A 56,010-nucleotide genomic window follows, 5' to 3' on the forward strand; every position below is an offset into this window, starting at 1 on the left:
CACCGCATCGCGACCGGGTTGGTTGACCAACGACGTCAGGATCGTCGAACCCATCGACCCACCGGTCAGAGCTAGTTGCGCCTCGTCACGTTCGGCCTGCGCATCGATGATCGCGGTCAGCAACCGCGCGGCTCCGGCATCGGCGACTGATTGTTTGTCGGGATGCACCACGATCCTGCTGCGCGCGGTCGTCACGAGGATTTCCTCCGTCCGGTCGAGGCACTCTTGCTCGTGGTCTTGCTCGCAGTCGACTTCTTGGTGGCGCTCTTCGTGGCGGTGGGTGCGGGACGCTTGGCCAGGGACCGGGCCGACATCTTCGAGTCGGCGCGGCGGGCCGCCTTCTCGCCCTCCTTGGTCGCCTTGGCGACCGACGGCGTCTGCCCCTTGCGGGTCGCCGTTGCCGACGGTGTCCGCGACTGCGTGACCTTGGGCAGTCCCTTCAGCAGCGCCTCACGATAGATGTCGTCCTTGTCCAGGCGCCGCAACTCCTCCGCCAGGCAGTCCGCCGTCGTCGGACGGTGCAGCGCTAGGCGCCGCACCGGATGGCCGGGCTGACTCAGCGTCGCCTGTTGATCTTCCGTGCGCACCAGGTCGATCGGCCCACTAGCCCGCTGCAACCGCACCGAGATCAGGCCCCGGCCGGCGGGCCCGCTCACGCGGCGTACCGGACACTTCAGGCACATGGCCAGCCAGCCGGCGAGCAGGTCCGCGCTGGCCGAGTCGGACGCGCCGGTGACCACCGCCGACGTGACCTGCTCGTACGGCGGTTGGTCCAGTGCCGCGGCGAGCAGGCCCCGCCAGCGGGTCGCCCGCGACCACGCCATGTCGGTGTCGCCCTCGTCGAAGTGTTCGCGACGCTTCTGCAACTCCCGACGTGGGTCCTTGGACGACGACGCATCGGTGATCCGGCGGTCGGCCATCTTGCCGATGGGGGAGCCCGCCACGTCGTACCCCGGCTCATGCGGCCACCACGCGACAACGGGGGAGTCCGCGAGCAGCAACGGGATCACCGCAGCGTCACCGTGATCGGCCAGCTCGCCGTACAGCCGTAACACGATGATCTCCGAGGCGCCGGCGTCACCGCCGAGCCGGATCTGGGCGTCCATCCGGGAAGCGGCCCGCACGTTGGAGCGCACGACCACGATGATCCGGCTCGGGTGCTGCCGGCTGGCCTGCGCGGCCGACTCGATGGACTCCTCGGCGTACTCCTCGTCCGTGACGATGATCAGCGTCATCACCCGGCCGAGGGTCATCGAGCCGGTCTCGTTGCGCAGTCGCACCATCGCCTTGCTGACGTCCTGGACACTGCTGCTCGGCAGATCGACGATCACGGCATCCTCCAGGTGCGTCCGTCGCGGCGCATCATCACATCGGCACTGTGCGGGCCCCAGGTGCCCGCGGTGTACTGCTCCGGCCGACCCTTCCGGGACCAGAAGCGTTCGATGGGGTCCAGGATCTTCCAGGACAACTCAACCTCCTCGTGCCGCGGGAACAGCGGTGGATCACCCAGGAGGACATCCAGGATCAGTCGCTCGTAGGCCTCCGGGCTGGACTCGGTGAAGGCACTGCCGTAACCGAAGTCCATCGTCACGTCCCGCACCTCCATCCCGGTCGCGCCGGGCACCTTGGAACCGAACCGGATCGTGACTCCCTCATCCGGCTGGACCCGGATCACGATCGCGTTCTGGCCCAGTTCCTCGGTGTCGGTGTCGGCGAACGGCAGGTGCGGTGCCCGTTTGAAGACGACGGCGATCTCCGTGACGCGCTTGCCGAGGCGTTTGCCGGTGCGTAGATAGAACGGCACCCCCGCCCACCGGCGGGTGTGCACCTCGAGCTTCACCGCGGCGTACGTCTCGGTGGTCGACCGCTTGTCGATGCCGTCCTCCTCGAGGTACCCGATGACCTTCTTGCTGCCCTGCCAGCCCGCGGCGTACTGGCCGCGCGCCGTGGACTTGCCCAGATCGTCCGGCAGACTGACCGCGGCCAGCACCTTCTCCTTCTCCTGGCGCAAACCGCCGGCGTCGAAGGAGTTCGGCTGCTCCATCGCGGTGAGGGCCAGTAGTTGCAGCAGGTGGTTCTGGATGACGTCCCGGGCCGCGCCGATACCGTCGTAGTAGCCCGCACGCCCGGCAATACCGATGTCCTCGGCCATGGTGATCTGGACGTGGTCGACGTAGTGGCTGTTCCAGACGGGCTCGAACAACTGGTTGGCGAACCGCAGCGCCAGGATGTTCTGGACTGTCTCCTTGCCCAGGTAGTGGTCGATGCGGAAGATCGAGTCCGGCGGGAACACCCGCTCCAGAACCTCCGACAATGCCCGGGCGCTGGCCAGGTCGTGCCCGAAGGGTTTCTCGATGACAACCCGGCGCCAGGACCCTTCCTTCTGGTCGGTCAGACCCGAGGCATCCAACTGCTCGCACACCGTGCTGAACGAGCCGGGCGGGATCGACAAGTAGAACGCGATGTTGCCACCGGTGCCCCGCTCCTCGTCCAACTGCCGGACCGTGTTGGCGAGTTCCGCGAACGCTTCCGGATCATCGAAACTGCCTGGTACGAAACGCAATCCCTCAGACAGGTTGCGCCAGACGTCCTCGCGGAACGGCGTGCGGGCACCGGCCCGAACCGCGTCGTACACGATCTTGCCGAAGTCCTGGTCTGCCCAGTCCCGCCGGGCGAAGCCGACCAGCGCGAAGCTGGGCGGTAACAACCCGCGGTTGTACAGGTCGTAGATCGCCGGCAGCAGCTTCTTGCGGGCCAGGTCGCCGGTGACACCGAACATCACCATGCAACACGGGCCGGCGATCCGCGGCATGCGGCGGTCATCGGCGTTACGGAGGGGATTGATCCCCCGGGCTACTCGTGCGGGGCTCACCGTCTCTGCTCAGTCGCCGGCGTTCAGGCCCGGGCCTTGGACAGTTCGCCGGAGACGGACTCGAGCAGGTCCTTCCAGGAGGCCTCGAACTTCTCGATGCCTTCGTCCTCCAGGACCTTCACGACGTCCTCGTAGGAGATGCCGAGCTGGTCCAGCTTGTCCATGACGGCGGCGGCGTCGGCGTACTCACCGCTGACCCGGTCACCTTCGAGCTCACCGTGGTCGGCCAACGCGTCCAGCGTCTTGGGCGGCATCGTGTTGACGGTGTCGGCCACGGCGAGCTGCACGACGTAGAGCGTGTCGGGTAGCGACGGCTCCTTGACGCTGGTGGAGGCCCACAGCGGGCGCTGCAGGTGCGCACCTGCAGTGGCGAGGTTCTCCCAGCGAGGGGTCGTGAAGACCTCGGTGAAGGCCTGGTAAGCCAGTCGTGCGTTGGCGATTCCGGCCTTGGCCTTCAGGCCGGCAGCCTCATCGGTACCGATCTTCTCCAGCCGCTTGTCGACCTCGGTATCCACGCGGGACACGAAGAACGAGGCCACCGAGCGGATCGTCGACAGGTCGATGCCGGCCTGTTCGGCCTGCTCGAGCCCGGACAGGTAGGCGTCCATGACCTCGCGGTAGCGCTCGAGAGCGAAGATCAACGTCACGTTGACGCTGATGCCTGCTGCGATCGAGGCGGTGATCGCCGGCAGCCCCTCGGCCGTCGCCGGGATCTTGATCATCACGTTGGGCCGGTTGACCGTGTCCCACAGCTTGCGGGCGCTGTCGATGGTGGCCTGGGTGTCGCGGGCCAGCCGCGGGTCGACCTCGATGGAGACCCGGCCGTCCTGGCCGTCCGTGGCGTCGTACACCGGGCGCAGCACGTCGCAGGCGCTGCGGACGTCGTCGGTGGTGATGACGAACACCGCCTCGTCCACGTCGGCGCCGTCGGCGGCCAGCGAACGGACCTGCTCGTCGTACGCCGATCCGTCCGACAGCGCGCCGGCGAAGATCGTCGGGTTGCTGGTGACGCCGACGACGTTCTTCTCCTGGGTGAGCTTCTCGAGATCACCGGAGGAGACGAGCGTGCGGGACAGGTCATCGAGCCAGATGGAGACGCCCAGGTCACTCAGTTCCTGGGTGTGTGCGTTGCTCATGGAAGAACCTCCTGGATGGGGTGGGCTGGTAGACGGTGCTGATCAGGCGGTGGCGTCGGTGATGGACGCCTTGGCTGCGTCGACGACGGCTTCGGGAGTGAAGCCGAACTTCTCGAACAGCACGGGACCTGCGGCACTGGCGCCGAAGTGGTCGATGGCCACGGTCCGGCCAGCGTCACCGACGAAGTCGCGCCAGCCCAGTTGGCTGGCGGCCTCGACGCTGACCCGGGCCTTGATGGTCGGCGGAAGCACTTCGTCCCGGTAGGACTGGTCCTGCTCCAGGAACCATTCGCGGCACGGCATCGAGACCACCCGGGCCTTGATGTCCTCCTCGGCGAGCTGGTCGCGGGCGGTCAAGGCCAACGACACCTCACTACCCGTGGCGATCAGAATGACGTCCGGCGGCCCACCGGCCGCGTCGGCCAGCACGTAGGCACCGCGGGAGACCCCGTCGGCACTGGCATAGACGGTGCGGTCAACGATCGGCAGGTTCTGCCGGGTCAGGGCCAGACCGGCCGGGCGGTCCTTGTGCTGCAGGATCGTCCGCCAGGCAATGGCCGTCTCGTTGGCGTCCGCCGGCCGGACGACATCCAGGCCGGGGATCGCGCGCAGCGCCGCCAGGTGCTCGATCGGCTGGTGGGTGGGACCGTCCTCGCCGAGGCCGATCGAGTCGTGCGTCCACACGAACGTCACCGGTAGCTGCTGGATGGCGGCCAGGCGTACGGCGGGGCGCATGTAGTCGGAGAACACCAGGAAGGTGCCCCCGTAGGGCCGGGTAAGTCCTTCCAGCGCAATGCCGTTCAGGATCATGCCCATGGCGTTCTCGCGGATTCCGAAGTGCAGGGTGCGCCCGTAGGGGCCGCCCTTCCACTCGCGGGTCTCGACGCCCTCGGGCAGGAAGCTGGGCTCACCTTCCATGGTCGTGTTGTTGGACTCCGCCAGGTCGGCCGAACCGCCCCACAGTTCCGGCATCACGGGTGCGAGCGCCGTGAGGATCTTCCCGGACGCGGCGCGCGTCGCGATGCCCTTGGCGTCGGCGTCGAACGTCGGGAACGCGCCAGCGAACCCGGTCGGCAACTCGCCGGCGACCAGCCGGTCCAGCAGTTCCGCGCCGTCGGGGTTGTTCGCGCGCCACTTCTCGTAGCCGGGCTGCCAGGCCTCGTGCGCCGCCTTACCGCGGGCGGCGACCTCGCGGACATGCGAGATCACCTCATCGGACACCTCGAAGGTCTTGTCCGGGTCGAAGCCAAGCAGCTTCTTGGTGGCCGCTACCTCTTCGTCACCCAGGGCAGCACCGTGTGCCTTACCGGTGTCCTCCTTGGTGGGCGCCGGGTAGCCCAGGACCGTACGCAGCACGATGATGCTGGGCTGGTCGGTCACCTTCTGAGCGGCCTGGATGGCGGCGTACAGCGCATCCACGTCCTCGACGTACGTGCCGTCCTCGGCCCGCGACTGCCGCCAGTCGACCACCTGCGTGTGCCAGCCGTACGCCGCGTAGCGGGCCGCGACGTCCTCGGAGAACGACACGTCGGTCTGGTCCTCGATCGAGATGTAGTTCTCGTCGTAGAACAGCGTCAGGTTGCCCAGCTTCTGCCGCCCGGCCAGGGACGAGGCCTCGCTGGAAACGCCCTCCATGATGTCGCCGTCACTGGCCACCGCGTAGATGTGGTGATCGAACGGGCTTTCACCGGGCGCGGCGTCCGGGTCGAACAGGCCGCGCTGACGTCGCTGCGCCATCGCCATACCGACCGCCGAGGCCAGACCCGATCCGAGCGGGCCGGTCGTGATCTCGACCCCGACCGTGTGGTGTACCTCGGGGTGACCGGGGGTCTTGGAGCCCCAGGTGCGCAGCGCTTCCAGGTCCGACAACTCCAGGCCGTAGCCGCTGAAGTAGAGCTGGATGTACTGGGTGAGGCTGGAGTGGCCGCAGGAGAGTACGAAGCGGTCGCGGCCCAGCCAGTGCGGATCGGTCGGGTCGTGCTTCATGACCTTCTGGTAGAGCAGGTAGGCCAGGGGCGCCAGGCTCATGGCTGTGCCCGGGTGACCGTTCCCGGTCTTCTGGACGGCGTCGGCCGCGAGGACACGGACCGTGTCGACGGCGCGAATATCCACGTCGGTCCAACCGACCTTGTCGGCGATCGGAAGGGCAAGGGAGGGATCGCGCTGGGCGATGGGGGACTGGGTTTCGACACTCACTGGGAAAGACTCCTTCGGCAGGACGCAGGTCGCATAACCGTTCGTGCCGAGCCTAGTCCTGCCACGACACTCGGGAGATGTGATGTCGCCCTGACGAGGGTCCCGGCGGGGGAGGCTAGGATGGGCTCGCGCTTCGGGATGCTCATCGGCACCTGCATGGGCCCGAGCACCCGCCCTCCTGACCGGCATCTACGACAAGGACATCGTGACCGCGATCCGCCCGCACTCCGGTGCCGAGGAGACGGCAGCGGTGGATCCGATCGGCGGTGAGGCCGACGCCCCGGACACCGGTCTGCGGACCTGGCGGACCGTGGTGCGCGACTACGTGGCGCTGACCAAGCCGCGCATCATCGAACTGCTCCTGGTCACGACGTTCCCGGTGATGTTCCTGGCCGATCGCGGTGTCCCCTCGGTGTGGCTCATCCTCGCAACGCTGGTCGGCGGCACGTTGTCCGCCGGGTCCGCCAACGCGTTCAACTGCTACGTGGACCGGGACATCGACGCCAAGATGCACCGGACCCAGAACCGGCCGTTGGCTACCGGCGCCATCCGGCCCGGGTCGGCGCTCATCTTCGCCACCGCCCTCGGTGTGATCTCGGTGCTGTGGCTGGGTCTGCTGGTCAACTGGTTGTCGGCAGCCCTGTCGTTCGCGGCCATCGCGCTCTACGTCGGCTTCTACACGATGCTGCTCAAACGCCGCACCGCCCAGAACATCGTCTGGGGTGGTGTCGCGGGGTGTATGCCGGTGCTGATCGGTTGGGCGGCGGTGCGCAACAGCCTCGACTGGACACCGCTGGTGCTGTTCCTGGTGGTGTTCTTTTGGACGCCACCGCACTACTGGCCGCTGTCGATGCGCTTCAAGGACGACTACGCCGCCGCCGGCGTGCCGATGCTGCCCGTCGTGGCCGAGGACGTGGCTGTCGGCCGCAAGATCGTCGCCTACGCCTGGGCGACGTTGATCGCGACCCTGGTGCTCATCCCGGTCGGCGACATGGGTCTGATCTACATCGTCGTGGCTATTGCCTCGGGTGCGGTCTTCCTGCGTGAGTCACACCTGCTGCTGGCCCGCGCCAAGGCGGGCGCGCCGTACTCGGTGCTGAAACCGATGCGGCTCTTCCACTTCTCGATCAGCTACCTGACGCTGGTGTTCCTCGGAGTGGCAATCGACCCGCTGCTGCATCTGACGCCCTGGCACTGACCGGGGCCCGCTCGCGCAGGCTGAGCACGGCCCAGGTCACGAAGACCACCAGCAGGCTGGCGCCCAGCATGTGCAGCAACACCAGCGGCGCGGGCACCCCGAGGAAGTACTGGGTGTAACCCAGAACCCCCTGCGCGAGGATCACGATCAGCACCCACAGCCAGTTGCGCCAGGGCTGGGAGTCCTTGGCCGTCAGCCGGATAGCGATGAGTACGGCAAGCACCAGGCCTAGGAGCAACATCACTGCGTCCGCGTGCAGCCAGGAGGTCGTCCGCGCATCGATGGCCAACCGGGCCGGTTGCGTGGCGTCGCCGGAGTGCGGGCCGGACCCGGTCACCATCGTGCCGAGCACCAGCACGATGACGGTCATCACCGAAGCGGCGACCGCCAACCAACGGATCTCCTTGCGTACCAACCAGTTCCGGGGTGCGTCACCCTCACGTTCGCGCCACACCAGCCACGCTGACCCACACACCAGCAGCATCGAGGTCAGGAAGTGGATCGCCACGATGGCCGGGTTGAGTTCGAGGTGGACGCTGATCCCGCCGACGATCGCCTGGATCGCGATCCCCAGGATGATCAGGCCGACGGGCAGCAGAAGGCCCTTGCGGTCGCGGGCCCACAGCCAGATGGCGACGAGCAGGGCGATCGCCACCAGGCCGACCAGGCCGGTCAACGTGCGGTTGCCGAACTCGACGTACTTATGCCAGGACTGCTCCTGGTGCGCGACCGGAACGTACGAACCCGGCACACACTGCGGCCAGGTCGGGCAACCCAGCCCGCTGCCGGTCAACCGCACCAGACCGCCGGTGCACACGATCAGCACCTCGACGACGAGGTTGAGCCAGACCAGGAATCGCAGGACCCGGTGCGTCGGCACGGCGCGCGGCAGGATCGGGAACAGGGCACTCATCAATCGCTCCATCGGAAGAACCGGGCCGTCAGCGCGGTGGCCAGCGCGCCCCAGAGAATCAGGACCAGGACCGGCAGCACCAATGAGGTGTCATGCCCCTGGAGAGCAGCGCGCAGACCGTCACCGAGCGCGCCCGAGGGCAGGTACCGCACGACGTCGCCGAGACCACCCAGCCGGTCGGTCGGGATCAGCAGGCCGCCGCCGGCCGCCAGCAGCACCCAGATCAGGTTCGCGACCGCCAGGACCCCCTCGGCGCGCAGCGTCCCCGCCAGCAGCAGCGCCAGGGCTACCCACGTCCAGGTGCCCAGGATCAGCAGCAGCACACCGGCCAGGATTCCGGGCAGGTGCGGTCGCCAGCCGAAACCGATACCGATCGCGGACAGCACCACGGTCTGGATGGCAACGACAGCGAGTACGGCGAGTGCTTTGCCGGCCAGCAGGCCGCCGCGTCCCAGGGGGCTGGCTCCCAGGAGCCGCAACACGCCGTACCGTCGATCGAAACCGGTCGCGATGGCCTGTCCGGTGAATGCCGTCGAGACGACCGCCAGTGCAAGGACGCCGGGCACCGCGACATCGATGCGCCGGCCCGGACCGAGCGAGGGAATGGTCGAGACCGCGAGGCCGACCAGTGCCACCACCGGCAGCACGACGGACACCAGCAGTTGTTCGCCGTTGCGCAACAGGGTCTGCGCCTCATAGACGCCCTGGGCACGCACCCGCGCGGCAGGGGAGGGCAGGGTCGCCGTGGTGGTCGTGGTCATCGCACCGGCCGGGTCAGCTCGAAGTAGGTGTCGGCGAGGGACGCCCCGGCCGCCACGGTAGCGGGCGTTCCGGCCGCTACGACCCGTCCGGCGGCCATGATCACGATGTCGTCGGCCAACTGTTCGGCTTCCTCGAAGGAATGGGTCGTCACGACGACCGCGCAGCCGCGGTCGCGTTCCTCGCGCACCAGATCCCAGACGTCCAGCCGGGCGTGCGGGTCCAGGCCGGCGCTGGGTTCGTCCAGGAAGGCGACCTCGGGCCGGGGTAGCAGGGCTGCCGCCAGCGCAACCCGCTGGCGCTGCCCACCGGACAGTCGCCGTACCGTGGTCTTCTCGAACGCGGCCAGCCCGAGCCGGTCGCGCAACTGCGGCAGGGCGCCGGTGTCGGGATAGAGCCGGGTCAGGTGGGTCAGGAAGCGGCCGGCCGCGACGCTGCCGGGCAGACCACCGTCCTGCAGCATGACCCCGACCCGGGCGCGGTGCTGCGCATCGGCGCCCCACGGGTTGACTCCCAGCACCGTGATGGACCCGGAGTCGGGCCGTCGCAGACCCTCGGCCATCTCGATGATGCTGGTCTTGCCTGCCCCGTTCGGACCGAGCACGCAGGTGATCCGGCCGGCCGCTGCCGACCAGGTCAGGCCGTCCAACGCGCGGGTGGCTCCGTACGAATGCACGACGTCGCGGATCTCAACTGCTGCGGACGTCACGAGGGTCAATTCTATGCGAGCGGCGCGGGTGCCTCGGTTAGGGTCGGTGGGTGAACCGGCGCGTACGGACGGCGACCATTGCCGGGGTGGTGCTGGGCCTCTCCGCGTGCAGTTCGCCGACGACGGCGCCGCCGGCACCCACCTCGACATCGATTCCCACCGCCCCGGCCACGGGCACGTCGACCACGACCCCGTCGAGTCCCACCTCCTCGGCGAGTAGCTCGCCATCCTCAGCCCCCTCGTCGGGCACCACCTCGACGTCCGGGCCCTGCACTGCGGCGCAGGTGGTGGCCCGGCTCAGCCTGGACCAGCAGGTGGGGCAGGTGTTCATGGTGGGCAATCCCGCTAAGGGCGTGAGCTCGTTGCTGTCGGGGTGGGCGTCCCGTCATCACGTGGGCAACGTGATGTTGACCGGTCGCAGTACGGCGCCCGCTGGCCAGATCGCCGACCTCACCGCTGGTCTGCGGCAGCTGACCACCGTGTCCGGTGTGCGCCCGTTGATCGCCACCGATCAGGAGGGCGGCAACGTCCAGGTGCTCAAAGGCCCGGGCTTCGATCGCATGCCGACCGCGCTGGTGCAGGGCGGCTGGCGCGGCACGACCCTCGTGGAGCGCGCGGGACGCTGGGCCCGGCAACTCACAGCGGCCGGGGTGAATATGAACCTGGCGCCCGTGGCCGATACGCCGGCGGCCGGCGCGCACAACCCACCGGTCGGCGACCTCGACCGGGAGTTCGGGCACACGCCGCAAACGGCCGGTGCGGGCGCTGCCGCCTTCGCCAAAGGCCAACTGGCACAAGGAATTGCGCTGAGCGTCAAACACTTCCCCGGGCTGGGGTCCGTCACCAGCAACACCGACTTCTCCGCGTCGGTCGTCGACACAGCGACCGGCAAGGATTCACCGTCCGTCGGTGCGTTCCGGCAGGTGATCGACGCAGGGGTGCCGTTCGTGATGGTCGCTTCCGCGACGTACCAGAAGATCGACCCGGACCACCTCGCGGTCTTCTCACCGGTGATCCTGTCCTGGCTGCGTTCGGGTCTCGGGTTCTCCGGTGCGGTGATCACTGACGATCTCAGCGGCGCCAAGGCACCCCAGATCCTGCCCGCCGGCCAGCGGGCGGTCACCGCTCTGGCGGCCGGTGACGATCTGCTCTTGTTATCGGCTGCACCCCAGGTGCTGCCGACGATGTGGCAGGCGGTCCGCGATCGCGCGGCGTCCGACCAGGAGTTCCGGGCGCGGCTCACCCAGGCCGCGACCCGGGTCATCACGGTCAAAAAACAGATGGGACTGGTGACATGCACAAGCTGATGGCGACTGCGGGAGTGCTGGCGCTCGCCGCGCCGCTGGTTACGGTGTCGCCGGCGGCACAGGCGAGCACGTGCAGCGCGGCCGCTGTGGTGGCCCGAATGTCCCTGCCCCAGCAGGTCGGTCAGGTGTTCATGGTCGGAAACCCGGTCGGATCGGTCAGTGCGACCCTGCGCCGGCAGGTAGGCACCTATCACGTGGGCAACATCATGCTCACCGGGCGTTCCCACGCGACTGTCGCCTCCGTGGGCGCGGTCAACCGTTCGGTGCAGTCCCTGACCGGCAGCGGGACGGGCGGCGTCCGGATGTTCATTGCCACCGACCAGGAGGGTGGCTACGTCCAGGTGCTGCAGGGCAGCGGGTTCGACCGGATGCCGACCGCGCTGGTCCAGGGTGGCTGGTCGGCCGCGACCATCCAGGCCAGGGCGGCGCGCTGGGCGGGGCAGTTACGGATGGCCGGACTGAACATGAACCTCGCCCCGGTCGCCGACACCGTGCCGATCGGCCGCCGCAACCCGCCGATCGGGACTTTCCAGCGCGAGTTTGGTCACACGTCGTACGCGACCACGAAGGGGGCCGTGGCCTTCACCAGGGGTCAGGTGCGAGCGGGCGTTGCGGTGTCGGTCAAGCATTTCCCCGGACTGGGCCTGGTGTCGGCGAACACCGACACCACTGCCAACGTGGTCGACCGGAGCACGACGACCGCTTCGCCGTACATCAACTCGTTCGTCGCGGCGCTCCGCGCGGGCGCACCTTTCGTGATGATGTCCTCGGCGCGCTACAGCCGCATCGACAACAGCAACCTGGCGGTCTTCTCCAGCCGGATCATCGCCTGGTTGCGGGGTACTTTGCGATTCTCCGGTCCGATCATCACCGACGATCTCAGCGCCGCGAAAGCGCCCGCGGTCTTCGCGCCCGGAGTACGCGCGACGAAGGCCATCGATGCAGGGGACACCATGGTGCTGGTGTCCGCCGCGCCCGCCGTGCTCCCGGCGATGTGGCAGGCGGTGTACCGGCGGGCCGGCACCGATGCGGGGTTCCGGGCCAAGGTGCGGGCCGCAGCGACGAAGAACCTGGGGGTCAAACAGGCCTGGGGCCTGCTCGGCTGTCGGAAGTGAACGATGCCAGGTAAGGCTGACCTGCCTAGAAGTGCCGTCGATAATTAGGTAACACTCGTGTTGTGAATATCGAGACGGGTACCCGCCAGCGGGTGCTTCGTACCGTCTCCGAGCAGGGCCCGATCACGGCCGTCGAACTCGCTGAGCGTCTCGAGGTGACTCCCACGGCGATCCGCCGGCATCTGGATGCCCTGGTCGCCGAGGGTCAGTTGTCCGAACGCGACGCCCAGCGTGACCAGCACGGTGAGCGGCGCCGCGGCCGCCCGGCCCGGGCCTACGTCGTCACCGACGCGGGGCACTCGCGGCTGCGCTCGGACTACGACGACCTGGCCGCCGACCTGTTGGCCTTCCTGGCCGAGCAGGGTGGCGACGAAGCGGTACAGGCCTACGCACGGCGTCGTGCGTCGGTGATCGCCGAGGGTCTGGAGCTACCCGCCGAAGGCACCGTCGCCGAGCGCACCGAAGCGTTGGCGACAGCCCTGAACGCCCGTGGTTTCGCAACGTCGACCCGCCCGTTGGGGGCTGGCGTGCAGTTGTGCCAGGGGCACTGCCCGGTGCAGCACGTCGCCGAGCAGTTCCCAGCACTGTGTGAGGCCGAGACGGAAATGTTCTCGCAGGCGCTCGGTGTTCACGTACAGAGACTGGCTTCGTTGGCACACGGTGATCACGTGTGCACGACCTTCGTGCCGACCCCTGCCCAGCCAGGCATCGGTCAGCACCCGCAATCCACCACCCGAAGGGACGAATCATGAGCACGATCGAAGAGCTCAACCCCGGCTTGGAGGGCATCGGACGGTATGAGTACGGCTGGGCCGACTCAGACACCGCCGGCGCCAGCGCCCGTCGAGGGCTGTCAGAGGACGTCGTGCGCGACATCTCCGGGCGTAAGAGTGAGCCGGAATGGATGACCAAACTCCGGCTCAAGGCGCTGTCCCTCTTCGACAAGAAGCCGATGCCGTCCTGGGGGAGCGACCTGACCGGGATCGACTTCCAGAACATCAAGTACTTCGTGAAGTCCACCGAGAAGCAGGCGACCACCTGGGACGAACTGCCCGAGGACATCAAGAACACCTACGACAAGCTCGGTATCCCCGAGGCGGAGAAGCAGCGCCTGGTCGCCGGTGTGGCCGCGCAGTATGAGTCCGAGGTCGTCTACCACCAGATCCGTGAGGACCTGGAGGAGAAGGGCGTCATCTTCGTCGACACCGACACCGGTCTGCGTGAGCACGAGGACCTCTTCAAGGAGTACTTCGGCTCCGTGATCCCGGCCGGCGACAACAAGTTCGCCTCGCTGAACACCGCTGTGTGGTCTGGCGGTTCGTTCATCTACGTGCCCAAGGGTGTCCACGTCGACATCCCGCTGCAGGCGTACTTCCGGATCAACACCGAGAACATGGGTCAGTTCGAGCGGACGCTGATCATCGCCGACGAGGACTCCTACGTGCACTACGTGGAGGGTTGCACCGCGCCGATCTACCAGTCCGACTCGCTGCACTCCGCGGTGGTCGAGATCATCGTGAAGAAGAACGCCCGGGTGCGGTACACGACGATCCAGAACTGGTCGAACAACGTCTACAACCTGGTGACCAAGCGTGCGACCTGCGAGGCCGGCGCCACCATGGAGTGGATCGACGGCAATATCGGTTCCAAGGTGACCATGAAGTACCCGGCCGTCTTCCTGCTGGGCGAGCACGCCAAGGGCGAGACGCTGTCCATCGCCTTCGCCGGCGAGGGTCAGCACCAGGACGCCGGTTCCAAGATGGTGCACGCCGCGCCCAACACCAGCTCGACGATCGTGTCCAAGTCGGTGGCCCGCGGCGGCGGCCGCACGTCGTACCGCGGTCTGGTGCAGGTCCTGCCCGGCGCCAGCAACTCCAAGTCCTCGGTGGTCTGTGACGCGCTGCTGGTCGACCAGATCAGCCGCAGCGACACCTACCCCTATGTCGACGTCCGCGAGGACGACGTGCAGATGGGTCACGAGGCCACCGTGTCCAAGGTGAGCGAGGACCAGATGTTCTATCTGCAGTCGCGCGGTCTGACCGAGACCGAGGCGATGGCGATGATCGTGCGCGGCTTCGTCGAGCCGATCGCTCGCGAGTTGCCGATGGAATACGCCCTCGAGCTCAACCGCCTCATCGAACTGCAGATGGAAGGAGCCGTCGGCTGATGTCGTTGCTGACGCCCGAAAAGAGTCACGTCGACCCGTCCGCCCAGGTGTCGGCCGGGGTCATCCCCGACCAGTCGCGCGCCGAGCGCCGCACGTCCTTCGACGTTGCCGACTTCCCGATCCCCAACGGGCGCGAAGAGGAGTGGCGCTTCACCCCGGTTGACCGGTTGGGTCCGTTGTTCCGCGATGAAGCCACCGGCGAGCACCTGGACTGGCGCGAGGAGCTGCCCGCGGGCGCGACCCTGAGCACCATCTCGGTCCAGGAGTGGCGCGACCTCGGCCTGGCCATCCCGGCCGACCGCGCCGCCGCCGTGGCGGCCGCCCACTCCGGTGGGGTCGCCGTGCTGGATATCGCCCCGGAAGCCGAGCTGACCGAGCCGGTCCGCATCGACCTGACCGGCATGGAGCGCAAGACCGTGCACGGCCACCTGCTGGTGCGGGTCGGCAAGCACGCCCACGCCACCGTGGTCCTGAGCCACCACGGGATCGCCGACTACAGCGAAGTCCTCACCGTCGACGTCCAGGACGGCGCCAACCTGACGCTGGTCACCACCGCGGAGTGGGACGATGCGGCCATCCACCTCGGGCAGTACGACGCGGTCGTACGCCGCGACGCGACGTACCGGCACATCGCGGTCACCCTGGGTGGTGCGATCGTGCGGATCAACACCAACGTGACGTACGACGGCCCGGGCGGTGACGCGACCCTGCTGGGTGTCTACTTCGCCGATGCCGGTCAGCATCTGGAGCACCGGTCTTTCGTGGATCACAACGCTCCGCGTTGTAAGTCCCTGGTGACGTACAAAGGTGCGCTGCAAGGGGATTCGGCCCACACGGTGTGGGTCGGCGATGTGCTGATCCGTACCGCGGCCGAGGGCATCGAGACCTACGAGCTCAACCGCAACCTCGTGCTGACCGATGGGGCGCGCGCCGACTCGGTGCCGAACCTGGAGATCGAGACCGGTGAGATCGAGGGTGCCGGCCACGCGTCGTCGACCGGCCGGTTCGACGATGAGCAGTTGTTCTACCTGCAGGCCCGTGGCATCCCCGAGGATGCTGCGCGCCGGCTGGTCGTGCGCGGCTTCTTCGCCGACATCGTCGCCAAGATCGGTATCCCGGAGGTCGTCGACCCGCTGATGGAGGCGATCGACCGCGAGCTTGCCGCCGGTTCCGAGGCCGGTGTTTCAGAGGCTTCGGCATGAGCGACTTCGTCCGGGTCTGTGCGCTGGCCGAGCTGGCCCGCAACACTCCGGCCCTGGCCGAGATAGACGGCCGGCCGGTGGCGATCGTGCGTGACGAGAACGATCACGTGCACGCCGTGGACGACACCTGCTCGCACGCGAACGTCTCACTGTCCGAAGGCGAGGTCGACGGCTGCACCATCGAGTGCTGGCTGCACGGCTCCGCCTTCGATCTGAACACCGGCGAGCCCACCAGCCTGCCGGCCACCGAACCCATCGCCGTCTACGCCGTGAAGGTCGAGGAGGGTGACGTGCTGGTCGACGCCACCGCCTCCGTTAACGGCGTCACCGCCTGAACCCGCTTTACTGCCAAAGGAAAGAACCAATGTCCACGCTTGAAATCCGTGACCTGCACGTCACCGTCGAGACCGAACAGGGCACCAAGGAGATCCTCAAGGGGGTCGACCTGACGGTGTCTTCTGGCGAGACCCACGCGATCATGGGCCCGAACGGTTCGGGCAAGTCCACGCTGGCCTACAGCGTCGCCGGTCACCCGAAGTACACCGTCACCCAGGGCAGCGTGACCCTCGACGGCGAGGACGTCCTCGCGATGTCCGTCGACGAGCGCGCCCGCGCCGGTCTATTCCTGGCCATGCAGTACCCCGTCGAGGTCCCGGGCGTCACCGTGAGCAACTTCCTGCGCACTGCCAAGACCGCGATCGACGGCGAAGCCCCGAAGCTGCGCACCTGGGTCAAGGACGTCAAGGGCGCCATGGAGAACCTGCGGATGGACTCCTCCTTCGCCGAGCGCAACGTCAACGAGGGCTTCTCCGGTGGCGAGAAGAAGCGCCACGAGATCCTGCAGCTGGAGTTGCTGCAGCCCAAGATCGCGATCCTGGACGAGACCGACTCCGGCCTGGACGTCGACGCGCTGCGGATCGTTTCTGAGGGTGTCAACCGCGCCAAGGAGACCAGCGACCTGGGCGTTCTGCTGATCACCCACTACACGCGGATCCTGCGCTACATCAAGCCGGACTTCGTGCACGTCTTCGTCGACGGCAAGGTCGCCGAGGAAGGCGGCCCCGAACTGGCCGAGCGCCTCGAGAACGAGGGCTACGACCGTTACCTGCAGGAGGCGACCGCTTCGTGACGACGCACGCCGACACCGGCGTGGCGATCCCGGACACCACCGCGCTGGACCTGGACACGATCCGGGCCGACTTCCCGATCTTGTCCCGCACCGTGCGGGACGGAAAACCGTTGGTGTACCTCGATTCCGGCGCGACCTCGCAGAAGCCGCGGGCGGTCATCGACGCCGAGCGCGACTTCTACGAGCAGCACAACGCCGCAGTGCACCGCGGCGCGCACCAACTCGCCGAGGAAGCGACCGACGAGTTCGAAACCGCTCGGGCACGTGTCGCCGCCTTCATCGGCGCCGCACCGGATGACGTGGTCTTCACCAAGAACGCCACCGAGTCGCTGAACCTGGTCGCCTACGGCCTGTCCAACGCGCTGGCCCCCGGGGCCCTGGACGGTGTGGACCCGGCGATCGCGGACCGGTTGCGCATCGGTCCCGGCGACGAAGTCTGCATCACCGAGATGGAGCACCACGCCAATCTCGTTCCGTGGCAGGAGTTCTGCCGACGCACCGGAGCGACCCTGCGGTGGATCCCGGTGCTGCCCGACGGCACCCTCGACCTCGACAACGCACCGATCGGCGAGCGCACCAAACTGCTGGCCTTCACCCACGTCTCGAACGTCGTGGGCACGATCAACCCGGTCGCGGAGTTGGTGGCCCGGGCGCAGGCCGTCGGAGCACTCACTGTCCTGGACGCGTGCCAGTCCGTGCCGCACCTGCCGGTCGACGTGACCGACCTGGGCGTCGACTTCCTCGCGTTCTCCGGGCACAAGATGCTCGGACCGTCGGGGATCGGTGTGCTGTGGGGACGGCCGGAGCTGCTGGCCGCGTTGCCGCCGTTCCTGACCGGTGGCTCGATGATCGAGCTGGTCACCATGGAGAAGTCGACGTACGCCGCGCCACCCCAGCGCTTCGAAGCCGGCGTTCCGATGGCCGCCCAGGCCGTCGGCCTCGGTGTCGCCGCCGACTACCTGGCGCGCCTCGGGATGGACAACGTCGCCGCTCACGACCGGGCGTTGGTCGCCTACACCCTCGACCGGCTCGCCGAGCGGCCCTGGGTGCGAATCCTCGGACCCACCGATCCGCAGATCCGTTGTGGCGCAGTCGCGTTCACGATCGATGGAGTTCACCCCCACGATGTGGGACAGATCCTCGATGACGCGGGGGTCGCCGTACGCACCGGGCACCATTGCGCCTGGCCGCTGCACCGCGCGCTCAAGGTGCCGGCCTCCACGCGAGCCAGCTTCGCGCCGTACACCACGTTCGAGGAGATCGACGCCTTCGTCGAGGCGCTCAACCGGGTGCCGGTGATCTTCGGATTGGACGTGTGATGGATCTCTACCAGGAAGTGATCCTGGATCACTACAAGCACCCGCAACACGCGGGCCTGCGGGAGCCGTTCGACGCCCAGGTGCACCACATCAACACCACGTGCGGTGACGAGATCACCCTGCGGGTCGACGTCGATGGTGACACGGTCAAGGACGTGTCCTACGACTCGATGGGCTGCTCCATTTCCGTGGCGTCCGCGTCGGTGCTCGCCGAAGAAGTCATCGGCCACTCGATCACCGAGAGCCTGGCCACCTACGAAGCCATGAAGGCGATGCTGACCTCGCGGGGACAGGACCCCGGCGATGAGGAACTCATCGGCGACGGTGTCGCATTCGCCGGCGTCGCCAAGTACCCCGCGCGGGTGAAATGCGCACTGCTGGCGTGGTCGGCCTATCTCGACGCGCTCAGCCGTACCCAGGAGGAAACCGCATGACCGAGACAGCCAACCCCGTCAACGTCGCCGACGTCGAGGAAGCGATGCGCGACGTCGTCGACCCCGAACTCGGGATCAACGTGGTCGATCTCGGCCTGGTCTACGGCGTCACCGTCGACGGTGAGGCCAACGCCGTCCTCGACATGACCCTGACCAGCGCCGCCTGCCCGTTGACCGACGTCATCGAGGACCAGACGGCCGCCGCGCTGGAAGGCCTGGTGGCCAGCCACCGGATCAACTGGGTCTGGATGCCGCCGTGGGGACCGGACAAGATCACCGACGACGGCCGCGAGATGCTGCGCGCCCTCGGTTTCAACATCTGAGGACTTCAACACCCGCGGGCTTCAACACCCGAGGGCCCCAGCACTAAATGCTGATCAGCCCAGCGACGCCGCGTTGAACGTGTCACAGCGGTTCAGGTCGCCGGTCGAATAACCGGTGTAGAACCACTTCTGCCGCTGCGCTGACGTGCCGTGCGTGAAGGTGTCGGGCCGGACCCGGCCGGTGGCCTGGGCCTGGATGTGGTCATCGCCGACCGCTGCCGCGGCGGACAGGGCCGACTTGATGTCCGTGTCGGTGATGTCCGGGATGAACACATTGCCCTGGGAGTCCGTCGTCTGCGAGGCGTAGCGCACCCACAGGCCCGCGTAGCAGTCGGCCTGCAACTCGGTGCGCACCGAGGCGCTGTTGGCACCCTGCGGGTCCTGCTGCGAGGCACCCAGGACACCCAGGATGTTCTGGATGTGGTGGCCGTACTCGTGGGCGATCACGTACTCCTTGGCCAGGGCCCCGGTGTCCGCTCCGTACTTGCTGCTGAGCTCCTGGTAGAAGGAGACGTCCACGTAGACCTTCTGGTCCAGCGGGCAGTAGAACGGGCCCATATCGGCGGTCGCAGTGCCGCAACCGGACTGGGTCCGGCCGGAGTAGATGACCGTAGAGGCCGGGGTGTAGTTCTGGCCGTACTTCGGCAAGTAGCCCGACCAGAAGTTCTGGACACTGTTGACGGTCGCGATGACCCGGCAGGTGTCGTTGCTGTTGGCGTCGGCACCGGTCTTGCACTCACTGAACTGGTCGGTGATCGCGCCGGAGTTCGACGACACCTCACTGGTGTTGTCCAGCGCGTTCGAGGTCCCGCTGGAGCCCAACAGGTTCCCACCGAAGATCGCGGTCAGGATCATGATGATGATGCCGCCGATACCGCCCACTGCGATGCCACCGCGGCGGGCCCCGCCGCCGCCGTAGCCCCCACCTGATCCACCGGACTGCACCTGGGAGGTGTCGAGTCCGACGTTGTCATTGAACGTCATGCGCTGATCATCACCGTTAACGATTGGGGGTGCAAGCGGGCACGCGACTAGAGTCGCTCCACGTGATCGTAGCCGCCGACATCGAACTGCGGGCCGGTTCCCGACTCCTTCTGTCCGATGCGAGCTTCCGGGTAGCGGCCGGTGACCGCATCGGCCTGGTCGGGCGCAACGGCGCCGGAAAGACGACACTGACCAAGGTCCTTGCCGGGCAGAGCCAGCCCGCCGCCGGCTCGGTTACCTCCAGTGGCGAGGTCGGCTACCTCCCGCAGGACCCGCGCACCGGCGACCTGTCGGTTCTGGCCCGCGATCGCATCCTGGCCGCCCGCTCGCTCGACGTGATCGTGCGCGATCTGGCGACCTCGGCGGCCCAGATGGGCGATGACGATCCCGCCGTTGCCGAGCGGGCGATGCGCCGCTACGCGCGCCGCGAGGCCGAGTTCGAAGCCGCCGGAGGGTACGCCGCGCAGTCCGAGGCCGCCGCTATCGCCTCCAGTCTGGGGTTGCCTGAGCGCATCCTCGAGCAACCCCTGTCGACGCTGTCCGGTGGTCAGCGCCGCCGGGTGGAACTGGCCCGGATCCTGTTCTCCGGTGCCGAGACGCTGTTGCTGGACGAACCCACCAACCACCTGGACGCCGACTCCATCGTGTGGCTGCGCGACCACCTGGCCAGCTATTCCGGCGGCCTGATCATCATCAGCCACGACGTCGACCTGTTGGAGAAGGTCGTCAACCGGGTCTTCCACCTCGACGCCAACCGGGCTGTCATCGACCAGTACAACGTGGGGTGGAAGACCTACCTGCAACAGCGCGAGACCGACGAGCGCCGACGCAAACGCGAGTTGCAGAACGCACAGAAGAAGGCCGCCACGCTGCTGGCCCAGGCCGACAAGATGCGGGCCAAGGCCACCAAGGCCACCGCCGCCCAGAACATGGCGCGGCGCGCCGAACGGCTGCTGAGCTCGGTCGAGGGGGAGCGGCAGAGCGACCGCGTCGCCAAACTGCGGTTCCCCAAGCCAGCACCGTGCGGGAAGACGCCGCTGATGGCCGATGGACTGTCCCGGTCCTACGGCTCGCTGGAAATCTTCACCGACGTCGACCTGGCCATCGACCGCGGATCCCGGGTCGTGGTCCTGGGTCTGAACGGCGCCGGCAAGACCACGCTGCTACGAATTCTGGCCGGGATCGATCCGCCGGACACCGGCGTCGTCGAGCACGGGCACGGTCTGCGGCTGGGTTACTACGCCCAGGAGCACGAGAACCTGGACATGGATCGCACCGTGCTGGACAACATGAAGTCCGCCGCGCCGGAGCTCGGCGAGACCGAGACCCGCAAGGTGCTCGGCTCGTTCCTGTTCAGCGGCGATGACGTCGACAAACCGGCCGGGGTGCTCTCCGGTGGTGAGAAGACCCGGTTGTCGCTGGCGCTGCTGGTGGTCTCGTCGGCCAACGTGCTTCTCCTGGACGAACCGACCAACAACCTGGACCCGGCCTCCCGGGAGGAGATCCTGGGTGCGCTGCACGCCTTCGAAGGAGCCGTGGTGTTGGTGACGCACGACGAGGGTGCGGTGCACGCTCTCGAACCGGACCGCGTGTTGCTGCTGCCCGACGGCGTCGAGGACCTGTGGGGTCCCGACTACGCCGATCTCGTGGCGTTGGCCTGAGCGCGGTCAGGCGTCTTCCTCGTCCCAGATCCGCACCTTCTTGGGTTTGGCCGGTCGTGGAGCCGCGCCGCCTCGTGGGGTGCCGGCGCGTTCGTCGCGCAGTTCCCGTCGGGCCCGCATGATGACGAACGCATAGCCCGCCACCATCCCGATCCACCACTGGATCGCGTAGGACAGGTTGATCCCCGCGTAGGAGCCCGGGTCCGGCTCGGGCAGCGAGGCGGGGCGCGCCGGGGAGGCGCCACTCGCCGTACGTTCCGATTGCATGAGCACGAAATTGCTGCTGACCACGTCGGTGGGGCTCAGTCCCGCCGCCGCCACGATGTCCGGCAGATAGATCGACGCGACCTGCCCCGGGACCGGAGGTTTGGTCAGGTTGGGTTCGAACGGCCGCAACCAGCCGACCACGGTGACCTGACCGGAGGGTACGGCGGGAACCGAGTCGGGTGCCGACGCCGTCTTGCCGTTGGGCACCCACCCGCGATCCACGATCACGGTACTCGCACCGTCGGCCGGTGCGGTGAGTCGTAGCGGGACAAGAACCTCGTAGCCGTAGTCGCCGTCGTTGGGCCGGTTACGGGCCAGAACCTGCTGGTCGGCGACGTAGGTGCCGGTCATCGTGACCCTCAGCCAATTGCGTCCACTGCCGACGGCGTCGGCGAGTGGCACCGGGGTGGCGTCGTAGTTGACATGCAGTTGTTCCTGGGCGGTGTGCTTGTCGCTGAAGCGGTGCCACTGCCACAACCCGAGGAAGAAGCAGCCGACGGCCCAGACGGTGGCGACCAACAACCAGGTCAGCCACCGCCGTTCGGTCAGTTTGGCGAGCACCCCCTGACGTTACTCGGCATAGGGTGGGGCCCATGACGTTGACCGACCAGTTCGGTCGGGTGGGGACCGACCTGCGCGTGTCGCTCACCGACCGCTGCAATCTGCGCTGCACCTATTGCATGCCCGAAGAGGGGCTGAACTGGCTGCCGCGCAGCGAACACCTGACCGACGACGAGTTGGTGCGCGTCGTGGGCCTGTTCGTCGCCGAGGGCGTGACCTCGGTCCGGTTGACCGGCGGCGAGCCGCTGTTGCGCCGGGGCCTGCCGGGCGTCGTACGCCGATTGGCCGGGTTGGCGCCCCGCCCCGAGTTGTCGCTGACCACCAACGGGATCGGTCTGGACCGGTTGGCCGCACCACTGGCACAGGCCGGTCTCGACCGGGTGAACGTGTCGTTGGACGCGGTGGACCCGCAGATCTACGCCCGGTTGACCCGCCGGGACAGGTTCCACGACGTCGAGCGCGGACTCAAGGCGGCAGCGGACGCTGGTCTGCTCCCGGTCAAGGTCAACGCGGTGGCCACGCGCGATGGTGAGGATCCGGTGCGGCTGCTCTCCTGGTGCTTGGACCGCGGGTACAACCTGCGGTTCATCGAACAGATGCCGCTGGACGCGGGCCACACGTGGGACCGGGCCACGATGCTGACCAGGGATGAATTGCTGACCACGCTCGGCGCGGCGTTCGAGTTGGCACCCGTCGAGGAACGGGGCAGTGCTCCGGCCGAGCGGTTCACGGTCGACGGCGGACCGGCCACGGTGGGCATCATCGCCAGCGTCACCGCGCCGTTCTGCGGATCGTGCGACCGGGTGCGGCTGACGGCGGACGGGCAGGTGCGCAACTGTCTCTTCGCGCGGGACGAGGACAATCTGCGCGACCCGCTGCGGGCCGGCGCCAGCGACGGTGACCTGGTGGACATCATCCGCGCGACCATGTGGCGCAAGGCCCGGGGGCATGGCATCGGCCGCCCGGATTTCGTGCAACCCGACCGGCCGATGTCCAGTATCGGCGGCTGATGCCGCCGCTGCGGCGCCTCAGGCGCCGGCGGTCACCTTGGAGGTGTACTGCGGGCACAGCGCGCCGATGGACACCCCGAGGAAATAGCCGGCGTTGGTGAGGCTCCAGTCCGGGTGCTTCTCCCGGAGGTCGCCGATCACCGTCAGGATGTTCTTGTCCTGACCCATCTGGCCGCAGACGTACTGACCCTCGGCCAGTGCCGCTGCATCGGTCATGGTGGGGAAGCGCTGCTTCACGACCTTCAGGAAGGCCTGCTTGTGGATCTCGTCGATGCTGGTGCTCGGGCTCGGCGCGGTGCTGGTGGTGGTCGGCGCCTCGGAGGTCGTGGTCTCCGACGTGGTGGTCTCGCTGGGCGTTTCGCTGGTGGTGGTCTCGCTGGTGGTGGTCTCGCTGGGCGTCTCGGACGTCGTGGTGCTAGTGGTGGTCGTGGCCGGGGCGCTGGCGGTGGGATTGACGGTGACGGTGGATCCGCACGCGGTGAGCACTGCCGCGGCCGCGACGGTGGAGGCAGCGGTGATCAGGAGGTTCTTGGACATACCTCTGATCGTGGCATTGAATGGCCCGCACGGCCAGTTCATCCCGGCTACGCCGTAACCGGGAAAGTTCCCGACAGCAGGACGCGGCGATGAGGCTCAGGGGCGGCCGGAGTGCAGCTGCTGATCGGGTCGCCGTGGGCGCACCGACCCGCGGACGTCGACGCGTCGCTGGTTGGTGGCGTTCGCCATGACGACGGCGATGTACGGCAACAGAATCGCGGCGATGGCGAACACCCACCGGATCCAGCCGTGTGTGAAGATCGCCAGCACGAAGCACAGCGTTCGGATCGTCATCGAGATGGTGTAGTTGCGCATCCGGATGGATTGGTCGCCCTTCGGCGACGCCGGCAGATTCGTTGCCGACGGCACGCTGGGCTTGTCACTCACCCGCCTAGGATAGGCGCCGCGCCGCCGATGGGGACTACCCCTCAGTAGTGCACTAACGTCGCGCGGGTGAGCCAGGTCGAGGTCGAGAGCAACGTAGTCCAACCGAATGCCCGCAATGTATTGGTGACCGGCGGTAATCGCGGGATCGGTTACGCCATCGCCGCCGCGTTCGTCGAGCAGGGGCACAAGGTGGTCGTCACCTCGCGCAGCGGGGACGGTCCGGACGGTGCGTACGCCGTGACGGCCGACGTCACCGACGGTGCCTCTGTGGACGCGGCGTTCACCGAGGCCGAGCAGTGGTGCGGGGGACCGATCGAGGTCGTGGTCGCCAACGCGGGTATCACCGCCGACACCCTGTTGATGCGCATGAGCGACGACGACTTCGACCGCGTGCTCGACACGAATCTGGCCGGGACCTTCCGGGTCGCCCGCCGCGCCAGCAAGAGCATGATCCAGCGCCGCTTCGGCCGGTTGATCTTCATCTCCAGCGTGGTGGCGCTCTACGGTTCGCCGGGGCAGGCGAACTACGCCGCCTCCAAGGCGGGTCTGATCGGGTTGGCCCGGTCGATCACGCGCGAGTTGGGCGGCCGGGGGATCACCGCGAACGTCGTGGCTCCCGGTTTCATCGACACCGACATGACGGCGGCGCTGCCGCAGGCGCAGCAGGACGCCTACCTGGCCGCGATCCCGGCCGGCCGGTTCGGTGGCACCAAGGACGTCGCGCGGGCGGTCAGGTTCCTGGCCAGTGACGACGCGGCGTACATCAGCGGAGCCGTCCTGCCCGTGGACGGCGGACTGGGAATGGGGCACTGAGATGGGCCTGCTGGATGGCAAACGCCTGTTGATCACCGGGGTCCTGATGGACTCCTCGATCGCTTTCCACGTCGCCCGGTTGGCCCAGGAGGAGGGTGCGCAGGTCGTGCTCACCTCCTTCGGCCGCACGATGAAGATCACCCAGACCATCGCCAAGCGGCTCCCGCAGACACCCCCGGTCCTGGAACTGGACGTCACGTCCCAGGACGACCTCGACTCGTTGGCCGAGCGGCTGGGTGAGCACATGGACGGTCTGGACGGCGTCCTGCATTCGATCGGCTTCGCGCCGCCGGGTGCCTTCGACTTCCTCGGCGGTGCCTGGGAGGACGTCGCCACCGCGCTGCACGCGTCGGCGTACTCCCTGAAGGCGCTTTCGGTAGCGACTCTGCCTCTGCTGCAACAGGGTTCGTCAATCGTGGGGTTGACGTTCGATGCGAAGTTCGCGTGGCCGGTGTACGACTGGATGGGCGTCGCGAAGGCCGCCTTCGAGTCGACGAACCGCTACCTGGCCCGGGACCTCGGTCCACGTGGCGTGCGGTGCAACCTGGTCGCCGCCGGCCCGATCCGGACCACTGCGGCCAAGTCCATCCCCGGGTTCGAGCAGTTCGAGGACACCTGGTCCACGCGGGCTCCCCTCGGATGGGACGTGCGCGATCCGGAGCCCGCCGCGCGGGCGTGCGTGGCGCTGCTGTCCGACTGGTTCCCGGCTACCACCGGGGAGATCGTGCACGTTGACGGCGGTGTGCACGCGATGGGGCAGTAGCTGCATAGGCTTACCCCCATGACGCGAGTCGCGGTGCGGGTCCTGGAGGGGCCGAACCTCTACTTCCCACGCCCCGCAGCCAAACTCACGCTTGACCTGCCGGAATTGCTCTCGTGCCCGCCTGCTCGCTTCCTGGTCCTGTCGAGCAATCTCGGCGTACGTCGATCGGTCGTCGGGGCGCCGGACAGCGCTGCCCGGCAGCGTGCCTTGATGAGCCTGCTGCCGCCGGTCGTGCGGCGCATCTCCCGGGAGGCGGGGATCACGCGGCTGGGTATCCGGGTGCGCCCGGGCGAGCAGCCCCAGGAGGTGGTGCTCGCGTGCCCGGTGCGCAGCCGCGGTCGCGCGCACGCAGTCGGCGCAGCATTGGGTGCGGTGCTGGATGCTGCTATCGAGGACCGGCTGGATCCCGGCGTCTGGACGCAGGCAGCGTCCACTGTGCGCACCGCGCCGGCCGATGAAACCCTCGAGCCGATCACGCCGCAGGTACCGACGGTGTCCGTCACGGGGACGAACGGCAAGACGACCACGACGCGGCTGATCGCGCACCTGGCGATGACCGCTGGTCTACGGACCGGGTGGAGTTCCACCGATGGCGTACTGGTGCAGGGCGAGGTGGTCGTCAACGGCGACTACTCAGGACCGGCGGGTGCGCGCACGGTGCTGACGGCACCGGGGGTCGAGTTGGCTGTCCTCGAAACCGCCCGTGGTGGAATGCTTTTCAAGGGTTTGGGCATAGCGACGAACGACGTCAGCGTGGTGACCAACGTCAGTGCCGATCACCTCGGGATGCAGGGGGTGGACACCCTTGACCAGTTGGCCGAGGTCAAGGCGATCGTCACCAAGGTCACGTCCGGGTGGGTCGTGCTGAACGGGGACGACCCGCGGGTCTGGGCGATGCGGGCTACGGCTCCCGCGCCGCCGTGGTGCTTCAGTTTGAATCCTGACTCGCCGGCCCTGCGCGAGGCCCAGGCGGTGCGCGGCCGCGGCATCACGGTGCTCGACGGTGACATCGTCACCATCGACGAACACGGCGAACTCGAACGGTTGGTCAGCGTTCTCGACGTCCCCATCACTTTCTCCGGCCTGTCGGAGCAGAACGTCGCCAATGCGCTGGCGGGGGCGGCTGCGGCTCTGGCGGCCGGGCTTTCGCGCGACGCTGTGGTCGAGGGATTGCGTACGTTCGCGCCGGACGTCGCGCACAACCCGGGACGGATGAACATCTACTCGTTGCGTGCGGCCACCGTGGTCCTCGACATGGCGCACAACGAAGCTGGGCTCGCTGCGTTGCTGACTGTCGCCTCCGGACTGCGGCCACCGGGGGCCGAGTTGTGGTTGGGCCTCGGGACCGGAGGGGACCGCACCGACGAGATCCTGGTGAACCTGGGCGAGCAGGCCGGTCTGGCCGCCGATCATGTGTTGCTGGTGCACAAGGAGCACTATCTGCGCGACCGCAACAAGGACGAGATGATGGGCCTGATGCGTGAGGGACTCGCGCGTGCAGGAGTGGTGCCGATCGGTCTGTGCGATGACGAACCGTCCGCTCTGGCAATGCTTGTCGAGCGATCAAGGCCCGGGGACGTCGTCGCGTTGATGACCCACGAGGACCGGGCGGCCCTGCACGAGTGGCTGATCGAGGAGGGTGGACAGGAGGACGACGCCGCCAGCATCCGCCGCAAGGTCCTGACCGCTGCCGGGCGCCACGAACTGGACACCGCGATCGACCAACTGTGGACGATCGAGGACGACCGGCTGCGCATCGAACGGGCGGCGGCCCTCGTGGCCGAGCACCCGGACGACGCCCGGCTGCGGTACGAGTACGCCGGGACGTTCGACAGTGCCGGTCTGGAGCAGGAAGCCCTGCGGCATTACGACCTGGCGATCGAAGGCGGGCTGAGCGAGCCGTTCCGGCACCGCGCGATGATCCAGAAAGCCAGCACTTTGCGACATCTGGGACGGTTGGACGAATCGTTGGCTATCCTGGACGCGCTGGCCCAGGAGCGCCCGAACAGCCTTGTCGTGCAAGCCTTCCGGGCTTTCACCTTGCATGACCTGTCACGCGACGCTGACGCGTTGCGGGATGTCCTCCGGACGGCGCTGTCCGGGTCGACCGATCCGGACGCGGCGCGCTACCCGTCGTCATTGCACCGGTTCACCGAGGCGATCCAGTAGGGAGCGCGATATGTGGAGTGCTCTGGGTGACACCCTGCCCCTGGCAGTCGGCCTCACGCTGAGCCCCATCGCGCTGATCACCGGCCTCATTCTCCTGCTGGGTGACCGGGGCGCACCGAAGGCTGCGCTCTTCGGTGCCGGCTGGTTCACCGCGATCGTGATCCTGGCCACCATCGCGATGGTGCTGGTCGACCGCGCGGAGGAGGATGACCCGGTCCAGGCGTCCAAGGGGGTCGATATCGTCAGCCTCTCCTTCGGGTTGCTGTTCTTCGTGCTGGCCTACCTGACGTGGCACAAGAGGGGGCAGGACGGCGAGAAGGGCCCCGAGCACAAGCTGTTGGATCGCCTCAACACCATCGGCGTCGGTGGGGCGTACGCCATGGGCGTCACTCAGGGCTTCGTGGTCATCAAGAACTGGCCCCTGGCCCTGGGCTCCGGAGCACTATTGGGCGCGGCTGGCCTTGATCGTGCTCAGTCAGTCCTGGCGGTCATTCTCTTCGGGGTCATGGCCACCGGGGGTGTGATCGCGCTGCTGGTCGTGACCATGATCGGCGGCAACCGGCTCAACGGACCCCTCGCCGAATTCCGGGAGTGGCTCGAGGCAAACATCCTGCCCATCACCCTGACGACGCTGCTCTTCTTCGGCAGCTTCTTCCTCGGTAAGGGGCTCGGTATTCTCGGTTGAGGACCCCTACACGCACCGCTGCGCCGTGAGAACGGCGGCGTAAACTGTCAGTATGGCAAAACGCCTGCTGCGTACGTATCCGCTCGAAGCATTCTTTTGTCTGACGTTTGCATTTACCTGGTTAGCGTGGCTACCGCTGCTGATCGATGTCCAGCGAAGTGGTGATCCGCACAGTTCGCTGCGCTGGCTTCATTATGTCGGCGGCACGGGGCCGATGTTCGCGGCGTTTGTCCTCACTTACCTGCTCTATGGTCATGGTGGTGTCCGGCGCCTGTTCCTGCGACAGGTCGGCCGGGGCGCCCCGTACCGCTGGGTGCTGGTCGGCGCTCTCCTGCCGTTCGCGTTCTTCGTCGCCGCCGTGGTCGTTTCCGGCCTCGCGACGAGCCGGTGGGTCGACTTGTCGCAGCTGGGCTCCTCCGATTCCCACCCCGGTGTGACGTTCCTGGGATTCGCACTGATTCAGGTTCTGTGTTTCGGGTTTGGCGAAGAAACAGGATGGCGCGGTTTTGCCCTTCCGCGGCTGCAGGACAAACTCAACCCGTTGATCGCCGCCGTGGCAATCACCGTGCCGTGGGCGCTGTGGCACATACCGGCGTTCTTCTACAACGAGAACATGATGACCATGGGCGTCGCGGGTAGCGTCGGCTGGCTCACGTCGCTGGTAACCGGTTCAGTGATTCTGAGTTGGCTGTTCAACAATTCACGCGGAAGTATTCTCCCGGTCGCTCTCTTCCACGGCCTCCTCGACGTCGTCTTCGTTTCACAGGTCGTGTCAGGCAACCTTGAAAACTACGTCGGCGCGATAATTACGGTGTTTTCGATCGTCATCATGTTTGTCGTGTGGAAAAGCAAGAACAAGGTCACGACGGCGCAGGTGGCGTAGGAGACGTTTCCGACTCCTCCAGCGCCTTGCGCAGGTCGACTTCGTCCTGGGCCGATTGCTGCGCGGCACGGTCGGACAACTCGCGTGGGTCGAGGTCGGGGTCGCCCGGCTGCCACTCGGTGGTGCGGGATCCTGCGCCGGCCTGGTTGGTGTAGTCCTCCAACTCGGCGACGACCTTGGCGTGCTGGTCGACGCATAGGACGACCAGGTCGCCGGGCCGGGCCCGGCTCATGGCGTCGCGCGTGGCTTCCAGCTCGTCGAGCACCGTCACGACGGTCTGGCAGCGGGCGCCGTCGGCGATAGCAGCTTCGACGCCCTCGGCGAGAAGCTCTGCGGAGACACCTTTTTCGCGCCGGCGAAGGTTCTCGTCCTCTCGTAGTACCAGGACGTCGAAGTGCTGGGCAGCGATCGTTCCGAGCTCCATGATGTCCGCGTCTCGGCGATCACCCGGCGCACCGATCATCCCGATCCGGGTGACCGGGTGCTCGACCGAGCGTTCCTTCTGCTCGGCGTAGCGTTCGACGAACTCGCCCAACTCCCGCATGCCCGGCGGGTTGTGGCAGTAATCGACGAAGACGTCGGCGCCGTTGATCTCGGCCTTGTTGAGCCGGCCGGGGGACAGGTAGTACGACGTGGTGAAGGTCCGCAGACCCTGGCGGATGTCGTGTAACGGTGCCCCGGCGGCGAAGGCCGCGCCGGCCGCGGCCAGCGCGTTCGCAACGTTCATCCGAGCGGCGCCGCCGAAAGTGGACGGCAACAGATGCGTCCAGGCCAGCGGCATCGACCGGCGCCCCTGTTTCAGGACGATCATCTCGCCGCGGTCCGAGGGTTCGAGTACGACGGCCCGGGCTCCCCGCCGACATCGCTCATCGACGAACTCCCTGATGCGACTGCCGGGCGGCTCCATCGAGAACCACACGACCGTGCCGCTACAGCGGCGCCGCATAGCCCGGACCAGGTCGTCATCCGCGTTCAGGACGGCGAAGCCATCACGCGGAACCGCTTCAACCACAACGGATTTCACGTTCGCCAGATCCTGGAGAGTCTCGATCCCACGGGTACCGAGATGGTCGGCGGCGATATTGGTGACCACCGCGATGTCGTTGCGGTCGTAGCCCAACCCTTCGCGCAGGATGCCGCCACGGGCGACCTCCAGGACGGCGAAGTCGACCCGCGGGTTCTGCAGCACCATGCGTGCCGAGCGCGGACCCGAGGCGTCGGCCTTGATGAGCAGCCGCTCGTCGATCACGATGCCGTCGGTGGAGGTCATCCCGACCTTGCGACCCATGCCCTTCATGATGTGCGCGAGCATCCGCGAGGTCGTGGTCTTGCCGTTGGTGCCCGTGACGGCAACGATCGGCACCCGCGACGGACTGCCCGGTGGGAACAGCAGGTCCACGACGGGTTTGGCGATGAACTGCGGTTCGCCGACCGTGGGGTGGGTGTGCATCCGGAAACCCGGAGCGGCGTTCACCTCACAGATCGCGCCCCCGGTCTCCCGCACCGGTGCCGTGATGTCCGGGCAGATGAAGTCGATCCCAGCAACGTCCAGACCGATGACGCGGGCTGCCTCTTCGGCGATCTCGACGTTGTCCGGGTGCGCATCGAAGGTGCGGTCCACGGAGATCCCTCCGGTGGACATGTTGCCGGTCAGCGCCAGTTTGACCATCTCGCCCTTCTGCGGGATATCGGTCATGGCGTAGCCCTGGTCGGCAACCAGTTCGACCGCGGCATCGTCGACCCGGATGCGGGTCAGTACCTTCTCGTGTCCGACACCCCGGCGAGGATCGGCGTTGGTGATCTCGACCAGTTCGGTGACCGAATGCTCACCGTCGCCCATCACGTGGGCAGGCACCCGCTCGGCGATGGCGGCCATGTGCCCGTCGATGATCAGGCAGCGGTAATCCTTTCCGGTGATGAAGGATTCAACCTGGACCACGCCTCGTCGCGACTCCGCTTCGGCGACCCGGAACGCCTCGCGGACCTCTTCCTCGGAGCGCAGGTTGAGGCAGACCCCCCGACCGTGGTTGCCGTCCAGCGGCTTGACCACCACGGGGTAGCCGATCCAGCGAGCGGCCCGGACGGCGCCATCCTCCGATCGCACGGTCTCCGCCTTCGGCACCGGCAGTCCGGCCGACCCGAGCAGAGTCGTGGTGAGGTTCTTGTCACCCGCGATGTCGACCGCCAGGGCCGAGGTCTGGGAGGTCATCGTGGCCCGGATCCGCTGTTGGTGCACGCCCTGGCCCAGTTGGACAAGGGAGTACTGGTTCAACCGGGTCCACGGGATGTCCCGGCTGACCGCCTCCTCCAGGATGGCGGCGGTCGACGGGCCGAAGGCCGTACGAGCCGCCAGGCGAAGGAAGCTCTCACGCTCGGTGGCCCAGTCGAACTCCGGATCGTGCTGCACGAGGTCGTTCACCAGCCGAACGGCCAGCTCGCCGGCCGCGAGCCCGACCCGCTCATCGACGTACCCGAACACGATGTTGTAGCGGCCCGGCACGCCCTTGACCGCGCGGGTTTTGCCCCGGCGCATGTCGTGACCGGTCTCCTGCTGCAGCTGCAGGGCGACGTGTTCGGTGACGTGCCCCAGCCAGGTGCCTTCGCGCAGACGCTCGACGAACCCGCCGCGGTAGCCGCGCGAGCAGGTGTGCTCGGCGAGCGCCGGGAGGGCCTCGAGGAGTCGGTCGGTGAAACCGGGCAGCGTGTCGGTCGGATAGGCCTCCAGCACACCGAGATCCACGACCAGATGGATGGCCTGCTCGAAGGACCACACGTTCGGCCCGCGGTAGACGCGGCGTTCGGCGATGGTGAGTTCGGGGGCCGGCGGACCGGAGGGTTCGGGGCGTTCGGGACGGGACAACATGGGCCTCCGGATCAGGTCAGTGGCTCGGGCTCGCGGCGCAGTCAGTGCCGCAGGGCGGCGGCCGCGGCGGCGGTGTCGTGCCGGTCGCGGCTGAAGGACACCGAGATGTCGGCGTTCTTCTCGACGAAATGGGTCAGCGTCGCGGTGCTCAGGTCGAAGGTCGCACCGAACGGCAACGAATGGACGATGGCACCCGAAACCAGCAGCGGCGCATCGCGTTTGGCCTCGTGGGCGTCGGTCACGGCGGACCGGGCATCGACAACGAACACGGCACCGGATCCGACGACGGTCAGCTCGGTCTCGTCGCGGATCTCGGCCGCGGTGTCCTCATCAATGCCGATACCCAGCAGGCTCGGGGAGCCGGCCACCAATGACATCAAGCGGCCGTAGCGGGCGCGTTGATCGAAGTGCTGGTCCACGATGACGCCAGTGAGCAGCCCGAGGCCCACCGTCAGCTGGCTGGAGCGTTGCCGCGGGGTCACGCCCTCCTCGCCCATCGAGATCATGAACTGGCTCATGATCGAGGCGCCGGCGCTGGTGCCGGCGATCACGGCGCCTCGTTGATAGGCCCGCAGCAGCGCGTCGCCCATCGGCGTGCCGACCACCAGTTGGGACAGTCGCAATTGGTTGCCGCCGGACAGGAACACCCCGGTCGCCTGGTCGAGACGGGCGACGAGATCGGGGTCGCTGCTCGCGCTGCGGGTGGGCGGGTTGACCGCACCGATCTCCTGGACGCCCAACCGGCTGAAGACCGTCGAGTAGACCGACACCACTTCGTCGGGGACCGAGGAGGCCGTCGGGATGATGACGATGTTGGCGGCGCGACCACCGGCGAGGCGCACGAAACGGCGCAGGATCGTGACCCGGCCGACCTTGTCCTCGGCGCCGCCGACGATGAGCAGGGTGCGCGCGATGTTCGCGTCCTCAGTCATGCACCGAGTCTTTCAGTCATGCACCGAGTCTAGGGAGTGCACCGGGTTCTGGGCGTGCCGGTCGGCGGAGAGCCCCATCAGGAACAGGACGCTGTCCAGATGCGGTTGGTTCAGAGCCGCATGGGCCTGCTCACGCACGATTGGCTTGGCGTTGTAGGCGATCCCCAGTCCGGCCGCCGCGAGCATGTCCAGATCGTTCGCACCATCGCCCACCGCGACGGTGCGCTCTGCGGGGATGTCGAGGGCGGTCGCCAGTTCGCGCAGGGTCGCTGCCTTGGCGGCGCGGTCGATGATCGGTCCCGTGGTGCGACCGGTGAGTACGCCGCCCTGCACCTCCAGTGCGTTGGCGCGGGCGTAGTCGATGCCCAGGTCGGCGGCCAGCGGACCCACGATCTCGATGAACCCGCCGGACACCACGGCCACCGTGAAGCCGTGCGCCTTGGCCGTAGCGATCAGGTTGCGGGCGCCGGGGCTGAGTTCGACCTGTCGCCGGACCTGCTCGAAGACGGTCTCGGGCAGTCCGACCAGGGCCGCGACCCGCTCGGTGAGGGACTGCGCGAAATCGAGTTCACCGCGCATCGCGCGCTCGGTCACGGCAGCGACCTCCCGCTCGCGGCCGGCGTGGGCGGCCAGGAGTTCGATGACCTCCTGCTGGATGAGGGTGCTGTCCACATCCATGATCAGCAGCCCGGGACCCGGCTCGTGCAAGGCAGCATCGGTGACGGCCAGGTCGACATCGTGGTCGGTCGCCACCTGGGCGAGAACCTCCCGCAGCGCACCGATGTCCGGACCCGTGACCTGGGTGGAGACGGCCGTCAGCGGATCGTCGGTCAGGCTCGCCCAGGTATCGGTGAGGCCACCCACGGAGGCGACCACTCGGCGTACGTCGGCCCGGGCAGCCTCGACGGCGGCACGGTCAGCGGCGAGAACGACAACGAACGCGACGGTCACCCCTCAATGATGGTGCCTTTTCCGACCACGGTGATACCGGACTCGGTCACCGTGAACCCGCGGGCCCGGTCCTGCTCGTGGTCCACGCCGATCGAGATGCCTGCGGGCACCCGCACTTCCTTGTCGATGATGGCGCGTTCGATGACGCAGTCACGTCCGATGTCGACGCCGTCCAACAGCACGGATGCCCGGATGGTGGACCGGCTGTGGGTGTGCACGTTCAGGCCGAGCACGGACTCATCGATGCTGGAGCCGCTGATGATGCACCCGGGGGAGACCATGGACCCGGTAGCCACGCCCTGGCGTTGTTCAGCTCCCATGACGAACTTCGCGGGCGGGAACGAGCCGTCGTTGGTCAGGATCGGCCATTCGTAGTTGTAGACGTTGAAGACCGGGTAAATGGATACCAGGTCCATATGGGCCTCGTAGTAGGAGTCCAAGGTCCCCACGTCGCGCCAGTAGCCGCGGTCGCGATCGGTCGCGCCGGGGATTTCGTTATCCCTGAAGTCGTAGGCGTAGGCCTCACCTCGATCGACGAAGGCCGGGATGATGTTGCCGCCCATGTCGTGATTGCTGTCCTCTTTGGCGTCATCCAGCACGATCTTGACCAGGGCGTCGGCGTCGAAGACGTAGTTGCCCATCGAGGCCAGGACCTCGTGCGGAGCATCCGCCAACGGCTTGGGGTCGGAGGGCTTCTCGCGGAAGGCGGCGATCTTGTTGTCACCGGCGTCGGACAGTTCGATCACGCCGAACTGATCAGCCAGGCTGATCGGCTGGCGGATCGCAGCCACACTGACAGCGGCCCCGGTCTGGACGTGCCGCTTGACCATCTGGCTGAAATCCATCCGGTAGACGTGGTCGGCGCCGACCACGACGACGATGTCCGGTTTGTGGTCGTAGATCAGGTTCAGGCTCTGGTAGATCGCATCGGCCGACCCGGAGTACCAGCTTTTCCCGCGGCGCTGCTGCGCGGGAACCGGGGTCACGTAGTTGTCCAGCATGCTCGACAGACGCCAGGTCTTACTGATGTGCCGGTCGAGGCTGTGTGACTTGTACTGCGTCAGCACCACCATCTGCAGGTAGCCGCTGTGGGCGAGGTTGGTCAGCGCGAAGTCGATGAGCCGGTAGATCCCGCCGAACGGTACCGCCGGTTTGGCGCGGTCCGCGGTCAGCGGCATCAACCGCTTGCCTTCGCCACCCGCCAGAACGATCGCCAGAACCCGTAGACCGCTTCGTCTCGCCATGGCCTCAACCTATGCCGCCGCGGGCGAATCTGTCGCCGTTTGGACTAGCGTCATTCGGGTGAGGATCGACGTACTGACCAAGGAGTACCCGCCGACCATCTACGGCGGGGCCGGTGTGCACGTGACCGAACTGGTGAAAGCCCTGCGGGCACTCGATATCGAGACCCAGGTGCGCGCCTTCGGTGGGCCGAGGCAGGAGACCGACACCACGTCGTACGCCGACCTGCCGGAGTTGGCGTCCGCGAATGCCACCCTGCAGACGCTCGGCGTCGATCTGACGATCGCCGCCGACTGCGCGGGTGCCTCGGTGGTGCACTCGCACACCTGGTACGCGAACATGGCCGGGCACCTCGCGTCGCTGCTGCACGGGGTGCCGCACGTGATCACCGCGCACAGTCTGGAGCCGCTGCGGCCGTGGAAGGCCGAGCAACTCGGGGGTGGGTACGCCGTGTCCTCCTGGGTGGAGAAGACCGCCTACCTGGGGGCGGACGCCGTGATCGCCGTGAGCGACGGGATGCGCAAGGACGTGCTGGCCTCCTATCCGGACCTGGATCCAGCGCGGGTTCACGTGGTGCACAACGGGATTGACGCTTCGTCGTGGTCGCGTGATGTCTCGCCGGAGGCGACGTCGTTCGTGGAGTCAGTGGGCGTCGATCCTGCGCGACCGTCGGTCATCTTCGTCGGGCGGATCACCCGGCAGAAGGGGTTGCCCTATCTGTTGCAGGCGGTCGCCACCCTGCCGCCGGAGGTGCAGATCATCCTGTGCGCCGGGGCACCGGACACTCCGGAGATCCTGGCCGAGGTGGAGTCACTGGTGGCGTCGTTGCGGTCGACGCGGGATGGTGTGTTCTGGATCACCGAGATGCTGCCGCGACCCAAGATCGTGGCATTGCTCTCTGCCGCAACGGTCTTCGTTTGTCCGTCGATCTACGAGCCGCTGGGCATCGTGAACCTCGAGGCGATGGCCTGCGAGCTGCCGGTGGTGGGGACCGCGACCGGCGGCATCCCAGAGGTTGTGGTCGACGGGGTGACTGGCTGGCTGGTGCCGATCGAGCAGGTGTCCGACGGAACGGGGACACCGGTGTCGCCATCGACTTTTGTCGCTGCGTTGAGTTCGACTCTGGCGCAGGCTGTTTCGGACCCGGCAGAAGCGCGACGCCGCGGGATCGCCGGCCGGGAACGAGCGATCTCGGATTTCGACTGGGACGCGATCGCCCGGCGTACGGTCGAGGTCTACGAGTCCGTCCTGCGCTGAGTCGCTATTCGCCATCGGCGAGGTTGGGGGAGCTATCGAGGTTCCAGGAGGCGCATTCGGTGCATCCGCCTCCCAGATCCTGAATACCTCCCAGAACCTCGGGTCGGAACGTCACTCAGCGGGGATGAGGCCGGCGAGGCGCAGAGCCGCCGAGTTGGTGGCGTGTTCCAGCGCGGTCGTGGCAGCCGCCTCGAGGGTGTGCAACTGAACGGCGACCGCGCCGCCGCGTCCGTTCACCAGGTCGCCGGTGTGCTCCTGCGCCACTTCCACCGCAGACAGGATGGTGCCGGAGAGTTCGATCAGGCGCGCCGCCCGGGGCGGTAGGCCGTCCGGTAGGGCCCAGTTCTCGCTGGGGCGGGCGACGGCCGGTCGGCGAAGTTCGGTGGCGCCCAGGTCCAGCTCCTCCAGGGCGGCCGTCGACGAGCCCAGTGCCGCGCGCAGCTCGCGCTCCGCGAAGCCCACATCGATCCCGGTCAGACGGTGCTGGGGGACAGGATCGGCGTCAAACGGCAGGAACTCCACGCCGACGCCGAGGTCGCCCGCCGCGCCGTACTCACTGACCACGGGCACCACCACGCCGCCCAGGCCCGGCACGAACACGCACTCGCCGTACTCGATGGCGGCCTCACGCATCTCGTCGGGGCCGAGGGGCAGCAGGCCCGCCGCGCCGGGACGGGGGAGGGCGCACGCGAGCACTTGCTCCCCGAACTCGCCCCAGACGGTGAACCGCCCCACCGCGCCGGAAATGTCGTCGACGTCGGGCAGGGCGCGGACTACGGCCTCCTCTACCCGCATGGTGCCGCTCCAGGCAGCGGTCACCCAGAGGCACAGGCGGGTCGAGGCGGGGAGCGCGAACATCCCCACGATCGTAGGTGGCTAACCTCGGGGGCATGGGTGACGTGCTCGATTTCGACGAGGTGACCATTGTCCGTAGCGGCCGGAAACTGCTCGACAAGGTCACCTGGGGTGTCGACGAAGGCGAGCGGTGGATCATTCTCGGCCCCAACGGGGCGGGCAAGACGACCATGATGCAGATCGCGTCCGCGCAGATGCACCCGACCTCCGGGGTCGCCCGGGTGCTCGATGAGCAACTGGGCAAGGTCGACGTCTTCGAGTTGCGCCCGCGCATCGGCATTGCCTCCGCCGCGCTGGCCAGCCGGATCCCGAACGACGAGCGGGTGGGCGACGTGGTCGTGACCGCGTCGTACGGCGTGGTGGGGCGGTGGCGGGAGTCGTACGACGACCTCGACCACGGGCGCGCCGCCGAGTTGCTAGATCTGATGGGTGCCGCTCATCTGCTGGACCGGACCTTCGGGACGCTGAGCGAGGGTGAGCGCAAGCGGGTACAGATCGCGCGGGCTCTGATGGTGGATCCGGAATTGCTCATCCTCGACGAACCTACTGCCGGAATGGATCTGGGCGGTCGGGAGGACTTGGTGCGACGACTGGGGGAGATCGCCGAGGACATCTATGCGCCCGCCATCGTGATGGTGACCCACCACGTGGAGGAGATCCCGCCCGGCTTCACCGACGTCCTGATGCTGCGCGAGGGTGCGGTGGTGGTCGCCGGACAGATCGACGAGACGCTGACCGAGGAGAACCTCAGCACGACCTTCGGGATGCCGTTGGTGCTGGACCAGCACGGCGATCGGTACGCCGCACGATCCGCGACCTGATGGTCGTCTGGATCGACGATCCGGCCGATGAACGGGTCCGCGACTACTTCTCGCTGACCGATGTCGCGCTGCGCCGGATCCTTGAACCGGCTTCTGGGTTGTACATCGCGGAGTCCGAGAAGGTGATCCGGCGGGCGCTGGCGGCCGGCCATGAGCCACGCTCGTTCCTGATGGCCGAGCGGTGGCTCTCAGATATGGCGGACATCGTCTCGTCGACCTCAGCGCCCGTCTATGTCGCGTCGCCGGAGGTGATCCGGGCGATGACGGGATTCCACCTGCACCGGGGGGCGTTGGCGTCGATGCACCGGCCGACATTGCCGTCCGTCGGCGCAGTGCTGTCTGACGCGCGCCGGGTGCTGATCTGCGAGGACATCGTCGACCACACCAACGTCGGGGCAATCTTCCGATCGGCGGCGGCGCTGGGGATGGATGCCGTGCTGGTCACCCCGCGGTGCGCGGATCCGTTCTATCGCAGGGCAATTCGGGTGTCGATGGGGACGGTCTTCCAGGTTCCGTGGACCCGGATCGACCCCTGGCCGGGTGCTGTCGCGGCGTTGCGGGACGACGGCTGGACGGTTGCGTCCTTCGCGCTGTCTGATGACGCGGTATCGCTGGACTCGCTGGCTGCTGACCCGCCGTCACGCCTGGCACTGGTGGTGGGGACGGAAGGGGACGGTCTGTCCCCGGCGACCTTGGAAGCCAGCGACCTGGTGGTCACCATTCCGATGCGTGGGGGAGTGAATTCACTCAACGTCGCCGCTGCCACAGCGGTGGCCGCCTGGGCGCTGCGGGTCCGCGACTGACGGCCGTCGGTCTGTCACAGTGTCCGTATGAATGGCGCGCCCGGTGGCCGGATGCTGAGGTCCGATGTGTGGCCGTGGCTGCTGGCTGGCGTGGTCCTGATTGTGGCCGGGCTGATCTGGGGCAGTCTCGTCAACTGGGCCGGGATCGAGATGGTGCCGATGGCTCTCGGGGCAGGCTTCTTCGGCGTCGGAGTAGCGCGCATCCTCAAGGGCGACTAGCAGGAACGTGCGCCGCTGCTGCCTGGGCGCTTGCCATCATCCGATCGGCAGGGGCACGAACCCGGGCGCGGGGTCGGCGGCGAGACGCCCGTAGGTCGCGACGTCGATACGGGCTCCCTCGACCAGGAACTTGCCTCGCTCAAGACCCTCCTGCACGAAACCCGCACCCAGTGCTATCTGTCCGGATGCGGGGTTGTTCACGCGATACCCGAGTTCCAGGCGGTCAAGGCCCCCATCGCGCAAGACCAGGTCAGCTACTGTCGCCGCCGCGCGGGCGGTCCAGCCGCGACCGCGATGAGTGCGGTTCATCCAGTACCAGAACCAGCCACTGCGATTGGTCTCATCGACCGTGACCGCGACGAGTCCCACCAACCGGTCGGCGTCGGTGATGGCGAAAGCCTCCGTCGGACCATTGGGGTCGATGAGTCGGCCAACGTAGACCTCGGCATCGGCCAGCGTCTCAACCGCGCCCTGCCGAGCCATGTCGGAATCGGACCTGAACGCAGCCAGGACGTCGGCGGCGTCAGAAGCGGACACAGGCCGTAGGCCGGGAGCACCGATCGTGGCAGGATCCGGCTCGCGCTGCGGGGAAGCCGGGGTGAGCCGCATCCACCGGTCGTCCAGATCCTCGATGAGCAGGCCGTGCGAAGCCAGGCGTCCACGTTCGATCGCGACGTCAACCACATCCACCACCGTGCGCTGCACCGAGCGGTAGATAATTGACTGCTGGTCGTCCAGGAACTCGTACTCGTTGGTCACCGCGGCCACTGAACCGTGATCGTCACAGCTGAACCAGCGGTGGACTGCGAATTCGCCGTCGCGTCCCACCACGTTTCCCGGGCGCCGAACATCCGACCCCGCCTTTGAACGACCGAAATGGCTGTCGCACAGCACAATTCCGGTAGCAGTGACGAGACTCCGTATCGCTCGCCAGAAGGAGTCTCGTTCGTGGACGCGCACCTGGCAGATGACGTGGTGGGCGACTATCAGGTCGAACTGTCCCGTCCGGCCGACGGCTTCTTGCGCGGTCAGCGGGAGCACCGATACTCGACTCTTGTCCGGATTGTCCTGCAGGTTCCACAACAACGCATTGCGCGCGGCGTCGTCCGGTTCGAGACACATGATGCGGGCCTCCGGGAACCTGCTGAGCAACTCCAGAGTGCCCGTGCCGCATCCCGGCCCAAGTTCGAGGATGTGGGCGGCAGATCGCGCGGCGTCCAGCGGGTAGCTGATGGGCGATTGCCCTGCGTAAGCGGTGAATTCGGTATTGCTAATCATCCAACACATCCATCAGGGCGGTTACGAAACGGGTCAGGTGCGGGTCGGTGGTGGCCGGGTCCAAGCTCGCCGCCTCATCAAGGGAGAACCATCGCACGCTGGACATCTCCCGTCGGTCGATCCGCAGGCCTTCCTGCTCGCTGACGTCGAGTGCGTACCAGAGGCTGACGTCGGTGTGGACTTCGCGGTTGGTTTCGGTGATGGTCACCAGCAGCGGATCCGCACAAAGGAACCGAGCCTGAACCCCCAACTCTTCCAGACATTCCCGTCGTACGGCGTTCCGCGGGTCCTCGTCGACCTCGACGTGGCCGCCGGGCGGCAGCCAGAGTCCTGACCGCAGGTGTTCCTCCAGAAGCAGGGTCCGCTGCCGCACGTCGACGGGCACGAAGTACGACACCAGATGCGGGGACGGTGTCGCCGGTCGCTCGATCCGGAACAACCCAGCGCCGCTGTCGATCCAGGTCAATGACTCCTGGACGTGCTGTCGGGCCAGGTCGTCGACCGGGCGGATCGAAGTCACCGCGGCCCGGACGAGGTCACGCATCGACCCTTCACGCGTCAACGACCCGGGCCATCCCCTCGATGACGGTCGCGTTCGGCAGCTGCGCCGCACGGGCGCCCGGAATTCGCAGTTTGCCGGCCCGGATGCCGGAGCCGATCACGATCGAATCACGCTGCAACACAGCGCTGTCCACCAGCACCGGCCAGTCGGCGGGTAGCCCGATGGGGGTGATCCCGCCGTACTCCATCTGCGTGCGCGCCACCGCGTCGTCCATCGGCATGAAGGAGATCTTCCGGACGTCCAGGTGCCGTCGCACCACATTGTTGATGTCCGCCCGCGTCGTCGCCAGCACCAGCAACGCCGCGACCCGCTCGACGCCGTCGCGCTTACCGGCCACGATCACGCAGTTCGCCGAGTCGGCGAGGTCCATCCCGGTTGCTTCGACCAGGGCGGCGGTGTCGCTGATCGCCGGGTCTATGGCGACCGCGTCTACTTCGTCGGGGAAATCGAGAGCGGCGACGGCGGCCGCGGTGGACGGCGCCATGAGTTCGGGAGCCGACGCAGCAGGTTGCCAGAGCAGGGACGTCATGGCACCAGTCTCACCAACCACCGCCACGCCGGTGGTTGGGGGGTCAGTGAACCTTTACCGTCCGCTTACATTCCCCGGTCAACGACCGAACAACCGGCCCGCACGATCGTTCACGTGCTCGAACCTTCGGGCCCTTCCAGCCAACGAAAGAGGTTGTGTCATGAACAAGCGTCTGGCGGCTGCTGCGGCAGCCACCTGCGGTGTGGTCCTGGTCGGCGGGGGAGCCGTCGGCTACGCCGAATCGGCCAACGCCAGCACCCCCGCGCCGTCCGCCACGGCAACGACAAACGCTCAGAAGCACGGCGACCACAAGAAGCACCACGCCGGCATCCACGCCCTGCACGCCACCTGGGTCACCCGGGACGCCAAGGACAAGGGTTATTTTGTGACGCACGAGGAGATCCGCGGCAAGGTGGTCGCGCAGTCCTCGACGTCGATCACGGTCCAGGCGGCCGACGGTTTCAAGGAGACCCTGGCGGTGAACTCCAGCACCAAGATCCATCAGCGCGCAGGGAAGAAGGCCGAAGACAGCAGCCTGACGAAGATCACGGTGGGCGACGAGGCGATCGTGCTGGGGACCGGAGCGGTCAACTCCGCCACCGCCCAGAAGATCTGGTTCCACGCGCCGAAGGCGGGCACCCAGAGCTGATTTCAGGAGACCGCCGGGAAGCGGATCGTGAAGCGGGCCCCACCTTCGGGTGCGTGGCCCGCTTCGATCTGTCCGCCCATCGCGACGACCCATTGCCGCACGATCGCCAGTCCGAGCCCGGCGCCGACCTCGCGACTGCCGCGATAGCGGTCGTGCAGCACGCCACGGTCGAACGCGACCGGCAGATCGTCATGGGTCAGGCCCGGACCGCTGTCGCGCACCTCGATGATCGCGCCGTAGGCGTCCTGGGACAGGGCGAGCACGCCCCGCTCCCCCGCCGGCACGAGCCGCAACGCATTGGAGAGCAGACCGTCGAGGACCTGTTGCAGCCGTGCGGGATCAACCCGCAGCGTCACCCCCGGCGCGAGGACCGCCTCCCACTGGACCCCAGCCCCCTCGAACTGTGGTCGCCACACGTCCGCAGTGGTCGATAGCAGCGCCGACCCATGGACGAGGGTCAGGTCCAACCGCAACTGTCCGGAGTGCGCTCGACCCAGGTCGAGCAGATCGTTCACCATCCGGGTCAGGCGCCGCGCCTCAGCCAGCACGGTCTCGCCCACTGCCGCCGTCTCCTGCGGCGGGATTACCTGGTCAGCCAGCGACTCGGCGTACCCGCTGATCGTGGTCAGGGGTGTGCGCAGGTCGTGCGAGACGGAGAGCAGGAACTCCCGCTGGCTGGCATCGGAGGCGGCCAGGGAGGCGGCCATGGAGTTGATGGCGGTGGCCAGTTCGCGGGCCTCCGTGGAGCCGGTGGCGTCCACCCGCACATCTCTGTCGCCGTCCGCGATGGCATGAGCGGCCTGCGCCGTGAGCCGCAGCGGACGGGCCAGGCGGCGGCTCAGCACCAACGCCAGAAGGGCGGCCACCGTGAGGGCCACGAGCAGGGCAATGGCCACGCGCCAGATCACCGCGGTCGTCGCTCCGATCGCGTCCTGCTGACGTTGCAGCAGGACCAGCGCGCCATTGGCGGTGGGTCGGCCTTCGACCAGCACGTCGGTCCCCTTCAGGGGCCGGGTGCTGGATACGTCGTGTCCTGCCAGCAACCGTCGTTCGTCGCTGGCGCTGACAGCTCCCCTCAAGGGGGCGGACGCAGGTGTGACCGCGCCGGCCGGCGAGATCTGCACGGCCTCGACCCGCAGAGCGTCCAACGTCCGCAACGTACGCCGACCGCCCCGGTCGGCGTTGACGCTCTGATTGATCTCGATCGCGCCGGCGTCGGCGAGTTTGGACAGGGTCTGCCTAGCCCTCGACTGCGCATCGGCACGCACGAGCCGGGCGGTCAGCAACCCGGAGAACAACGCGGTCACCACCGCAATGAGGGCGGCCGCAAGGAAGATCTGCCGGAACAGCGAGTGTGGTCCCCGGTTCATCGGGCAGCTTGGGCGGAGTAGCCGACGCCACGGACCGTGCGCAGGATGTCGGCCGCGCCGAGTTTGGCGCGCAGTTGCGCGACGTGCACGTCGACGGTCCGGCTCACGGCGGACTCGTCATATCCCCACACGTGCCGCAGCAACTGTCCCCGGCTGAACACCTGGGTGGGATGCTGCATCAAGTAGGCGAGGAGGTCGAATTCAGTTGCGGTCAGGTCGATTTCGTTGTCGTCCACGAACGCTTGTCGGCTCGTGGTGTTGAGCACGACTGGCCCCAGACTCAGCGCGGGCGCACTGGCGGGATGCGCCGATCTGCGCAGCACGCCACCCAGGCGCGCCACCAACTCCCGGGGGGAGAACGGTTTGGTCAGGTAGTCGTCGGCGCCCAACTCGATCCCGAGCACCCGGTCGACCTCGTCGTCACGAGCACTGACGAACAGCACGGGCGTCCAGTCGTCGTTCGTGCGCAACGTCCGGCACACCTCGATGCCGTCCATGGTCGGCAGACCGATGTCCAGGATCAATGCCACCGGGCGGCGCGACCGCACCGCATCCAGCGCAGAGCGGCCGTCGGCCACCAGGAGCACGCGATACCCCTCGCGTTCCAGATAGCGCCGGATGATGTCGCTGATGGCTGTCTGGTCCTCGGCGACCACGACCAGCCCGCGCTGGGCAGACACATGCGCCACAGTACGGCGACCAGCTAGGTATCGGCTGGGACCGACTACCCCACGAGGCGCTGCAGCAACCGGTCCAACTCGGCCCGCGGGTCGTCGGTCACGCCACCGTGCACCGGACCCGGTTGCAGGACGGTGCTGCGCGGCGCGGACAACCACCCGAACCGTTGTCCCGGTTTGGCGTGCTGCGGCAGGCCGGGCGGTGGGTCGTCGTCGCAGACCCGTTCCAGGGCACGCAGTGAGGCATCCAGGGCAGGCAGGTCGACCGCTGGCGAAAATGCCTGCAGCCGAGAGGTATTCAGGTGGTAGGCGACCCCCAGGAAGTCGGCGAGCTGCGCGTAGAGCACGACCCCGACGTTCACGAACTCCTCGCGTTCGATCGCGGGCACGTAGCGCAGCGCGACGTACTGGTAGCCGTACGTCACGGCGAATCCTCGGGCAACCAGGCGGCCGGGTTGGCGACCCGCGCGAGGAGGTGATCGACGTACGCCGATCGCACACTGGCCGTGGACGGCAGCCACTCGGTGGTCTCCAACCATTCCTCGGGTACGAGGTCCACCACCTCAGCCAGGAGCGAGGGCGTCACCAACTCGGAGAGGCGCGCATGGGTGCCCGTCAGATCGCGGGCGATGGGGCGCAGGATGTGGCTTTCGGGGTCGTAGGGCTGCTCGGCGAAACGGGTCGGCGACGGTGCCCGCGTGGGCCACGCGTGCTGGAAGTAGAGCGCCGCGCCATGGTCGATGCACCACGTTTCGCCATGCCAGACAAGCAGATTCGGGTTCCGCGGCGTCCGGTCGATGTTCGCGGTGAAGGCATCCAGCCAGAGGATCTCGGCAGCGATGGACGCCGGGGGAGGCGCCGACCCGTCGTACCCGAACGCACCGGGCAGCAGGTCGACGCCCAGATTGAGTCCGACGCTGGCGGTGAGCAGGTCCTGCACTTCCTCGTCAGCCTCGTACTTCGCGATCGGCTCCGGCAGCTCGATGGCCTTGAGGGCGGGGACCCGGATACCCAGGGCCCGGCCGAGTTCACCGACGATCACCTCGGCGACCAGCACCTTCAGACCCTGGCCCGCTCCGCGGAACTTCAGCACCCAGGTCCCGTCGTCGTCGGCTTCGACCACGCCGGGCAGCGAGCCACCCTCGCGAAGCGGCGTCACGTAACGAATCGCGCGGGCGGTGGGTAACACGAAACGAGCCTAGCGAGACGTCGGAACCGACAAGATGGAGACATGAACCCCATCCAGGGCAGCAAAGTCTCAATCATCGGTGCGGGCGCGGTCGGTGCGACCACCGCCTACGCCCTCCTGATGCGCGGTGCGGCCCGCACGGTCGCGCTGATGGACATCAACAAGGCGAAGGTCGAGGCGGAGGTTCTCGACCTCGCACACGGCTCGGAGTTCAACCCCGCCGCCGAGATCATCGGCGGTACCGACGCGTCCGTGTGCGCCGATTCCGACGTCATCGTCTTCACCGCCGGCGCTAAACAAAAGCCCGGTCAGAGCCGTCTCGAACTGGCCGAAACCACCATCAAACTGGCGCAGAAGGTGCTGCCGGACCTGGTGGCTGTCGCCCCCGAAGCGATCATCATCATGGTCACCAACCCGGTGGACATCGTGACGTATGCAGCGCTCAAGGCAACCGGTCTGCCGCCCAACCAGCTCTTCGGTTCCGGGACGGTGCTGGACTCTTCCCGGATGCGCTATCTCATTGCCCAGGCCACCGGGGTCGCAGTGCAGAACGTGCATGCGTATATCGCTGGCGAGCATGGCGATTCGGAGATCCCGCTGTGGTCGACAGCCACCATCGGCGGGCTGCCGTTGCTCGACTGGACGCCGATGCCCGGGTACGCGCCGGTGGATGAAGCAGTCCGGGAACGTATCGCGCACGAGGTGGTCCACTCGGCGTACCAGATCATCGAAGGCAAGGGCGCCACCAACTACGCCATCGGGCTGGCCTCGACCCGCATCGTGGAGGCCATCCTCGGCGATGAGCGACGGATCCTGCCCGTCTCGACCCTGGCCACCGGGTTCCACGGGATCGGCGACGTGTGCCTGTCCCTGCCATCGATCGTCGACCGGCGCGGCTGCGACATGCGCCTGGACACCCCGATCAGCGACGAGGAGGAAGCCGGGCTGCTGGCCTCCGCCCGCGCGTTGCGCAACACGATCGAGCAGTTCGGCCTCTAGTTCGACCAGGCCTTCATCAGCAGTTCGTACGACGCGATCCGCTCAGCCGGGTCGTGCACGTTGGTGGTGATCATCAACTCGTCGGCTCCGCACGCGGCCGCCCGCTCCGCGATGCCCTCGGCGACCTGCTCAGGGGTGCCCACCGTGGCGAACCGGGCGAAACTGGCGGCGATCTGCTCGTCCAGCGGCGTCCAGGCGTACGCCGCGGCCTCGGCCGGCGAGGGGAGCGGACCGGGGTTGTTCTGCCGCAGCCGGACCATCGACAACGCGGCCGCCCGCTGAAGTTCAGCGGCCCGCTGCTCACTGTCCGCCGCGATGGCGGCCACCGCGAGCATGCTGTGCGGCTGGGTCAGGGACCCGGGTTTGCCGGTAGGGCGGAACTCCTCGCGGTAGATCTGCATCGCCTCGCGCGGATCCGCCTCGCCGAAGTGCCCGGCGTAGGCAAAGGCGACGCCGGCTGCGGCAGCCGCCTGCGCGCCGTACAGGCTGGAGCCCAGGATCCACACCGGGGGCAGCGGTACGTCGGTCGGCTGGGCCGAGATCGGGGCGAACGGGTGCTCGGCGGGGAACCCCTCGACGTACGCCAACAACTCGGCGTACTGCTGGGGAAAGTCGTTGGCCATCAGGGCTTCCCGGCTCCGGCGCAACGCCAACGCCGTCAGTTGGTCGGTGCCCGGAGCACGGCCCAGACCCAGGTCGATGCGGCCGGGGTGCAGCGCCTCCAGGACGCGGAACTGCTCGGCGACCTGCAGGGGCGCATAATTGGGCAGCATGATGCCGCCCGCGCCGACGCGGATCGTCTCCGTGTGGTCGGCGACCGTCGCGATCATCACGACCGGCGCGCTGCTGGCGACGCTGGGGATGTTGTGGTGCTCAGCGACCCAGAACCGGTGATAGCCGAACGACTCGGCCGCCTTGGCGAGCTGCACGGTCTCACGCAGGGCGTCCGAACCCGTGCGGCCGGAGGCGATGGGGGACAGATCCAGGACAGACAGCGGAAGGTTCACGCTCAGTACAACCCCACCGACCCGGCGGCGCATTCCGCCTAAAGTGTGTCCATGGAGCCTTTTTACGGGAGCATCATCCGCATCGCGCAGGGCGCCTTCGTGGCCCAGGGCCTGAAGGTGACCCGGATCGGATCGGAGAACATCCCGCGTAAGGGCGGCGCGGTGATCGCGCTGAACCACATCGGCTACATGGATTTCGCCCTGGCCGGCTACCCAGCGCTCGACCAGCATCGAATGATCCGCTTCATGGCCAAGAAGGAGGTCTTCGACCACAAGGTCTCCGGACCTCTGATGCGGGGGATGAAGCACATCCCGGTGGACCGTTCGGCGGGCATCGGGGCCTATCAGGCCGCCGTCCAGGCCCTGAAGGACGGCGAATTGATTGGGGTGTTCCCGGAGAGCACCGTCTCCCGGTCTTTTGAACTGCGCGGCTTCAAGACCGGTGCGGTGCGGATGGCGGCCGAGGCAGGGGTGCCGGTCCTGCCGTTGATCGTGTGGGGTTCCCAGCGGATCTGGACCAAGGGCCACCCCAAGCGCCTGGGCCGCACCAACATCCCGGTCACCGTGCGGGTGGGTGAGCCGATCTGGATCTCGCCGGACGCGGATGCCGAGGTCGCGACCAAGGACCTGCATGCGGTGATGGAGACGATCCTGCACGAGGTCCAGGAGGCCTACGAGCCGCTGACCGGCGACGACCTGGTGTTCCTGCCCGCACGCCTGGGTGGCAAGGCGCCGACGCTCGAGGCAGCCGCAGCGATCGAGGATGCGGAGTTGGCCCAGAAGAAGGCTGCCCTGGCCGCCCGCCGCGCACAGAAGGATTCCTGAGTCCTGCTACGGAGCACTGTCGGTGCCTGCTGAAAAGGTCACGGGCATGTCGACCAACACCCTGACTCCTGTCGCCGCCCGCACCCTGTCCGCGCTGGCAGGACCTGACGCGCAACTGCGTGACGGGCAGGGTGAAGCGCTCGACGCGTTGCTCGAGCCCGGCGCACGGGTTCTGGTGGTGCAGGCGACCGGTTGGGGCAAGTCAGCGGTCTACTGGATCGCGACCGCGACGCTGCGCTCCCAGGGCGCGGGTCCGACACTGGTGGTGTCACCGCTGTTATCGCTGATGCGCGATCAGGTCGCGGCGGCGGAGCGGGCCGGCTTGCGGGCGGCGACCTTGAACAGTGCCAACTTCGAAGAGTGGTCGGCAGTCGAATCCGCTTTGTTGGCAGACGAACTCGATGTCCTGCTGGTGTCACCGGAGCGGTTGGCCAACCCCGCGTTCGGCTCGCGCGTCATGGACGCCTTGGCCGGTCGGCTGGGGTTGCTGGTTATTGACGAGGCGCACTCGATCTCCGACTGGGGTCATGATTTCCGGCCGGACTACCGCCGGTTGGCGCGGCTGCTGCCGACGCTGTCACCGTCGGCTCCCGTGCTTGCCACCACGGCGACGGCGAACTCGAGGGTCGTGGATGACGTTGCGGCACAACTGGGTTCCGAGACAACCGTGCTGCGCGGTCCGCTGGCGAGGCGCAGTCTGCAGCTGGCCGTGCTGCCGCGGATGGACCCGTTGTCGCGGTACGCCTGGGTGGTGGCCAACCTGCCGTCCCTGCCGGGCAGCGGCATCATCTACACCCTGACCGTGGCCGACGCCGAGCGGCTGGCCGACGCGATCCAGGCGGAGTACGGCGATGGGTTCCCTGTCGCTGCCTACACCGGTGGCGTGGATGCGCAGGCCCGTCTGCGGTTGGAAGAGTCCCTGCGCGACAATACGGTCAAGGCGTTGGTGGCGACCTCCGCGCTCGGAATGGGTTACGACAAGCCGGATTTGGGTTTCGTGGTGCACGTCGGCGCCCCGCCGTCACCGGTCGCGTACTACCAGCAGGTGGGTCGCGCCGGTCGCGCGATCGACTCAGCCATCGCCCTTCTGTTGCCCGCACCTTCTGACGATGCAGTGTGGGACTACTTCGCGACAGCGACCATCCCTACCTCGTCGGAGGTCTCCCGGCTCCTGGCCTTGCTCTCTGACCAGCCCCAGTCGATCCCCGCTCTGGAGGCCGAGTCCGGCATCCGGCGATCACGGGTGGAGTTGCTGTTGAAACAGCTGGCAGTGGAGGACGTTGTGTCCCGCACGGCTGACGGTTGGATCAGCACCGGCGCAACGTGGGAGTTCGACCAGGCGCACTACGACGGCGTGCTGGCGCAGCGTCGCGCTGAGGCGGACATCATGCGTGCGTACGTGCGTGGCGAGCGGTGCCTGATGCAGCTGCTCCAACAGTCGCTCGATGATCCGACCGCAACGCCGTGTGGTCGCTGCAGTGTGTGTCTGGGCAGCTTGCCGGACGGTCTGAGTGCGGACGTGTCGTCGGCCGCCGTGGCCAGTGTGCGGTCCCGGTTGCGGACCGGCAGCCAGGTGCTCGAGCCGCGCAAGATGTGGCCGGGCGGTGCCTTCGGCACGAAGGGCCGGATCCCGCCGCAGTTGCAGGCCGAGCCAGGTCGCGTCCTGGTCCACGCTGATGCTGTCGAATGGTCCGGGGAACTGGCCGGCGCGTTGTCATCCGATGGCCCGGCCTCTGCTGACCTTTTGGATGCAGCTGTGAGTTGCCTTGTCAGCTGGAAAGACTCGTGGTCAAGCCGGCCGACCATGATCGTCAGTCTGGCCGCTGCGAACCGGCGCGAGTTGGTCGCGTCCGTGGCGGAACGACTGGCTGCAGCGGGGCGGTTGCCGACGGCTGCCTGGGACGTATCGCTCGCTGGCCACCCCGGTGCGGCTGCTTCGGGGGAGGAGGCGGCCTGGTGGCGCACGGTGCTCATCGACCCGCCGGAGGTGGCCGGGCAGCAGGTGCTTCTCGTGGTCGACGAGACGTCCTCGGGTTGGGTGTGCACGGTCGCGACGGCGGCGCTGCGGGACTCCGGAGCGAGCGGCGTGCTGCCGTTGGTGGTCCACCGGACGGTGGGATAAGTGGTACCCCTGCGGCAGCCGTGGCAGCGGGGTTATCGTGACAATCGTGGCGCAGCCGTTGACCTTTGCGGAGGCCGCCTCGGCCTCGGTAGACGATGTTCTGGCGACGGTGGAATCCAGCCATGACGGGCTGACCTCGACCGAGGCGGCGGCTCGCCTACAGCGGGACGGGCCGAACGCCGTACGCACTGAACGCGTGCGAGCGATCGTGATCCTTGCCCACCAGCTGAACAACGCGGTCTTGATCCTGCTGGCCGGCACGGCGGTCGCGTCGGTCTTCCTGGGGGACCGGACCCAGGCAGCGATCATCGGGATCATCCTGCTGGTCAGTATCAGCCTGGGATTCGTCAACGAGTACCGCGCCCAGCGGGCGACCGAGGCGATGCACTCCCGGGTCCGGCACACCACCGTCGTCCAACGCGACGGCCAGTTCACCCCTGTGGATGTGGGTGACCTGGTGACCGGCGACGTCATCCGGTTGACGCTTGGCGAGGCGGTGCCGGCCGATCTGCGGCTGATCAGCGTGGACGGGCTCAGTTGTAACGAGGGCCTCCTGACCGGGGAATCGGTGAGTGCGGACAAACAGGTGGACCCCGTTCCAGAGGGCACTGCGATGGCTGATGCCACTGATCTGGCGTTCATGGGGACCATCGTGACGGCCGGCAGCGGCGTCGGGGTCGTCTACGCAACTGGTGCGTCCGCCGAGTTCGGCCGCATCGCGGCGAGCCTGGACACTCGCGCTCCCGAGACCCCGTTCCAGCTCGGACTGCGCAAGTTCTCCTACTTGCTCCTGTGGGTTGCTGTCGTGCTGACCATCTTCATTCTGCTCACCAATCTGCTGATGCGCCGACCGGTCATCGACTCCCTGCTGTTCGCACTGGCGATCGCGGTCGGGATCACCCCTCAGCTTCTTCCGGCGGTGGTCAGCAGCAGCCTGGCCAACGGGTCGGCACAGTTGGCCAAGCGGAAGGTTCTGGTCAAGCGGTTGGTGTGTATCGAAGACCTCGGCGACGTCGATGTGCTCGTGACCGATAAGACGGGCACGTTGACGGAGGGACACATCAGTTTCGGTGCCGCCGTCGACCCGGCCGGCAACCCTGATCCCACGGTGTTGCGACTGGGGCTGTTGTCGACCGACGTCGACCCGGCGACCGGAGGGGCGAGTGGCAACGATATGGATGACGCGCTGTGGCAGGCACCTGCCGCGCGAGCCGACGGACAACCCATCACGCAGGGGTGCACCCGGATCGCGCTGCTGGCTTTCGATCACACCCGCCGGATGACTTCGACGGTGGTCGAGGTGCCGGGAGCGCAGGACCAACGCCTCCTGGTGACCAAAGGGGCACCGGAACAGGTCATGGTGCAGTGCGTGGACCTGCCATCGGGTGCGCAGCGCACGCTGGACGGCCTCTTCGAGCAGGGGCTGCGGGTCGTCGCGGTCGCGAGCCGGCCGGCCCCCGGGCTTACCGCCGTGCACCCGGATGACGAACGGGCACTGCACCTGGCCGGTTTCTTGTGCTTCGCGGATAACCCCAAGGAAGCGGCTCGCGATTCGCTACGGCAGCTGCACGATCTGCAGATCGAGGTCAAGGTCGCCACGGGCGACAACGCCCAGGTCGCGCAGAAGGTATGCGCCGACCTCGGGCTGGTGTCCAAGGGTGCGATCACCGGCAGCCAGATCGATGCGCTGCATGATGATGCGGCTTTCGATGAAATGGTCGCCAACACAACCGTTTTCGCCCGTGTCACCCCCGAACAGAAGGCGCGGATCGTGCGCTCCGCGCGGGGCCGGGGACGCTCGGTGGCCTTTCTGGGCGACGGCGTGAATGATGCTCCGGCGCTGCATGCTGCAGACGTGGGGATCTCCGTGGACTCGGCGACCGACGTGGCCAAGGATGCCGCGGATGTCGTGTTGTTGGACAAGGACCTGGGAGTGCTTGCCGACGGAGTCGCGCAGGGCCGGCGGATCTTTGCCAACACCATCAAATACGTCCTGATGGGCACCTCGAGCAACTTCGGCAACATGTTCAGTGCGGCCGCGGCATCGGCCTTCCTGACCTTCCTGCCGATGCTGCCGGGCCAGATCCTGCTGAACAATCTGCTCTACGACAGTTCGCAGTTGGCGATCCCGACCGACCGGGTCGATGCGGAGCAACTGCGCGCGCCGTCGCACTGGGATGTGGGTTTCATCCGGCGGTTCATGCTCACCTTCGGTCCGATCAGTTCGCTCTTCGACTTCCTGACTTTCGCTCTCATGCTGACTGTGCTGCACGCCGGACCGCCGGAGTTCCGCACGGGTTGGTTCGTGGAGTCCTTGGCGACGCAGACGCTGATCATCTTCGCTATCCGCACCCGGCGGATCCCCTTCCTGCGCAGCAAGCCAAGTCTGCCGCTGGTGTTCGCCACCACCGCCGCCATCGCGGTCGGCGTCGGCATCACCCTTTCTCCGCTCGCGGCAGAGTTGGGCTTCACTTCGCTACCTCTGGCTTTCTATCTCGCACTGGTGGGACTGACCATCGCATACCTGCTCCTGGTCGAGGCGACCAAGAAGGTCTTCTACGACGATCCGATGCACCTGGCCGGGCCGCGACCGCGTATCAGAGGCCAGGCCCACCGGATAGATCGGCGCGCGGCTCGATTCACCCAGCACGCCGGGTCGTGAGCTCACCCGCGGGAGGCTACGAGGTGCTGGTCGGCGGGGACTGTCGGTAGATGAGCGATGACACTCCAGACACGTACGTGGCTCCCGTGGACCAGCAGGACGGCGGACCGGGGTCTCATTCCGAGGATGACTTTCGCGGCGCCGATAACGATGTGGCCAGCGGTGGATCGGACGAGGGCGCCAGCGAGAGTGCCGATGCCGACGCCAACCAGGACGACGACTCGGATGGTGACGTCTAGGGCTGGGAACCTCCAGGGGGCTGTCGTCCCCCATCGCTGGTTGCTCAGTCGCGATTTCTCAGTTGCCTGGTCGTCAGTCGCCGGTTTGATCAGTCGCCGGGGGTGGTGAGGTAGGTGCGGCCGGTGGGGCTGGTCCAGGTGCAGACCCCGGTGGGGGACATGGTCACTTTCCAGCCGCCTTCGTGTTTGGCGCGGTGATGGTGTCGGCACAGGCATTGCAGGTTGTGCGCCGCGGTCTCTCCGTCGGGGTAGCGGACGACGTGGTCGATGTCGGACAGTTTCGCGGGTCGGGTGCAGCCGGGGAAGCGGCAGTGTTGGTCGCGGGCTTGCACGAACCGGGCCAGGCGGGCACCGGGCCGGTAGGAGCGGTCACCGGTTTCCACCACGACGCCTGTTGCCGTGTCGGTGAGGGCTCGGGAGAGTTTCACCCCGAGGAGGTGGGTCATTTCGGTGATGGTCCGTGCGGGGATGACCCCGACCCGGGGTAGCAGCAGGTCACCGATGGCTTGGCCTGGTGGGCGGTGTTGGTGGGTGAGGTTGTCCGGTTCGGGCACGTGCTCACACCCCGGTGGTCCGGTTCGTTGTTGAAGTCCGGTGGAGGTGCTGGCGATTGCGTTGAGTTCGGCGAGTTCTTGATCGAATAGTGCCCGGAGTTCTTCATCCATCAGGTCGCGGCCGTTGATCGGGACCAGTCCTTCGGCGCGCAGGTCCTGCTCGATCAACGCTTCGTGGGCTAACAGGGATGCCTCGATGAAATCCAGGCCATTGAACAGGTCCTCGCCGGGGTCACCCGCGAACGGGTCGTCCTCCTCAGATCCGACCGGATCGCCGGACGCCGCCGCAGCTGGCGGGTCAGCGTCGGCTGGGGCAGTGGTGTCGATCGGGATCAGGAACGTCAGCTGGGTGTCGACACCGACCCCGGCCAGGGTCAGGTCGGTGAGGGCGTCGACCCGGCACTCCGCCAACGTCTTGTCCGTGGTGGTCACCGAGCGCAGGTCCCGGGCCAGTTGGTCGATCGCGGCCATCAGTTTCGCCGCCTCCAGAGTCGGGAGTACCGCGGTCAGTTCCGACAGGCCCGGTTCGTGATGCTCCCGGACGAACACCCCCACCGCCGAACGACGCCGTGCTTGGGCTGCGGCATCTGCTCCGATCGGGTCCAGGCGCACCCTCAGCCGGCACGCCTTCGCCCGCAGCTTCGCTGCGGTGGTGGTCTCGGGGTCACCAGCCAGAACGCGGTCCTCTACCGCGGCGGTGACGTGTTCAGGTGCGCCGGTGGTGACGTCAGCGACCACGGTGGCTTTGAACGGGTCCAACCCGCCGGCACCGACCCGGTCCAGCAACCGGGGGCAGCGATCGAGGGTGTCGATGGCGTCGCTGATCCGGTTACCGGCTTGACGGTCCGACCACCCCAACCGGGTGGCGACTTCGAGGGGGAACCACTCATCGACGAAGGTGCCCGGCTCATGCCGCACGACCCGGGACACCAGTCGCGGCAGCGCACCTTCGACGGGGTTCGGATCCTCGCGGTGCTCGATCGCCGCAGCCTGCGCGATCCGATGCGTCTGCACACCCCACGCGCAGTTCTGCACCCGCTGCGCCAACGCCACATCCGTCAGCAGTGCTTCTTCCGACAGGGCAGCAGCACCCGAACCGACCCGGTCATACGCGATCTGCAGCAACTGCTCAGAGGCCCGCAACAGGTCCCAGACAGAGGCCCCGGTCAGCACCGCGTCCGGGACCGCGGCAACGATCCCAGAAGAGGACTCGGAGGGGGTCGCGGACATACCCATAGTGTACTGGTGTTCGACACCCGGAACCAGATATGCACAGCCCGAATTCGATCCAATTCACTACGCTCACAGCGGAACTCGCGACGTACCGCGAGCGCGCGATCAAGGACCGTTGCCTCGGATCACCCAACGGGGGCTACACACTGGGCGCCGACATGGGACCGTCGATAAATGAGCGATGACACTCCAGAGACCTATGTGCCGGCCGTCGACCAGCAGGACGGCGGGCCGGGGTCGCATTCTGACGATGACTCCGGCGGCGCCGACAACGACGTGGCCAGCGGTGGATCGGACGAAGGCGCCAGCAGCTCCAACGCGGATGACGAGCACACATCGGACGACGACACCGACTGAACCGGTCTCAAGTCGTGGGGCGCTGGTTGGTGCGTCGTGCGGCCCGATCACCGAGTGTCGTGAGCGCGCCTACGACGCGTAATGCCCTGGGTCCGAGTTCTTTTCGTGCCGTGTCACCTTTGACCGTCCCCGTGGGCTGGTCGCCCGGAGCTGCGGGAAGGGTTCGCACCACCAGACCCATCACCCGCGTGGTGAGGCCAGGTGCAAGTCCGCGGACCCGGATGCCCAGCCAGGTCAGCGGCGTGAGTACGACGTTCGGCCGGCCGGCGAGGACACCGGCGACGATCCGCCGGGCCGCTCGGTCGGCGTCGATGGA

At 67.5% G+C, this 56,010-nt stretch carries 57 protein-coding genes (2 of these 57 only partly in view); 29 read left to right on the top strand and 28 right to left on the bottom strand.

Annotated features, from left to right (window positions below):
* The 5 genes in view from pgl to tkt are tightly spaced (at most 42 nt apart) and all read right to left on the bottom strand, a layout consistent with a single transcriptional unit that may run on beyond the window.
* Window positions 1-195: the 5' portion of a 6-phosphogluconolactonase gene (pgl, locus tag AZH51_RS10220; RefSeq protein ID WP_291523876.1), read on the bottom strand. The gene continues 546 nt to the left of window position 1, outside the view; the window shows 195 of its 741 coding nt (coding positions 1-195); it begins with the start codon at window positions 193-195; the stop codon falls past the left edge of the window.
* The gene (locus AZH51_RS10225) at window positions 192-1,331 is read right to left on the bottom strand and encodes a glucose-6-phosphate dehydrogenase assembly protein OpcA (RefSeq protein ID WP_291523878.1); all 1,140 of its coding nucleotides are present in this window, start codon (window positions 1,329-1,331) and stop codon (window positions 192-194) included. The genes pgl and AZH51_RS10225 overlap by 4 nt, the downstream gene beginning before the upstream one ends.
* Entirely contained in the window at window positions 1,328-2,872 is a 1,545-nt protein-coding gene (zwf, locus tag AZH51_RS10230) for a glucose-6-phosphate dehydrogenase (protein ID WP_291523880.1), read from the bottom strand. The genes AZH51_RS10225 and zwf overlap by 4 nt, the downstream gene beginning before the upstream one ends.
* Window positions 2,873-2,895: 23 nt before the next feature.
* Window positions 2,896-4,008, bottom strand: a complete 1,113-nt coding sequence (tal, locus tag AZH51_RS10235) for a transaldolase (protein ID WP_291523881.1) — start codon at window positions 4,006-4,008, stop codon at window positions 2,896-2,898.
* A 42-nt stretch (window positions 4,009-4,050) separates the two neighbouring features.
* Complete coding sequence (tkt, locus tag AZH51_RS10240) at window positions 4,051-6,204, bottom strand: transketolase (RefSeq protein WP_291523884.1); 2,154 nt, start codon at window positions 6,202-6,204, stop codon at window positions 4,051-4,053.
* Window positions 6,205-6,463: 259 nt separating this feature from the next.
* Here tkt and AZH51_RS10245 point away from each other — a divergent pair, with 259 nt between their 5' ends.
* On the top strand, window positions 6,464-7,402 hold the full coding sequence (locus tag AZH51_RS10245; protein WP_291524285.1) for a heme o synthase: 939 nt from the start codon (window positions 6,464-6,466) through the stop codon (window positions 7,400-7,402).
* On the opposite strand, the gene AZH51_RS10250 is transcribed toward AZH51_RS10245, so the two are convergent.
* The 4 genes from AZH51_RS10250 to AZH51_RS10265 are packed head-to-tail and all read right to left on the bottom strand — an operon-like array spanning window position 7,332 to window position 10,114.
* Entirely contained in the window at window positions 7,332-8,315 is a 984-nt protein-coding gene (locus AZH51_RS10250; protein WP_291523886.1) for a COX15/CtaA family protein, read from the bottom strand. The genes AZH51_RS10245 and AZH51_RS10250 overlap by 71 nt on opposite strands.
* Window positions 8,315-9,076 (bottom strand): ABC transporter permease, encoded by a 762-nt coding sequence (locus tag AZH51_RS10255; RefSeq protein ID WP_291523888.1) that lies wholly within the window; start codon window positions 9,074-9,076, stop codon window positions 8,315-8,317. Before AZH51_RS10255 ends, AZH51_RS10250 begins: the two co-directional genes overlap by 1 nt.
* A complete protein-coding gene (locus tag AZH51_RS10260) occupies window positions 9,073-9,783 on the bottom strand; it encodes an ABC transporter ATP-binding protein (RefSeq protein WP_291523889.1) in 711 nt (236 codons plus the stop codon). The genes AZH51_RS10255 and AZH51_RS10260 overlap by 4 nt, the downstream gene beginning before the upstream one ends.
* A 37-nt stretch (window positions 9,784-9,820) precedes the next feature.
* Window positions 9,821-10,114, bottom strand: a complete 294-nt coding sequence (locus AZH51_RS10265) for a hypothetical protein (RefSeq protein ID WP_291523890.1) — start codon at window positions 10,112-10,114, stop codon at window positions 9,821-9,823.
* A gap of 1 nt (window position 10,115) precedes the next feature.
* Here AZH51_RS10265 and AZH51_RS10270 point away from each other — a divergent pair, with 1 nt between their 5' ends.
* The 10 genes from AZH51_RS10270 (at window position 10,116) to AZH51_RS10315 (ending at window position 18,779) form a co-directional block, all read left to right on the top strand.
* On the top strand, window positions 10,116-11,090 hold the full coding sequence (locus AZH51_RS10270) for a glycoside hydrolase family 3 N-terminal domain-containing protein (RefSeq protein WP_291523891.1): 975 nt from the start codon (window positions 10,116-10,118) through the stop codon (window positions 11,088-11,090).
* Window positions 11,078-12,205, top strand: a complete 1,128-nt coding sequence (locus tag AZH51_RS10275) for a glycoside hydrolase family 3 N-terminal domain-containing protein (RefSeq protein WP_291523892.1) — start codon at window positions 11,078-11,080, stop codon at window positions 12,203-12,205. The genes AZH51_RS10270 and AZH51_RS10275 overlap by 13 nt, the downstream gene beginning before the upstream one ends.
* A gap of 62 nt (window positions 12,206-12,267) precedes the next feature.
* Window positions 12,268-12,957, top strand: a complete 690-nt coding sequence (locus AZH51_RS10280) for a helix-turn-helix domain-containing protein (RefSeq protein ID WP_291523894.1) — start codon at window positions 12,268-12,270, stop codon at window positions 12,955-12,957.
* On the top strand, window positions 12,954-14,372 hold the full coding sequence (gene sufB / locus AZH51_RS10285) for a Fe-S cluster assembly protein SufB (RefSeq protein ID WP_291523896.1): 1,419 nt from the start codon (window positions 12,954-12,956) through the stop codon (window positions 14,370-14,372). The genes AZH51_RS10280 and sufB overlap by 4 nt, the downstream gene beginning before the upstream one ends.
* Window positions 14,372-15,574 (top strand): Fe-S cluster assembly protein SufD, encoded by a 1,203-nt coding sequence (gene sufD, locus AZH51_RS10290; RefSeq protein ID WP_291523898.1) that lies wholly within the window; start codon window positions 14,372-14,374, stop codon window positions 15,572-15,574. The genes sufB and sufD overlap by 1 nt, the downstream gene beginning before the upstream one ends.
* Window positions 15,571-15,909 carry a non-heme iron oxygenase ferredoxin subunit gene (locus tag AZH51_RS10295; protein ID WP_291523900.1) on the top strand — a complete coding sequence of 113 codons (339 nt, stop codon included), beginning with the start codon at window positions 15,571-15,573 and terminating at the stop codon, window positions 15,907-15,909. The genes sufD and AZH51_RS10295 overlap by 4 nt, the downstream gene beginning before the upstream one ends.
* A 29-nt stretch (window positions 15,910-15,938) precedes the next feature.
* Window positions 15,939-16,703: a Fe-S cluster assembly ATPase SufC gene (gene sufC / locus AZH51_RS10300; protein WP_291523902.1), complete on the top strand. Its 765-nt coding sequence runs from the start codon at window positions 15,939-15,941 to the stop codon at window positions 16,701-16,703.
* Window positions 16,704-16,729: 26 nt separating this feature from the next.
* On the top strand, window positions 16,730-18,022 hold the full coding sequence (locus AZH51_RS10305; RefSeq protein WP_291524288.1) for an aminotransferase class V-fold PLP-dependent enzyme: 1,293 nt from the start codon (window positions 16,730-16,732) through the stop codon (window positions 18,020-18,022).
* The gene (gene sufU / locus AZH51_RS10310; RefSeq protein WP_291523904.1) at window positions 18,022-18,456 is read left to right on the top strand and encodes a Fe-S cluster assembly sulfur transfer protein SufU; all 435 of its coding nucleotides are present in this window, start codon (window positions 18,022-18,024) and stop codon (window positions 18,454-18,456) included. The genes AZH51_RS10305 and sufU overlap by 1 nt, the downstream gene beginning before the upstream one ends.
* Window positions 18,453-18,779, top strand: coding sequence for a metal-sulfur cluster assembly factor (locus AZH51_RS10315; protein WP_291523906.1), 327 nt, complete (start codon window positions 18,453-18,455; stop codon window positions 18,777-18,779). The genes sufU and AZH51_RS10315 overlap by 4 nt, the downstream gene beginning before the upstream one ends.
* A 54-nt stretch (window positions 18,780-18,833) precedes the next feature.
* Here the strand turns inward: AZH51_RS10315 and AZH51_RS10320 are convergent, their stop codons facing one another.
* Complete coding sequence (locus AZH51_RS10320) at window positions 18,834-19,763, bottom strand: neutral zinc metallopeptidase (RefSeq protein WP_291523908.1); 930 nt, start codon at window positions 19,761-19,763, stop codon at window positions 18,834-18,836.
* A gap of 62 nt (window positions 19,764-19,825) precedes the next feature.
* Between AZH51_RS10320 and AZH51_RS10325 the strand changes: the two genes are divergently transcribed.
* Window positions 19,826-21,424, top strand: coding sequence for an ABC-F family ATP-binding cassette domain-containing protein (locus tag AZH51_RS10325; protein ID WP_291523910.1), 1,599 nt, complete (start codon window positions 19,826-19,828; stop codon window positions 21,422-21,424).
* Between the two features lie 6 nt (window positions 21,425-21,430).
* On the opposite strand, the gene AZH51_RS10330 is transcribed toward AZH51_RS10325, so the two are convergent.
* Window positions 21,431-22,252 (bottom strand): SURF1 family protein, encoded by an 822-nt coding sequence (locus tag AZH51_RS10330; protein WP_291523912.1) that lies wholly within the window; start codon window positions 22,250-22,252, stop codon window positions 21,431-21,433.
* A gap of 32 nt (window positions 22,253-22,284) precedes the next feature.
* Here AZH51_RS10330 and moaA point away from each other — a divergent pair, with 32 nt between their 5' ends.
* A complete protein-coding gene (gene moaA, locus AZH51_RS10335; RefSeq protein ID WP_291523914.1) occupies window positions 22,285-23,262 on the top strand; it encodes a GTP 3',8-cyclase MoaA in 978 nt (325 codons plus the stop codon).
* An 18-nt stretch (window positions 23,263-23,280) separates the two neighbouring features.
* Here the strand turns inward: moaA and AZH51_RS10340 are convergent, their stop codons facing one another.
* Both AZH51_RS10340 and AZH51_RS10345 read right to left on the bottom strand, forming a co-directional pair.
* Entirely contained in the window at window positions 23,281-23,799 is a 519-nt protein-coding gene (locus AZH51_RS10340; RefSeq protein ID WP_291523916.1) for a DUF732 domain-containing protein, read from the bottom strand.
* Between the two features lie 96 nt (window positions 23,800-23,895).
* Entirely contained in the window at window positions 23,896-24,186 is a 291-nt protein-coding gene (locus AZH51_RS10345) for a DUF3099 domain-containing protein (protein WP_291523918.1), read from the bottom strand.
* A gap of 66 nt (window positions 24,187-24,252) precedes the next feature.
* On the opposite strand from AZH51_RS10345, the gene fabG reads away from it, so the two are divergent.
* The 5 genes from fabG to AZH51_RS10370 are packed head-to-tail and all read left to right on the top strand — an operon-like array spanning window position 24,253 to window position 29,499.
* The gene (gene fabG / locus AZH51_RS10350) at window positions 24,253-24,999 is read left to right on the top strand and encodes a 3-oxoacyl-ACP reductase FabG (protein ID WP_291523919.1); all 747 of its coding nucleotides are present in this window, start codon (window positions 24,253-24,255) and stop codon (window positions 24,997-24,999) included.
* A gap of 1 nt (window position 25,000) precedes the next feature.
* Window positions 25,001-25,762 carry an enoyl-ACP reductase FabI gene (gene fabI, locus AZH51_RS10355; RefSeq protein ID WP_291523921.1) on the top strand — a complete coding sequence of 254 codons (762 nt, stop codon included), beginning with the start codon at window positions 25,001-25,003 and terminating at the stop codon, window positions 25,760-25,762.
* A gap of 18 nt (window positions 25,763-25,780) precedes the next feature.
* On the top strand, window positions 25,781-27,931 hold the full coding sequence (locus tag AZH51_RS10360) for a tetratricopeptide repeat protein (protein ID WP_291523923.1): 2,151 nt from the start codon (window positions 25,781-25,783) through the stop codon (window positions 27,929-27,931).
* Window positions 27,932-27,941: 10 nt separating this feature from the next.
* Window positions 27,942-28,616: a GAP family protein gene (locus tag AZH51_RS10365; RefSeq protein ID WP_291523925.1), complete on the top strand. Its 675-nt coding sequence runs from the start codon at window positions 27,942-27,944 to the stop codon at window positions 28,614-28,616.
* 52 nt (window positions 28,617-28,668) lie between these two features.
* A complete protein-coding gene (locus tag AZH51_RS10370; protein WP_291523927.1) occupies window positions 28,669-29,499 on the top strand; it encodes a CPBP family intramembrane glutamic endopeptidase in 831 nt (276 codons plus the stop codon).
* On the opposite strand, the gene cphA is transcribed toward AZH51_RS10370, so the two are convergent.
* The 4 genes from cphA to glgC are packed head-to-tail and all read right to left on the bottom strand — an operon-like array spanning window position 29,477 to window position 35,489.
* Window positions 29,477-32,362 (bottom strand): cyanophycin synthetase, encoded by a 2,886-nt coding sequence (gene cphA, locus AZH51_RS10375; protein ID WP_291523929.1) that lies wholly within the window; start codon window positions 32,360-32,362, stop codon window positions 29,477-29,479. The genes AZH51_RS10370 and cphA overlap by 23 nt on opposite strands.
* A gap of 41 nt (window positions 32,363-32,403) precedes the next feature.
* The gene (locus AZH51_RS10380) at window positions 32,404-33,294 is read right to left on the bottom strand and encodes a cyanophycinase (RefSeq protein ID WP_291523931.1); all 891 of its coding nucleotides are present in this window, start codon (window positions 33,292-33,294) and stop codon (window positions 32,404-32,406) included.
* Between the two features lie 12 nt (window positions 33,295-33,306).
* Entirely contained in the window at window positions 33,307-34,245 is a 939-nt protein-coding gene (serB, locus tag AZH51_RS10385; protein ID WP_291523934.1) for a phosphoserine phosphatase SerB, read from the bottom strand.
* Window positions 34,242-35,489, bottom strand: coding sequence for a glucose-1-phosphate adenylyltransferase (gene glgC, locus AZH51_RS10390; protein WP_291523936.1), 1,248 nt, complete (start codon window positions 35,487-35,489; stop codon window positions 34,242-34,244). The genes serB and glgC overlap by 4 nt, the downstream gene beginning before the upstream one ends.
* A gap of 58 nt (window positions 35,490-35,547) precedes the next feature.
* On the opposite strand from glgC, the gene glgA reads away from it, so the two are divergent.
* Window positions 35,548-36,744: a glycogen synthase gene (glgA, locus tag AZH51_RS10395; protein ID WP_291523937.1), complete on the top strand. Its 1,197-nt coding sequence runs from the start codon at window positions 35,548-35,550 to the stop codon at window positions 36,742-36,744.
* 111 nt (window positions 36,745-36,855) lie between these two features.
* Here the strand turns inward: glgA and AZH51_RS10400 are convergent, their stop codons facing one another.
* The gene (locus AZH51_RS10400; RefSeq protein WP_291523939.1) at window positions 36,856-37,602 is read right to left on the bottom strand and encodes a hypothetical protein; all 747 of its coding nucleotides are present in this window, start codon (window positions 37,600-37,602) and stop codon (window positions 36,856-36,858) included.
* Between the two features lie 32 nt (window positions 37,603-37,634).
* Between AZH51_RS10400 and AZH51_RS10405 the strand changes: the two genes are divergently transcribed.
* From AZH51_RS10405 to AZH51_RS10415, 3 genes are read left to right on the top strand one after another with little or no spacing between them, the layout of a single operon-like run.
* Window positions 37,635-38,420 (top strand): ABC transporter ATP-binding protein, encoded by a 786-nt coding sequence (locus AZH51_RS10405; protein ID WP_291523941.1) that lies wholly within the window; start codon window positions 37,635-37,637, stop codon window positions 38,418-38,420.
* Window positions 38,420-39,223, top strand: coding sequence for an RNA methyltransferase (locus AZH51_RS10410; protein ID WP_291523943.1), 804 nt, complete (start codon window positions 38,420-38,422; stop codon window positions 39,221-39,223). The genes AZH51_RS10405 and AZH51_RS10410 overlap by 1 nt, the downstream gene beginning before the upstream one ends.
* A 27-nt stretch (window positions 39,224-39,250) precedes the next feature.
* Window positions 39,251-39,442, top strand: a complete 192-nt coding sequence (locus AZH51_RS10415) for a hypothetical protein (protein ID WP_291523945.1) — start codon at window positions 39,251-39,253, stop codon at window positions 39,440-39,442.
* A gap of 36 nt (window positions 39,443-39,478) precedes the next feature.
* On the opposite strand, the gene AZH51_RS10420 is transcribed toward AZH51_RS10415, so the two are convergent.
* From AZH51_RS10420 to AZH51_RS10430, 3 genes are read right to left on the bottom strand one after another with little or no spacing between them, the layout of a single operon-like run.
* Window positions 39,479-40,720 carry a GNAT family N-acetyltransferase gene (locus AZH51_RS10420; RefSeq protein WP_291523947.1) on the bottom strand — a complete coding sequence of 414 codons (1,242 nt, stop codon included), beginning with the start codon at window positions 40,718-40,720 and terminating at the stop codon, window positions 39,479-39,481.
* Window positions 40,713-41,264: an NUDIX domain-containing protein gene (locus AZH51_RS10425; protein ID WP_291523949.1), complete on the bottom strand. Its 552-nt coding sequence runs from the start codon at window positions 41,262-41,264 to the stop codon at window positions 40,713-40,715. Before AZH51_RS10425 ends, AZH51_RS10420 begins: the two co-directional genes overlap by 8 nt.
* A 7-nt stretch (window positions 41,265-41,271) precedes the next feature.
* A complete protein-coding gene (locus tag AZH51_RS10430) occupies window positions 41,272-41,811 on the bottom strand; it encodes a YbaK/EbsC family protein (RefSeq protein ID WP_291523951.1) in 540 nt (179 codons plus the stop codon).
* 160 nt (window positions 41,812-41,971) lie between these two features.
* Here AZH51_RS10430 and AZH51_RS10435 point away from each other — a divergent pair, with 160 nt between their 5' ends.
* Window positions 41,972-42,460 carry a hypothetical protein gene (locus AZH51_RS10435; protein ID WP_291523954.1) on the top strand — a complete coding sequence of 163 codons (489 nt, stop codon included), beginning with the start codon at window positions 41,972-41,974 and terminating at the stop codon, window positions 42,458-42,460.
* A 2-nt stretch (window positions 42,461-42,462) separates the two neighbouring features.
* Here AZH51_RS10435 and AZH51_RS10440 read toward each other — a convergent pair whose 3' ends face one another.
* Genes AZH51_RS10440 through AZH51_RS10455 form a run of 4 tightly spaced genes read right to left on the bottom strand, consistent with a single transcriptional unit; the run spans window position 42,463 to window position 45,696 of the window.
* Window positions 42,463-43,830, bottom strand: a complete 1,368-nt coding sequence (locus AZH51_RS10440; RefSeq protein WP_291523955.1) for a HAMP domain-containing sensor histidine kinase — start codon at window positions 43,828-43,830, stop codon at window positions 42,463-42,465.
* A complete protein-coding gene (locus tag AZH51_RS10445) occupies window positions 43,827-44,510 on the bottom strand; it encodes a response regulator transcription factor (protein WP_291523957.1) in 684 nt (227 codons plus the stop codon). The genes AZH51_RS10440 and AZH51_RS10445 overlap by 4 nt, the downstream gene beginning before the upstream one ends.
* A 44-nt stretch (window positions 44,511-44,554) precedes the next feature.
* The gene (locus tag AZH51_RS10450) at window positions 44,555-44,932 is read right to left on the bottom strand and encodes a DUF3037 domain-containing protein (RefSeq protein WP_291523959.1); all 378 of its coding nucleotides are present in this window, start codon (window positions 44,930-44,932) and stop codon (window positions 44,555-44,557) included.
* A complete protein-coding gene (locus AZH51_RS10455; RefSeq protein ID WP_291523961.1) occupies window positions 44,929-45,696 on the bottom strand; it encodes a HipA family kinase in 768 nt (255 codons plus the stop codon). Before AZH51_RS10455 ends, AZH51_RS10450 begins: the two co-directional genes overlap by 4 nt.
* A 42-nt stretch (window positions 45,697-45,738) precedes the next feature.
* Between AZH51_RS10455 and AZH51_RS10460 the strand changes: the two genes are divergently transcribed.
* Complete coding sequence (locus AZH51_RS10460; protein ID WP_291523964.1) at window positions 45,739-46,695, top strand: L-lactate dehydrogenase; 957 nt, start codon at window positions 45,739-45,741, stop codon at window positions 46,693-46,695.
* On the opposite strand, the gene AZH51_RS10465 is transcribed toward AZH51_RS10460, so the two are convergent.
* Window positions 46,692-47,702, bottom strand: a complete 1,011-nt coding sequence (locus tag AZH51_RS10465; RefSeq protein ID WP_291523966.1) for an LLM class flavin-dependent oxidoreductase — start codon at window positions 47,700-47,702, stop codon at window positions 46,692-46,694. The genes AZH51_RS10460 and AZH51_RS10465 overlap by 4 nt on opposite strands.
* A 51-nt stretch (window positions 47,703-47,753) precedes the next feature.
* Between AZH51_RS10465 and AZH51_RS10470 the strand changes: the two genes are divergently transcribed.
* The 4 genes from AZH51_RS10470 to AZH51_RS10485 are packed head-to-tail and all read left to right on the top strand — an operon-like array spanning window position 47,754 to window position 53,550.
* A complete protein-coding gene (locus tag AZH51_RS10470) occupies window positions 47,754-48,527 on the top strand; it encodes a 1-acyl-sn-glycerol-3-phosphate acyltransferase (RefSeq protein WP_291523968.1) in 774 nt (257 codons plus the stop codon).
* Between the two features lie 46 nt (window positions 48,528-48,573).
* Window positions 48,574-50,649 carry a DEAD/DEAH box helicase gene (locus AZH51_RS10475; RefSeq protein ID WP_291523970.1) on the top strand — a complete coding sequence of 692 codons (2,076 nt, stop codon included), beginning with the start codon at window positions 48,574-48,576 and terminating at the stop codon, window positions 50,647-50,649.
* Window positions 50,650-50,695: 46 nt separating this feature from the next.
* A complete protein-coding gene (gene mgtA, locus AZH51_RS10480) occupies window positions 50,696-53,311 on the top strand; it encodes a magnesium-translocating P-type ATPase (protein WP_291523972.1) in 2,616 nt (871 codons plus the stop codon).
* 50 nt (window positions 53,312-53,361) lie between these two features.
* Window positions 53,362-53,550: a hypothetical protein gene (locus tag AZH51_RS10485; protein WP_291523974.1), complete on the top strand. Its 189-nt coding sequence runs from the start codon at window positions 53,362-53,364 to the stop codon at window positions 53,548-53,550.
* Between the two features lie 89 nt (window positions 53,551-53,639).
* Here the strand turns inward: AZH51_RS10485 and AZH51_RS10490 are convergent, their stop codons facing one another.
* Complete coding sequence (locus tag AZH51_RS10490) at window positions 53,640-55,334, bottom strand: DUF222 domain-containing protein (protein WP_291523976.1); 1,695 nt, start codon at window positions 55,332-55,334, stop codon at window positions 53,640-53,642.
* A gap of 177 nt (window positions 55,335-55,511) precedes the next feature.
* Here AZH51_RS10490 and AZH51_RS10495 point away from each other — a divergent pair, with 177 nt between their 5' ends.
* Window positions 55,512-55,694 (top strand): hypothetical protein, encoded by a 183-nt coding sequence (locus AZH51_RS10495; RefSeq protein ID WP_291523978.1) that lies wholly within the window; start codon window positions 55,512-55,514, stop codon window positions 55,692-55,694.
* 7 nt (window positions 55,695-55,701) lie between these two features.
* Here the strand turns inward: AZH51_RS10495 and AZH51_RS10500 are convergent, their stop codons facing one another.
* Window positions 55,702-56,010 carry the 3' end of an SDR family oxidoreductase gene (locus tag AZH51_RS10500; protein WP_291523981.1) on the bottom strand. 651 nt of this gene lie beyond the right edge of the window, so the window shows 309 of its 960 coding nt (coding positions 652-960); its start codon lies beyond the right edge, outside the window; the stop codon is at window positions 55,702-55,704.

The organism is Branchiibius sp. NY16-3462-2, from assembly GCF_001594145.1.
GTDB lineage: Bacteria > Actinomycetota > Actinomycetes > Actinomycetales > Dermatophilaceae > Branchiibius.

Bases quoted from the DNA above. Each gene is read 5' to 3' on its own strand.
- tal (WP_291523881.1), bottom strand. From the start codon at position 4,008: ATGAGCAACGCACACACCCAGGAACTGAGTGACCTGGGCGTCTCCATC.
- AZH51_RS10250 (WP_291523886.1), bottom strand. From the start codon at position 8,315: ATGAGTGCCCTGTTCCCGATCCTGCCGCGCGCCGTGCCGACGCACCGG.
- AZH51_RS10255 (WP_291523888.1), bottom strand. From the start codon at position 9,076: ATGACCACGACCACCACGGCGACCCTGCCCTCCCCTGCCGCGCGGGTG.
- AZH51_RS10265 (WP_291523890.1), bottom strand. From the start codon at position 10,114: ATGAACACCTGCCCCACCTGCTGGTCCAGGCTGAGCCGGGCCACCACC.
- AZH51_RS10275 (WP_291523892.1), top strand. From the start codon at position 11,078: ATGCACAAGCTGATGGCGACTGCGGGAGTGCTGGCGCTCGCCGCGCCG.
- sufB (WP_291523896.1), top strand. From the start codon at position 12,954: ATGAGCACGATCGAAGAGCTCAACCCCGGCTTGGAGGGCATCGGACGG.
- sufD (WP_291523898.1), top strand. From the start codon at position 14,372: ATGTCGTTGCTGACGCCCGAAAAGAGTCACGTCGACCCGTCCGCCCAG.
- AZH51_RS10295 (WP_291523900.1), top strand. From the start codon at position 15,571: ATGAGCGACTTCGTCCGGGTCTGTGCGCTGGCCGAGCTGGCCCGCAAC.
- sufC (WP_291523902.1), top strand. From the start codon at position 15,939: ATGTCCACGCTTGAAATCCGTGACCTGCACGTCACCGTCGAGACCGAA.
- sufU (WP_291523904.1), top strand. From the start codon at position 18,022: ATGGATCTCTACCAGGAAGTGATCCTGGATCACTACAAGCACCCGCAA.
- AZH51_RS10315 (WP_291523906.1), top strand. From the start codon at position 18,453: ATGACCGAGACAGCCAACCCCGTCAACGTCGCCGACGTCGAGGAAGCG.
- AZH51_RS10320 (WP_291523908.1), bottom strand. From the start codon at position 19,763: ATGACGTTCAATGACAACGTCGGACTCGACACCTCCCAGGTGCAGTCC.
- moaA (WP_291523914.1), top strand. From the start codon at position 22,285: ATGACGTTGACCGACCAGTTCGGTCGGGTGGGGACCGACCTGCGCGTG.
- AZH51_RS10340 (WP_291523916.1), bottom strand. From the start codon at position 23,799: ATGTCCAAGAACCTCCTGATCACCGCTGCCTCCACCGTCGCGGCCGCG.
- fabI (WP_291523921.1), top strand. From the start codon at position 25,001: ATGGGCCTGCTGGATGGCAAACGCCTGTTGATCACCGGGGTCCTGATG.
- AZH51_RS10360 (WP_291523923.1), top strand. From the start codon at position 25,781: ATGACGCGAGTCGCGGTGCGGGTCCTGGAGGGGCCGAACCTCTACTTC.
- AZH51_RS10365 (WP_291523925.1), top strand. From the start codon at position 27,942: ATGTGGAGTGCTCTGGGTGACACCCTGCCCCTGGCAGTCGGCCTCACG.
- AZH51_RS10370 (WP_291523927.1), top strand. From the start codon at position 28,669: ATGGCAAAACGCCTGCTGCGTACGTATCCGCTCGAAGCATTCTTTTGT.
- cphA (WP_291523929.1), bottom strand. From the start codon at position 32,362: ATGTTGTCCCGTCCCGAACGCCCCGAACCCTCCGGTCCGCCGGCCCCC.
- AZH51_RS10380 (WP_291523931.1), bottom strand. From the start codon at position 33,294: ATGACTGAGGACGCGAACATCGCGCGCACCCTGCTCATCGTCGGCGGC.
- glgC (WP_291523936.1), bottom strand. From the start codon at position 35,489: ATGGCGAGACGAAGCGGTCTACGGGTTCTGGCGATCGTTCTGGCGGGT.
- AZH51_RS10400 (WP_291523939.1), bottom strand. From the start codon at position 37,602: ATGTTCGCGCTCCCCGCCTCGACCCGCCTGTGCCTCTGGGTGACCGCT.
- AZH51_RS10405 (WP_291523941.1), top strand. From the start codon at position 37,635: ATGGGTGACGTGCTCGATTTCGACGAGGTGACCATTGTCCGTAGCGGC.
- AZH51_RS10410 (WP_291523943.1), top strand. From the start codon at position 38,420: ATGGTCGTCTGGATCGACGATCCGGCCGATGAACGGGTCCGCGACTAC.
- AZH51_RS10415 (WP_291523945.1), top strand. From the start codon at position 39,251: ATGAATGGCGCGCCCGGTGGCCGGATGCTGAGGTCCGATGTGTGGCCG.
- AZH51_RS10420 (WP_291523947.1), bottom strand. From the start codon at position 40,720: ATGATTAGCAATACCGAATTCACCGCTTACGCAGGGCAATCGCCCATC.
- AZH51_RS10425 (WP_291523949.1), bottom strand. From the start codon at position 41,264: ATGCGTGACCTCGTCCGGGCCGCGGTGACTTCGATCCGCCCGGTCGAC.
- AZH51_RS10430 (WP_291523951.1), bottom strand. From the start codon at position 41,811: ATGACGTCCCTGCTCTGGCAACCTGCTGCGTCGGCTCCCGAACTCATG.
- AZH51_RS10435 (WP_291523954.1), top strand. From the start codon at position 41,972: ATGAACAAGCGTCTGGCGGCTGCTGCGGCAGCCACCTGCGGTGTGGTC.
- AZH51_RS10440 (WP_291523955.1), bottom strand. From the start codon at position 43,830: ATGAACCGGGGACCACACTCGCTGTTCCGGCAGATCTTCCTTGCGGCC.
- AZH51_RS10460 (WP_291523964.1), top strand. From the start codon at position 45,739: ATGAACCCCATCCAGGGCAGCAAAGTCTCAATCATCGGTGCGGGCGCG.
- AZH51_RS10470 (WP_291523968.1), top strand. From the start codon at position 47,754: ATGGAGCCTTTTTACGGGAGCATCATCCGCATCGCGCAGGGCGCCTTC.
- AZH51_RS10475 (WP_291523970.1), top strand. From the start codon at position 48,574: ATGTCGACCAACACCCTGACTCCTGTCGCCGCCCGCACCCTGTCCGCG.
- AZH51_RS10485 (WP_291523974.1), top strand. From the start codon at position 53,362: ATGAGCGATGACACTCCAGACACGTACGTGGCTCCCGTGGACCAGCAG.
- AZH51_RS10490 (WP_291523976.1), bottom strand. From the start codon at position 55,334: ATGTCCGCGACCCCCTCCGAGTCCTCTTCTGGGATCGTTGCCGCGGTC.
- AZH51_RS10495 (WP_291523978.1), top strand. From the start codon at position 55,512: ATGAGCGATGACACTCCAGAGACCTATGTGCCGGCCGTCGACCAGCAG.